The following is a 57,671-nucleotide window of genomic DNA, read 5'->3' as shown; positions in this document are numbered from 1 at the left end:
CTTATCCTGCGCTACTTGGTTTACAAGGTGCACAAGATAAAGCAGAAAACTTATTACAACAAGCACTTCAAGCTTTGAGCAGATTACCTTACAATACCCAATCTTTAGCAGATTTTGCCACTTTTATTGTGAGACGCAGCCACTAGGTGTCAAGACAAAGCAAAACCTTTAAATAAAATAATCATTACCAATAGATAAACTATGACTACAAACCTTGCAAATTACCCACTACTTTCTCAGATTGATATTCCAGCAGATCTGCGTACTATGCCGCAAGAACAACTGACACGTATTAGTAATGAATTACGTAGTTTCTTACTTAATTCTGTAAGTAAGAGTAGTGGACACTTTGCATCAGGCCTTGGGACTATTGAGCTGACTGTAGCCTTGCATTATGTCTATAACACCCCATTTGATCATTTAATTTGGGATGTCGGTCATCAAGCATATCCACATAAGATTTTAACGGGCAGACGTGATCAGTTACATACCATAAGACAAAAAGGTGGTTTACATCCTTTCCCTTGGCGTGAAGAGAGTGAGTACGATACGTTAAGTGTTGGTCATTCAAGTACTTCTATTTCTGCTGCTCTCGGATTAGCGGTAGCCGCTGAAAAAGAAGCAAAGAATCGCAAAACAGTTGCCGTAATTGGCGATGGAGCAATGACTGCAGGTATGGCTTTTGAAGCCTTAAATCATGCTGGTGATATCAAAAAAGATATGTTGATTATCTTAAATGATAATGACATGTCTATTTCAAAAAATGTTGGTGCGTTGAACAATCATCTTGCCAAATTATTATCAGGCAGTATTTTTACTGGTTTCCGTGAAAGTAGCAAAAAGCTATTAGGCAATATACCACCAATAAAAGAACTTGCTAGTCGTGCTGAAGAACACTTAAAAGGTATGGTTGTACCTAGTACTTTTTTTGAAGAATTAGGTTTTAACTATATCGGCCCTATTGATGGCCATGATGTTGAAAGTTTAGTCACCACAATTAAAAATATGCGCAGCCTGAAAGGTCCACAGTTTTTACATGTAGTGACCACCAAAGGTAAAGGCTACCAAGCGGCAGAGCAAGACCCAATCAAATATCATGCCGTGCCAAAGTTTAATCCCGAAGAAACTAATTTACCTAAGTCAAAGCCCAGCTTACCAACTTATTCAAAGATATTCGGCGATTGGTTGTGTAAAACCGCTGAAATAGATAAAAATTTAGTTGCCGTTACTCCAGCGATGGCGGAAGGCTCTGGTATGGTTGAGTTCAGTCAACGCTTCCCCGATCAATACTTCGACGTAGCAATTGCTGAGCAACACTCAGTGACTTATGCTGCAGGCCTCGCAATTGGTGGTTTAAAACCGGTAGTGGCCATTTACTCTAGTTTCTTACAACGTGGTTATGATCAATTCATTCATGATGTTGCCATACAAAACTTACCCGTAATGTTTGCCGTTGACCGTGCTGGTATAGTCGGTGCAGATGGAGCAACACACCAAGGCGTTTTTGATTTAAGCTTTTTACGTTGTATTCCTAATACCGTTATCATGGCACCGTCAAATGAGCGAGAATGCCAGCTAATGTTAAACACTGGCCACAAGTTAAATAGCCCTAGTGTCGTTCGCTACCCTCGAGGCAATGGCACTGGTGAGATCTTACCAACGGTTGATGAAACCATTGAAATAGGCAAAGGGGTAACCATCGTTGAAGCAAAAGACTTAGCAAATAACAATCCAACAAGTAAAAGCATAGCCATATTAAGCTTTGGCTCTATGCTAGGTGAAGCGAAGAAAGTGGCATCCGAGCTAAACGCTACTTTAGTGGATATGCGCTTTATTAAACCGCTAGATGAAACATTGATTGATGCTTTAAATAGCAAACATGATTGTCTGGTTACCGTTGAAGATAATGCTATTGCAGGCGGTGCAGGCTCAGGGGTGAACGAATATTTACTCGCTCAAGGTAAGCCCGTTAGTATTCTTAATATTGGTATTACTGATCAGTTTGTCAAACACGGTACTCAAGAAGAAATGCATCTTGAGTTAGGTTTAGATGCAGCAGGTATACTCACTAAAATAAAGCACTTTATTAGCTAGTTTTCTTAGCAGGCAGACAAACACTAAAAAAGGATAATTAAATCACTTAATTATCCTTTTTTATTGGATGAAGCTTAATAGAGAAATACTATACCAATCGCACTCGTTTATTGCTCACCTAGCGAGAGTTATTACCATTGCCATTAGATGCTATAAATTTTCGACATCAATCCTGTTCTGTAGATTGTGTTCAAGTGCTGCTTTTTTCTCACGTTCTTGACGCTTTTCACACGGATTATCACAGTTACATTCTTTATCAATGCCAACGCTCGCTAGACCGCCACAACTCCCCGCCAAGGTTTTATTCTGGAAAATATAACCTACAGCCATAGCTGCACCTACCACAAGGAAAAAACCAAAAGTTATCAGGAAAATCATCATAATGTTATGCTCTCAACTCACTCAACTAAAAACGAAACAATCAATGCTCAGGACAAGAGCCATTGAATATATCAATGTGATATTATTAAAGTAATGCTTACTCAGCTCTTACTTTAGGTATTGCTTGAATTTTACCGTAAAACGTTCATCAAAGCCATTTTCAGTTTTAGATATAAACAGTGCGGCCAGATTATTTTCACTCGCAAAAGCCATGCCCTTGTCCATCCCCATTACCATCAGTGTGGTTGATAAACCATCAGCGGTCATAGATGAAGGAGCAATGACAGTAACAGAGACTAATTTGTGATTTATTGGCCTGCCGGTATCAGGATCAATAATATGAGAAAAACGAGTGCCATCAACTTCAAAATAGTTTCGATAATTACCAGCAGTCGCCACAGCATTATCTTTTGGAATGATAACCTGCTGCACACTGCGTTCAGTTGTTATTGGCTTTTCAATGGCAATTGCCCATAGCTCACCTGTATGCTTAAAGCCTTTTAAGCGCATCTCTCCACCGATTTCCACAAGATAATGATTAATTCCATTGGCTTCAATTAACTCAGCTACGACATCAACGCCATAGCCTTTTGCGACAGTTGAAAGATCAACATACAAGTTAGGTAAACTTTTACTTAACTTATTTTCTTGAAGGCTTAAATGTTGCAAACCAATACGTGATCTTGCTTGCATTAATAATTCAACACTAGGCACTTTTTCAGCACGCTGTTCTGGACCAAACCCCCAAAGATTCACTAAAGGACCCACGGTGACATCAAGTTTGCCTCCACTCAACTTACCTAATCGAATTGACTCCTTCATCACTCGCGCTAAACCATCACTAACCTCAACAGCTTCTGTTGATTGGTTTTGGTTAAATAATGATAGTTCAGAGTCAGGTATATAGGTAGACATCTCTTGATTAACTTGCTCTAGCGCAGTATCAATTTGTTGCTGTAACTTAAGCTCTATTACCTGCTCTTTGGTTCCAACAACTTTAATATTATACGTAGTCCCCATAGTGCGACCTTGCAATAATATTTCTGTATTTTTAGAAGGATTACTTGGGAAACAAGCCGATATCGTTAGTACTAAACCAACTAACAACACTAATTTAAGTTTATTCATTAGGACTCCAAATTATTATTTATATCAATATATTCATCTAAGTTTAACGAGTGAAAAATATATTGATATAAATAATAAAGACGACCTAAGTCGTCTTTATTTTTATGTTCATTCGATAAATAATTGCTTAATTTTTAATACAGGATATTACCTTTAGTTCGAGAAGGCTGCGCGGAGTTGACGCTAGTCAATGAGCACAGCCGACGATGAAATCAAGGCAATAGACAAGTAAAAATAAACAATTAGCCGCCGAAGTCATCCAACATTATGTTCTCGTCTTCTACACCAAGATCTTTAAGCATACCGATAACAGCAGCATTCATCATTGGTGGACCACACATGTAGTATTCACAATCTTCTGGTGCTTCATGGTCTTTCAAATATTCTTCAAAAAGAACATTATGAATGAAACCAGTTAAGCCATCCCAGTTATCTTCAGGTTGTGGGTCAGATAAAGCGACATGCCATTGGAAGTTATCATTATCAGCCGCTAAGCCGTTATAATCATCTTCATAGAACATTTCACGCTTAGAACGTGCGCCATACCAGAAGCTCATCTTACGCTTAGAATTTAAACGCTTAAGTTGATCAAAGATATGAGAACGCATTGGCGCCATACCAGCACCACCACCAATAAATACCATTTCATCATCAGTTTCTTTAGCAAAGAATTCACCAAATGGGCCTGAAATAGTAACCTTATCACCAGCTTTTAAGCTAAAGATAAATGATGACATTTTACCAGCAGGTAAATGTAAACGACCAGGAGGCGGCGTAGCAATACGCACGTTAAGCATAATAATGCCTTCTTCTTCTGGGTAGTTCGCCATTGAGTATGCACGTAATGTATCCGTGTCTACTTTTGACTCCACATCGAAGAAACCAAAATGGTTCCAGTCACCACGATATTGCTCATCAATATCAAAATCACTGTATTTAACATGGTGTGCAGGTGCTTCAATTTGAATGTAACCACCCGCTTTGAACGGAACTGATTCACCATTTGGAATTTGCAGTTTTAGCTCTTTAATGAACGTTGCTTTGTTATCATTTGAGATAACTTCACATTCCCATTGTTGAACACCGAAGATTTCATCTTCAACTTCAATTTCCATGTCTTGCTTAACAGCAACTTGACAAGCTAAGCGACAACCCGATTTTGCTTCGCGTTTGTTAATATGACCTTGCTCAGTCGGTAAAATATCTCCACCACCTGAATGCACTTCAACACGACATTGACCACAAGTACCACCGCCACCACATGCTGAAGGAATAAAAATACCTTGATCAGCTAGTGCGCCTAATAATTTGCCACCCGCCGCAGTAGTTACTGCTTTTTCTGGATCGCCATTTATATTAATCGTTACATCACCACTTGATACCAACTTAGATTTAGCAAATAAAATTACTAATACTAAGGCAATAACTATCGCAGTAAACATCGATACGCCGAGAATAATTTCCATCGACTTTTCCTTATTTTATTTATCTAAATCGTTACAGTGAAATACCACCGAAAGACAAGAAGCCAAAGGCCATCAGTCCTGCAGTAATAAATGTAATACCTAACCCTTTCAAACCATCTGGCACATCAGAATATTTCATTTTCTCACGGATACCCGCAAGTAAAACAATCGCTAATGCCCAACCAATACCAGAGCCAATTCCGTAAACAACTGATTCACCTAATGTTAGGTTTTTCGCTACCATGAAAGACACAGCACCAAAAATTGCACAGTTAACGGTAATCAAAGGTAAAAATATACCTAAGGCTTGATATAACGCAGGAAAGTATTTATCTAGTACCATCTCAAGAATCTGAACAAGCGCAGCAATTACCCCGATAAAGGTAATAAATGACAAAAAGCTCAAATCAACAGACTGTGTTGGGTCAGTAATACCTAACACACTGTCTAAAGCACCAGGGGCTAACACTGCTTGATAGATAATTTGGTTAGCAGGAACTGCAATACCAAGTACTACAACTACTGCAACACCCAAACCAATAGCAGTATCTACTTTTTTTGATACCGCTAGGAATGTACACATACCTAAGAAGAAAGATAGTGCGATGTTTTCGATAAAAATCGTTTTAACTAATAGACTTAAATAATGTTCCATTGCGATTAGTCCTTCTCTACTTGTTCAGGCTTATACTGGCGAATTGCCCAGATGATAAAACCAATAATGAAGAATGAGCTAAATGGTAAAACTAATAAACCATTTGCTTGATACCAACCGTCATTTTGAATTAAAGGTAAGATTTCAATACCGAAAAGCGTACCAAAACCAAATAATTCACGGAAGAAAGCGACTGTCATTAAGATAAAGCCATAGCCTAAACCGTTACCAATACCATCCCAAAAACTTACACCTGGTTTTTCTTTCATAGCGAAAGCTTCAGCACGACCCATAACAATACAGTTAGTAATGATCAAGCCAACAAAAACAGAAAGCTCTTTTGATAATTGATATGAAAATGCTTTTAGCACTTGGTCAACCACAATTACTAATGAAGCAATAATCGCCATTTGCACGATAATACGCACACTAGATGGAATGTGATTACGAATAATAGAAATAAACAAGTTTGAGAAAGCTGTTACCAATACAACAGCTAACGTCATAACCAAGGCATTAGCCATGGAACTTGTTACCGCTAATGCAGAACAAATACCTAACACCTGTAAGGCAATAGGGTTGTTGTCTACAATAGGTTGAGTTAAAACTTTTTTAGCTTCAGATGACATTAGTTAACACCCCCTGCGCGATATTTAGCAATAAAAGGGGCATACCCTTCTTCGCCAAACCAAAATTGTAATGTGCGCGTAACACCGTTACTGGTTAAGGTAGCACCTGATAAAGCATCAACACCGTGAATATCATCGGCTTTAGCACCACCTTTAACTAGGTTAGCTTTCACTTTACCTGCACCGTTATAGATTTTTTTACCTGGCCATAAAGCTTTCCACTTAGGGTTCATTACTTCTGCACCTAAGCCCGGAGTTTCCTTATGATCAGAGTAAACTACACTACGTACAGTATTTAAATCGCCTTCTAAGCCAACATAACCATACATTAGATCCCATAGACCTGAACCAACGATAGGTAAAACAACAGTTTCTACTTTACCGGCATCGTTGCGAACTAAATAAACTACAGCATCTTTAGAGCGACGGTTAATACCAGCCATGTCATCTTTAGGCTTATCTGACTTAGTTACATCACGTGCATTGCGACGCTCATCAAATAATTCAGGGTTACCTTCAATAAAGTCACCTGAATCTAAATCAATCATTTTTGCTTCTACTAATTTTGCAAAAGTTGCTTTAATTGCTTTAGAGCTACCGTCAGTTTTAGATAATAAACCAGATGCTTCTAAGATTTTTGTTTGTTGATCAAGTAGCTTGTTTTCTACTTGCAATGGTTTCAATTGAATTGCTGAAACTGAAACTAAAGCTGCACAAACTAAACAGACTATAAATACAAAACCAACCGTTTTGCCGAATGTTTCTTTATTACTAGACATTACGTGCAAGCCTCCGTTTAATATTGCCTTTAACTACAAAGTAGTCAAACAATGGTGCAAACAAGTTAGCAAATAAGATAGCTAACATCATGCCTTCAGGGAATGCTGGGTTTACTACGCGAACCAATACCACCATGACGCCAACTAAAGCACCAAACCAGTATTTACCAGTATTAGTGAAAGAGGCCGAAACAGGGTCAGTTGCCATAAACATCATACCAAAGGCAAAACCACCAATAACTAGGTGCCAGTGCCAAGGCATTGCAAACATAGCATTAGTATCACTACCAATCGCGTTAAATAATAATGACGTTGCAACCATGCCACCGAACACACCTAAAACGATGCGCCATGAAGCGATTCCTTTATAAAGGATATATGCACCACCCAATAAAATTGCAAACGTAGAAACTTCACCTACTGAACCAGGAATAAAGCCCCAGAAAGCGTTCCACCAATCAGCATTCATTGAATAATCAACTAAACCTTGGCCAGCTGAGCTAAGCATAGTAGCACCAGAGAAACCATCAGCGGCAACCCAAACAGCATCGCCTGAAATTTCAGCTGGATAAGCGAAGAATAAAAACGCTCTTCCGGCTAAAGCTGGGTTTAAGAAGTTTTTACCTGTACCACCAAAAATCTCTTTGGCAACAACAATACCAAAAGTAATCCCAATGGCGACTTGCCATAATGGAATACTTGCAGGCAAAATCAATGCAAATAGAATAGAAGAAACGAAGAATCCTTCATTTACTTCATGACCACGCACGGCTGCAAATAATACTTCCCAGAAGCCACCAACAACAAAGGTAACCGCATAAATAGGTAGGAAGAACATAGCGCCGTAGAACATCATATCGAATGTGCCAGAGCTTGCCGTTAAAGAGCCACCTAACAAGGTGAATAAATCAACCTGCCAAGTTTGTGGTAAAGAATAATTAGCACCCAATGCATCTACAGCTTGGAAACCTATGTTATACATACCAAAGAACATGGCAGGGAATACCGCTAACCATACTGTGATCATGATTCGTTTTAAATCAATGCTGTCACGAACATGTGTTTTACCTTTGTTAACCATACCAGGAGTGAATAACCCCGTAGCTACAGCTTCATAAAGTGCAAACCACTTTTCATGTTTACCGCCTTTTTCAAAATGCGGTTCTATATCTTCAATAAACTTTTTCAAGCCCATGACTAACCTTCCTTCTCGATAGTAGTTAGACAATCACGAAGAATTACACCGTAATCTGTTTTGCCTGGGCAAACAAAAGTACACAGTGCTAAATCTTCTTCATCTAGCTCTAAGGCACCTAGTTGTTGCGCGCCATCGGTATCACCCGAACAAATATCGCGTAAAAACAAGGTAGGCAAAATATCTAATGGCATAACACGCTCAAAGTTACCAATTGGTACCATGGCTCGTGAACTACCGTTAGTAGTCGTTGTCATGTTAAATAATTTACTTGGGAACAAATGCGACATAAAGGCGCGTGTTACCGAGAATTTATTTGGACCTGGGTACATGTAGCCAATAAATTCTTTTTCACGACCTTCAAGAATTAAAGAGACTTGTACGTTATAACGACCTAAATAGCCATGAACTGCGCTCGCTGTTGCACCCATTAATAATGAGCCAGAAATAACGCGTAATTCACCTTCAGATGCTTCACCAGCAGTTAATTCTGCGGTACTAGCACCCACTAAAGTACGAACTAGACGTGGGTTCTTAGCTGCTGGACCAGCAAGCGAGATAATACGAGTATTATCAATTTCACCAGTAGTAAATAATTTAGCAAAAGCGATAACATCTTGATAACCAACATGCCAAACAAACTTTTCAGCATTAACAGGCTTTAAGAAGTGAATATGTGTACCCACTAAACCTGCAGGATGTTTTCCAGCAAACTCAGTTACGGTAGCATTAGTATCAACAGGAATGTTTGCCCCTGGTGCTTTACTAACAAACACTTCGCCTTCAGTTAAGCGAGATAAAATGGTTAAACCATTTTGAAACGCTTCACTTTGCTCATTGATCACTACTTCTGGATTTGCTGCCAATGGATTAGTATCCATTGCACTAACAAAAATCGCAGTAGGTTTGCTATCAATAGCTGGGACTTTGCTAAATGGGCGAGTTCTTATTGCTGTCCATAAACCTGAATCGACTAGGTTCTTAACAACGTCTTCACGTGCTAAAGAAGCAAGTTTAGTTGCTGGATAAACAGTAAACGTTTCTTGATCATAGCCATCGACACCGATAACAACTGATTGCAAAACACGTTTTTCACCGCGGTTAATTTCTTTAACAACACCGGCAGCTTGAGCTGTGAATTTAACGCCAGGATTTTTTTTATCTTCAAAAATCACTTGACCTTTTTTAACGCGATCACCCACTTTAACAAACATGGTTGGACGCATACCCACAAACTCTTCACCGAGTGTTGCAACGGTTTTGATGGACGGACCATCATGGATTACCTGCTGAGGAGCGCCTTTTACAGGAACATCTAAGCCTTTTTTTATTGTAATCATAAACACTTGCACTACTTTTGATGGGAGTATAAAAATTAGTTCATTAGTTTATCTAATGAATATCAAAGCATAAAAAGCCTAAATATCAATTAGATAAAATTTAAGTCACCAATTTCAGTGTATTTCAGTAAGGAATTAACTATAGCGTTACCACTAAAGAAAAAGACCCACTGGCTCTAAGTTAAAATTTTCTGGCGCGATATTACCACAAAACGACCTTTTTATTCTACGGACATTTTAAATTTTTCATTACTATTTACGTCAATAAATGTCTATTTTGCGCAGCTCTAGCTGATAATTTAATTTTGTAAATAAGACCTTGGTAGGACAAAAGATATAAATTGGACATCACACTTTATTTATCAAAGCGTCAGTAACTATTTTTATACCAGCGAATTCCAAGTACCTGGCGTCAAAACCATTTAATAGTCAATAGCTGCACAGAGGGCTATAAAATAAGTCAATACCAATCGACCAACTTGTAAAAAAGGTGTTATAAGTGAAAGCTCAATTCACTATAGCTTGTGCTATTTTACAATCTATGAAGTATTTCACGATATGAATTTAAGACATAAAAAAAGCAGCCGATAAATGCTGCTTTTGAATGTGTAATAATGAATGAAAATAATTACAGGTGTCTTATTTTAAGATTAATCCAATTTAGGCTTGGAAAATAGCCTCTATTGACAAATTTTGTTGGGATAAAATGTCACGTAGACGTTTTAACGCTTCGACTTGAATTTGGCGTACACGTTCACGTGTCAACCCTATTTCACGACCAACATTTTCTAACGTCGATGCTTCATAGCCAAGTAAACCAAAACGCCTTGCCAAGACTTCTCTTTGCTTAGTATTGAGCTCATTTAACCAATGAACAATATTATTACTCATATCTTCTGACTGCAAATCACTTTCAGGACCAGTACTTTTTTCATCTGCGATAACATCTAACAGAGCTTTATCTGACTCGCCTGCAAAGGGGGTATCCACAGAAGCAATACGTTCATTTAAACGCAGCATCTTATTAACATCGGCTACAGGTCTATCTAGGTGCAATGCAATATCTTCGGCGGTAGGTTCGTGATCAAGTTTTTGAATTAATTCACGCGAAGCACGTAAATAGATATTAAGCTCTTTAACAACATGTATGGGGAGTCGAATAGTACGGGTTTGATTCATTATTGCCCGTTCTATAGTTTGGCGTATCCACCAAGTGGCATAAGTTGAAAAACGGAAGCCTCGCTCAGGGTCAAATTTTTCTACAGCTCGAATTAAGCCTAAGTTTCCTTCTTCAATTAAATCGAGTAAAGGTAAACCACGATTGTTATAGCGTCTGGCTATTTTCACAACTAAACGTAAATTACTTTCAATCATACGTTTTCTAGATGGTTCGTCCCCTTTAAGGGCTAAGCGCGAAAAGTATACTTCCTCTTCAGCAGTTAATAGCGGTGAAAAACCTATTTCACTTAAATAAATCTGTGTAGCGTCTAGGTTTGACGGTGCATCTTCCTTCGATTCAATCGTTTTTTTTTCTTCTTTTAATTTGACCATGCTATTCTCCCAAATTTGCAAAGCTTAATTTTAGTTTTAAATATTCACGACAACTCCGACTTTTAGTATTTATCTTAAGGTGTATTATTTACAGTTTTTAAATTATAGTTTTATCTTTTCGGTAAATATTTTAAAGGGTTAACTGATTTTCCACGAAAGCGTATTTCAAAATGAAGCATTACTTTGTTGGCGTCTGTGTCCCCCATAGTGGCAATAACATCCCCGATATTTATTATCTGTTGCTCTTTAACGAGAATACGATCATTGTGGGCATAAGCACTTAAGTAATCTTCATTATGCTTTATAATAATAAGTTTACCGTAGCCTCTTAGAGCATTACCTGCATATACCACTTTACCTGTCGTCGACGCTTTAATTTTTGTACCACGTCGACCAGTAATATCAATGCCTTTATTACCTTGTGCACTATTTGAAAAATACTCTACAACTTTACCTTTCACTGGCCATTGCCATCGACTAATTTTCTGTGAAAACTTTTCTGATGCTAATGTGCTGTTTTGGTATGATTTTCGAGTGCTTACATTTTCACCATACGCCTGCTTTTTAGTAGATGCAAGTGTATTTTTTGTGCTATTTTTTTTGTTGGCTGTAGAGCTTTTAGTCGAATTTTTATGTGATACCTTGGTTTTACTAACCTGCGCTGTTTTTTTAACCTTGGGTTCAACTAGAAATAATTTTTGTCCCGGGTATATTCGATACGGCGAGGAGATTTTATTTAGCCGAGCAATTTTTCTAACATCTGAATTTGCCCGCCAAGCAATTGAATAAAGCGTTTCTCCTTTTTTAACAAGGTATTGAGAAGCTTTAATGCTATCCCTATTTCGCTCGCCAAGCACGCTACTACTATGGATACTCGATACTGGAGCAGGGGTGTTCCGACTACTACAAGAGAAAAGAGCAATCGCTAAACCAAGGTACAGCATTATATGTTTAGCTAGATGAAAAAAGCTCATAAGAAATCCACTACAGTATTTCTCACTGCAGATCCCAAACAACCCTTATCAATACTTATGCATATGGACCTAATATCAATTCACCTTAACGTAAAGCGAAATAGCCAACAACGAGTGCACCTACAATTCCCCAGCCCAACACATCAACCCATTGCTTTATTTTTTGCTCCATAGCACTCCCTCCCCACTTGATCAGTCCTGCCACAAGGAAAAAACGCAAACCTCTGCCTATTGCTGAAGCAATAAAAAACGGCAGGAAAGCCATATGCAAAAAGCCCGCACTCACAGTAAATAATTTATAAGGTATTGGTGAAAAACCAGCAATAAACACCACCCAAACCCCCCATTCATTAAACCAACTAATAGCTGTATCAAAACGCGCTTGATAACCGAAATTAGAAATGAGTGGCTGAATCCATGGTTCAAACATTAAATAGCCAAGCCAATAACCAACTGCTCCGCCTAGAATTGAAGCTAGGGTAGTAATTCCAGCAAAATACCATGCCTTTTGAGGCTTAGCTAATACCATAGGTGCTAGTAAAACATCTGGTGGAATAGGAAAAAAAATGGACTCTGCAAAGGTAAGAGCTGCTAAGAAGCGCGGGGCAAACTGATGCTCTGCCCAACGTAAAGTCCACTGATATAGACTAGAAAAAATTTTCACTACAATAAATCTCCGGGTACTAAAGGGACAAAACGTACAGCCTCTATTTGCTGCTCGTTGAATGCATCGCCATCACGTGTAATCAGCTTTAAAATTTGAGTTTGTTCTCCAACGGGGATAATTAAACGCCCACCTTCAGCTAACTGCTCTAATAAAGCAGGTGGCACACTTGAGGGCGCCGCAGTAACAATGATAGCGTCAAAGGGTCCTTTACTTCGCCAACCCTGCCAACCATCACCATGTTTCATTGCCACATTGTGCAAATCCATCGCGCGCAGACAACGCTTTGCTTGCCATTGTAATGCCTTGATCCTTTCAACTGAAAAAACCTTATCGGTTAGTTGAGCTAAAATAGATGTTTGATAACCTGAGCCTGTGCCTATCTCTAGTATATTTTGTGGTCGACCGTCAGCTAATAATAACTCTGACATTTTAGCTACAATATAGGGCTGTGAAATAGTTTGCCCTTGTCCAATGGGTAAGGCCGTATTGTCATAGGCTTTGTGAGCCAAAATTTCGGGCACAAAAATGTGTCTAGGTGAATGAGCAATCGCTTGTAATACAGCTGTATTGCTAATACCTTCACTTTGTAGCTTGTGCGCCAGTAACTCTCCACTGCGCTTTGATTTTCCGCCTATGCGACTAGACATCATAAGAATACATCCGATTTAATCTGATAAGTTAAGCTCAGTAAGCCAACTTTTAATATGTTCTATACTACGATGAGCAGTCATATCAACTGTAAGTGGTGTTACAGACGCATAACCATTAGCGACTGCATGGAAGTCAGTTCCTTCTCCACCATCGAGCTCTTGTCCTAACACGCCATACCAATAAATATCACGCTGCCATGGATCTTGCATTTTTTTCATACGCTCAGCTTGATGGCGATGGCCCAAACGCGTTACCTTTATTCCTTTTAACTCAGCTAATGGAATGTCTGGGACATTGATATTTAAAATTTGGTCGGAAGGTAATGGATGGGTACGAAGACGTTTTATTATCTTTGAAGTAACAATTGCAGCCGTTTGATAATATTGTTCATTTTTGCCTGCCAAAGAAACTGCAATCGCTGGCATCCCCATGTGACGGCCTTCAGTTGCTGCTGCTACAGTGCCTGAATAAAGAGTATCATCACCTAAGTTAGCGCCTTTATTAATACCAGCAACAACTAAATCACAATCAGTAAAAAGCTGACTACTACCTAAGTGAACTGAGTCAGTCGGTGTACCGTTAACCGAAATAAAACCACTATCTAAGTACTCTGCCCTTAAAGGGTTTAGTAAAGTTAAAGAGTTGCTAGCACCACTACAATTCCTATCAGGCGCTACAACGTGTACCGTAAAGTGCTTAACGAGTTCATCAAAAAGTACTTTAATACCTAATGCGTTCACGCCATCATCATTACTCAATAATATTTTCATCTTACTCGTTAAACTTTCTTCATCCATAATTTATGCTCAATCCTGCTGGCTTGTGTTCGCAGTTGTTTCTCTTTTATCAATACGGCTTGTCATATCTTGATAATTCAATAACTCACGTAATACCGTAGTGGCATAACATCCAGATGGTAAAAAGAAACTAATTTTTACTGCATTGTTATTGTCATCCGAAGAGAGTAATTCAATATCGCTACGGCTAACGGATAATCGAATACGACGTCGTTCTTGTTTTAGCCCAAAACGTGGTAACCCTTCACAAAACTCTTTATTTTTTGCGGCCACTTCTTTTTCTAAAACAAGCGGATCATTACTGGTCATTAGTTTACCAGCTCCCCACATAGGTGCGGTTATATCAACATCCTTATCCATAAAGCGTTGATTAACAGAACTATCTATTTCATCAAGGTGAAATACTGATTGTGTCCCTGCCAGCATCAACACATCCCCCACAGCAACTTTATCAAAAGATTTCTGTAGAATACGTTCATTGATCACACTGTTAAAAATATGTGAGCGGGCTGCCGATAAATAGATACCGCGCTTTTTCTTATCTTTTACTTTTTGCCCGGAAAATAAAGATAAAGCACGTTCAATATTACCACCACCAATACCAAAACGTTGCTCGCCAAAATAATTAGGAACACCTTGTTCAACAATCTTTTGCCAGCGCTCTGTAAACGCTTTGATAGCAGTCACATCACGTAAAATAAGCTCAAAGCGGTTACCGGTTAACGCACCTGTTCGCAATTTTTTATTGTGTCGCTTGTAAGAAAGGATCTCTACACCTTCAATATGCAAGTCGTCTAAATTATATTCTTGCTTACCTGGAACATGAACACCAAACCACTGCTCAGTGACCGCAAACCGATCTTTTAAACCAGCATAAGAAACGAGTTGTTCTTTTACACCAAAATACTTAGCAAGCTCTCGCGCAACAAATAGAGTATTAGCACCGGTTTTTTTAATATGAATAAATAAGTGTTCCCCTTCACCGCAGGGTGAAAAAGGTAACTCTTCAAATACTTTAAAGTCACTTATTTGGCTACGCAATAAACCATTAGATTCTGGCTTACCGTGAAAGTAGGCTTGTTCAATTAACATGTTATCAATCTTCTTTTAATTCTGCATATTTCAGCAATAATGGTAATTAAACCAGTTAAATATTTTGTACTTCTTCAATAAGAGGCAAAGGATTTTCTATTGCAACCAATAAGACAACAGCATGTACTGAAATACCTTCTTTTCGTCCGGTATAACCTAACTTTTCCGTCGTTGTGGCTTTGACATTAACTTGTCCAAGCGTTGCGTTTAAATCATCACTTAAACACGTTCGCATTGCGAGTAAATGAGGCGCCATTTTCGGCGCTTGAGCGACAATAGTAATATCGGCATTACCTAGTTGAAAGCCATTATCTGTCATTAATGAAACAACATGGCGAAGTAGGATCCGACTGGAAATATTTTCATATTTTCCGTCAGTATCAGGGAAGTGATTTCCAATATCAGCTAAACATAATGCGCCTAAGATAGCATCACAAAGTGCATGTATGGCAACATCGCCATCTGAATGCGCGATAAAACCCTGTTCAAAGGGTATTTCCACGCCCCCCAGTACTAAAGGCCCCTCGCCACCAAACTTGTGTACATCAAAACCATGACCTATACGCATCTTGTTGTCCTTTTCCTTCGTAATAGCAATTAAGTTAATTCACTTAATTAAGTGAACTTTTTCAATCAACACTCTTTATCAGTATTATTTTTTTGCTTATTTAAATAAAATTCAGCTAGTGCTAAATCATTAGGCTGCGTTATTTTTATATTTTCACTACTGGCAGAGATTAATAAGCTAGGTAATTTAGCCTGTTCAATGGCTGAAGCCTCATCGGTAATATTCACCCCATTTTCCAGTGCTTGCTCTATCGCCCTTGTTAGTTCACCTGTCTTATACATTTGTGGCGTCAGTGCATGCCATAACTGCTCTCGTTCAACGGTACTCAAGATAGTAATATTCTCATCCTTAGCATTATCTTTAGCCTGGACGCCGCGTTTCATGGTATCTCTAACAGGTGTAGCTAAAATACCGCCGTAATCGTTAGATAAGCATTCACTGATTAACTTATCGATATCTTGATGAGTAACACAAGGTCGCGCAGCATCATGTACTAATACCCAAGGATATATACTCCTGTCGACAGCTTTTAAACCATTGAGTACTGAATCAACACGTTCAGTGCCGCCCGTGACACGAATGATGTCTTTATGATGTGCTAAGGAAGACTCAGCAAAATACTGATCATTAGCTCCTATAGCAACAATGACCTGGCTAATTAAAGGATGACTTAATAATCTCATCACGGTATGTGATAAAATCGTTTCATTATTAATACAAAGATATTGTTTCGGACAATTTGCCTGCATGCGTTTCCCCACGCCTGCAGCAGGTACAATAGCAATGAACTTTAGCGCTGACACCATTAAGAAACTACCTTGCTCTTCATCTAATTATTTACGTTACGGGTACTGTTTTCTTTTGGGATAAGTCGAAAGAATGTTTCACCCTCTTTGATCATACCTAACTCATTTCGGGCACGTTCTTCAATTGCCTCAAGCCCTAGTTTTAAATCATCAGTATCAGCAAAAAGTAACTTATTACGTTGTTGTAATTTCTCATTAGCACTTTGTTGGTGAATAACACTTTCTTTTAGAACAAGGTAATCAGGCACACTATTTTTACCAAACCAAAGTCGGTATTGGAGTAATACTAATAATATCAGCAATATTGCTGTAAATACGCGCATGACAACCTAAATAAAGTGTATAGAAAAATACGAGATTATTACCGTTATTATACCTATCTATAGGCAGAGTTAAATAGCTAACGGTTTTTTGAAGTTTTTCCAATTAATTGAGCAAGATAGTAACAATTCTCTCAATGTTGGTATTATAGGAAGTTGTTTATTATTACCCTGCCAGCAATGCCCTGTACAAGCTGAAGTCATTATTTTTTTATTGGGTTTTAGCAGTCGCTTATTCGCCCCTTGCTGTTGATTGACTAATTCATCTACAGCCAGCGAAAACCAACCGCTAACATTTGTTCGTATTCTCTGTTTATCCAAGTCGATACGATCAATGCAATCAATAATGATATGATCCGTTAGCAACACAGGTACGACTAGTCCAACATAAATATCTTTTTGCGAGTACCAAGAAATGGTATTCGCACATTCTTGCTCAGTTTCTTGCCCTGATGAAGGCATTCGTTTGCTTTGTTTAGCTGACCAACTGGCATTTTGGGTATCTAACATCAAGGGCGAATGCCCTTGCCCGATGACTTTTACCATAGCATGGGCTGTGCGAGTGATATAATAAGACAAACTTTCTAAGCGTGCTTGTATAGATTGCACATTTGCGAAATCACCTTTGGCAAGAAGAGCAATTTCACGCTGATAAAGGGCATTGCAAAGCTCTGCAAAGTCTCCCGTCTCAGTGTGTAGTTGCCAAAGGTTAGATTGCGACATACTTCCTACTTTACATAATGGCTACTTTAGACATATTCCAACAACAAACAACATGCTGAATATCCGGCACCAAAAGAACATAATACACTCTTATCGCCAGTTGCTAGATCCTGTTTATTTTTGTGCAGTGCGATAATACAGCCTGCTGAACTGGTATTAGCGTATTCATCTAAAATAATAGGGGCTTCAGCGCTACTGGGCTCTCTGCCAAGTACTTTTTTACCAATGAAATTATTCATATTGATATTGGCTTGATGCAAATATAATCGCTTAATGTCAGCGGCACCTAAATCCATTTTATCCATTTCACTGGTAATTAAATTAGACACCATAGGTAATACTTCTTTAAATACTTTTCGCCCTTGCTGAATAAAGTATTTATCATCTTGCTCTGAATTTTCTGGGCTACATTTATTCATATAACCAATATTACTGCGAATATTATTAGAGAAACTCGTCATCGGTTTTTCGCTGATAATTCTAAACACGTGCTCCGCATTTGCAGTACTTTCATCTTCAATGATCGATGCTGTCGCTACATCACCAAAGATAAAATGACTATCTCTATCTCGGTAATTAATTTGTGGTGATAAGATTTCAGGATTTATAACCAGCACTGTTTTTGCCGTGCCGCTGCGGATAGCATTTGCCGCGTTGATAATGCCAAATGTAGCAGCCGAGCATGCCACCAACATATCAAAGCCCCAACCGCCACAACCAAGTGCATTTTGTATTTCGATCGCCATGGCGGGGTATGAACGCTGAGTATAAGCACAAGCGACAATAATCAGATCAATATCATCTGCCGTTTTATTGGCAGCTAACATCGCTTCCTTAGCAGCTGCTACGCCTATTTCCGCCTGCATAGAGAGTTGGCCATTTTCTCGTTCGATATAACGTGGCGACATAATATCGACATTTAAAATACTTTCTTTCTCCATGACGTAGCGACTTTTTATACCTGATGCTTTTTCTATAAAACTGCTGTCTGAAGGAGATAACGCGTCTATTTCACCATCTTCAATCTCTTGACTATGAGCAAGATTAAATTTCTCTACGTATTGGTTAAAACAGTGTACTAATTCATCATTTGTGATGCTCTGACTTGGCGTAAACAACCCAGTTCCACTAATCACTACAGCCATAATAGGTCTCTTAAAATAAGGGGGAAATATCATTGTACTTATGTGACAATGACGTACTTAAGACAAGTATACTGGTATGACCATACAATTACCACAAACTCGAATAATGCCGTAAAGCTATCAAAACCTTACTTTACTTGCCTAAATATAATACTAATACTACACCACAACACTATCGTTTCAATTTTTATTTCACAGTATGACTGACAACTTTATGCGTGATCCAATTGAAGATGCTCATTTTAAGATAAAATGCTAACGTTCTGTATTCCAACTAAAGAAATAAGCCCCTAAGACCAGAAAGATACTACTCATCAACAGTAATATATTAACATGAAAACTAATATCACTCAGAGTAGCTCCTTCGGTAATCACAGCTCTAGCGCCAGACACTAAATGAGTTAACGGCATAAAGTCTGCTAAGACTTTTAATGCATCAGGCGCACCTTCTAGACTAAACCACACGCCTGAAAGCATCATCATAGGCCAAGAGGTTACATTCAATAAGCCGCCAATAAGCTCTTCACTTTTACTACGGCTTGCCACGAGCAGCCCTAGGCTAATTAAACAAAAAGCGCCTAATGCACCAATGATGAATAAGTCGAAATAACTTCCCAACATGAAAAAATCGAAAAAGACATTACAGCCACTATATACGACCGTTGACATAAACATAACAATGAACAGTCGTGATAATAATTGAGCAGAAACAAATTCAAATGCAGACAAAGGTGTTGCTTTTAAGCGCTTTAATACTGAATTTTTACGATAACGAACGATGACATAACCTACACCAAATAAGCAACTGAACATCATGTTCATACCCAATATTCCAGGTAGTACCCAATCAACATACCGAATATTCTTTCCACTACTCTGTAAACGAATAAACTCAAGTTGCTGACCAAGAAATATTTTTTCAGCTAAATAACTTTTGGACGACTCTTCATTAACCCAATAACGTTTAGTATTAAAATCAACCAACAGGTCAAGGCTATGGCGACTAAGCTTTGCTTTCGCTAAAGCAAGATCGTTATAGATAATGAAATCAATAAAACGTAACTGTGTCAGTGCTTTTTCTGCTTTACTCTCATTTATTTGTTGAGTGTTTTCTTGCTCTACAAGTAAGCCTATCTTATAAGCAGGGCGACCATCACCTGAAAAAATAAAAGAGAAGCCTACCAACAAAAGAATTGGAAATATTAGATTCCAACCGAGTGAAGACCTATCACGAAAAAATTCAATATTCCGTGCTTTAAAAACAGCAAAAAAGCGTTTGAAATTCATATGATTTCCTAAAATATAAGAGCCAGACTTCGTTATGCTTGCAACGAATGACCTGTAAGTTTCAAAAACAAGTCATCAAGGTTTGCTGACTTAACATGCAAGCTATCAAGGGAAATATTATTATTCATCAATAAAGATAATGTTTGTTCAACATTTTTACTCGTGATTTCAATCCGATCAGCTAATTTATTCCAACCATGTTCAATGACCAGCTCATTGGAGACTTGTGACTGAGGCAAGTAGATAAAAACATCTTCAAAATGTTTAGCTAATAATTCATGTGGAGTCCCAGCTTCAATTATTCGCCCTAAATCCATGATGACAATATCATCACAAAGTTGCTCTGCTTCATCCATATAGTGCGTTGTCAAAACAACGGTTTTATTTTGTGCTTTAATATTTTTAATCAATTGCCAAAAATTACGACGGGCGTGAGGATCGAGGCCTGTTGTAGGCTCATCAAGAAAAATAATTTGAGGATCATTTATCAGCGCTAAAGCGAGCAATAATCGTTGTCTTTGACCTCCAGACAATAAACGATTATCGCGATCTAAAAAATCACTTAAATCACACAGTTCGATTAATTGCGCTTGCGGCAATGTGTTTTGATAAAAAGAAGCAAATAAGTTTAGGGTTTCTTTGACGGTTAGAAAGTCCTGTAGGGCAGTATGTTGAAATTGAATACCTATTTGCTGAGATATTTGACTATCAACACGCTGACCTTGATAAAGAACATGCCCAGAAGAAGCACTGATAATACCTTCCATAATTTCAATTGTTGTTGTTTTTCCTGCGCCATTAGGCCCAAGTAAACCAAAACAATGTCCTTGTTGAACGTCAAAACTCACATTATCAACTGCACAGACATCTTTATAATGCTTACAAAGTGACTGTACGCTTACTGCTGCATGCATATTTTAAATTCCTATGTCTCAATATCTAATCATAGTGTACTGGTTAATCACTAGAAGTAATACAAAATAACAATTGCCGTATATTACTTTACCAGAAGCAACAAATGATAATAATTATCATTTGCAATACCAGTATTGTTTGTTTATGCTGAGTAAAACGAGGAGAGAAAAGATGCCGACTATTACCACGAACGATACTGACAAAGTACAAGTTGAGATTTCTAGCAACTTACTTTCTCATTTACTTAATTCAGGTTTATTACATTGCGGTGATTGCAAATGTTTAAATGCCAATGCAAAAACAATTATTTGGCATAATTTACTTGCAAGCAGTACAAGCTGCGATACTCATGATGGAGAAGAAATATTATGTGCTTAATCATGTCAAATGAATTTACGTATATGGAAAGCTGGCTAGCTATGTTGCTCACCACCTATAATAACAACCCGAGTACAGGCTTAGCTAAAACAATTAACTTTTACCTAAATAAGATACTGCATCATGATGACATTAGTTTTTGTGGCGAAAAGCAATGTGAATACCTCGCTATGAAACGATTTTGGCAATGGCATGCTAGACATAATGAAGCCGGTTAACCGTGTAAAGACATTATGTTAACTAAAGCGCTTTAGTCTACTTATTCATAGCCAAGTGTAGTAAGCCTAGAGTAAACATAGTCTTTTATATGCTTATTCAACATTTTTTTCCCTGTTAAACCAAATTGCTGACAAACAGAGTCACTATCTTGTTTTTGTATTAGTCTGGCAATGAGTACTAAAGAGTGCTGCAAGAGCTCTGTTGAGTGGTACTTAGCCTCGCTCAACAGTTCATGTTTAAGCCATAAATATAAACTATAACTGCAGCTGCTATATAAACGTTCACCACGCGAAAAGGCCCAAACATTAGCAATATCTTGGGCCGACAATGCTTTTAAGTCTTCTTTAGTATTTTGTCTCAACAGCAATAAAACAAGCTCTGTAGATAACGTTTTATATTCTTCCAAAAGTAAATAATCAAAACTCTGATAAAAATTACTATGCAAATGTTGTTGTGCTTCTTTACTTTTTTCACTAAGCGCTTTAATTAATAATGCAGAATGTTCTCCGCTCGCTTTATCCTTAGTGAAACCTATTCTTGCAGGAGAAAACCCCGCATTTAACCAAAAAGAAAGTAGTTCAGGGTTAACCCCAAAGCTAGAACCAATAAAATCGACACCTTGTTTCACTGCTAATAATTCAATGTGACGAATAAATTTAGAGCCAAGACCCTGCTGTTGAATTTGTGGGTGTACTGCAATGCGCATAATCCGTAAACATACAAAATCAAAGGCTTTTTCAAAACCACAGTGACTGAATAATGATTGCGGCAAAAAGTGATTGCGTAAACGTTGCTCAGAATTTTTTACGGCACGAACATCATCAATAGTAACGCCATGCCCTTTCCCTTCATGCATTAATAACGCAACAGCAAGTATATCGGCATTTTTATTTTGTGAGGAAAAAAGACAAGTGACTTGCACTTGAGGGTTATCCAACAGTAACTGTAAATCACTGGGCTTAGTTTGGTAATGTGCTGTCACCAGTACAGCAAAAACTTGTTTTAGCAAAACGTCATCTGCAACTAACTCTTTAGCTGGGATAACTTTAAACACCACTTCATCAAGTGCCTTTATATTATCTACTTTATGAGGAGAGCTGACTTTACTATTGAATAATGGCTGCGGAACAATTGTTGTTTTTAAATCAGGCAACTCTGCATTTAATAAACAAGCATCAAAAACCAATTGCTCAAGCGGATCATTTTCTCGCCAGCGAATCGGTTGGTTTAGATGCAAACTCACCCACTGCGGGCATAATCTATCCAGTGTTTTTTGGAACTTTAAAGTAAAGCCTCGCCCTGCCCCTTCATAGCCATGCACTGTGCTAGAAAAAACCATACGGTGGTAACTGTTAAGCAGCTGCTCAAGCAAGTAAACGGAAATTGCCGCAGCTTCATCAACTAAAAGGAGGTTAACCTTTATCCGCTCTCTAATTAATTGGTCAACAGCAATAAACGTTAACCTAGCTTTTCCATAAGTAATCTTATTACCCTGCAGCTCAATAGCGCCTAGGCTTTTCGTTAATTGTCGATAAAAAACGGACAAAGCCTGAGTATCAGGTGCCGTAATAATAATACTAAACTCGTTATGTTCATGTGCTTTCAGTAACTGTGCACAAGCAATAGCCAATGCTGATGATTTACCTCTACCACGATCAGCGGTTAATACTAACGGCCTTTTTCTATGGCCAGTTACCACTTTTTTAATAGCTTTGACAGCAGTGTGCTGCTCTGCCGTGATGCAATCAAATGAATAAAGCTGCTTGTTGTCTTGTTTCCCTTGCTTACTTATATTGCCAAGGTTTACTGGTAGTTCAACCTTTGCTTGAGAAATAACAGTATGCTCAGGCATTACTTCAATTAAAGAATAAAAGCGCCTTAAGAAAAGACTGCATTCGCGCTTTAACTTAATTTCAGGTGCAATTAGAAAAAAGATACCACCGGCCTTTAAAGTCCCCGATAACGCAGCAAAAGCATCGATGGTAAATTGACTATCAGCAAAAATGATCATATCACTTTCACTACCCAATTTATCGCGATAACGTTTGTTCTGCACATTGGCAGGAAAAACGCCACTATCACCATAAATGAGACAATGACCACTATCTGTTGCATGGTTAGAATTGGCCCTTAAAGCCGAAGAGAAAATATCAAGCGACTCAATTAAAGAGAGTGCCCAAGAATCACTTCCTGATAGTACAATAAGCCGCCTTTCACTCAATAAATAGGCATTTTTTGTATATTTATCAAACCAAGAGGTAAAAAGTTGAGCTGACATAGCTTTTTAAAAACTCCAAAAATAAATTGTAACGGGTAATAAAATTAAGTTTATCAAGCATATTTAAGCAAAGAAAATTTAATTTAATCTAGCTTTTTCACGTAATTAAATCCTATACTGCATAAAACCACAAATGAACTATGGTTATCTTGTATAACTTGATCTACATCAATAAAATAAATTAGCAAATTATTAAACTGAGCCGTAAATCTAGCTTAATTTAATCATAAACTTTCGAGAGCATTATGAATCAAGCAACATCTCCTGAACAACAAAAAAAACATGAGCGTAATACCTTCATATTTCTAGCTGTATTCCTAGCTCCCATCTTATCGGTAATCATTGTTGCCGGCTTTGGTTTTGCCGTATGGTTCAGTCAACTAGCATTCTTAGGACCACCAGGATCTTAAGCACTTGTTTACCAAGAAAACCAATAATGTGGAAAAGCTAGCAGACCCATCTAGGCGTCGATTATTTCGCGGCCGTGTAAAAACACAACAGGTTATGCGATTACCTTGGGTAATTAATGAAGCGGTTTTTACTTCTGGCTGTACTCAATGCCAAGACTGTATACGGAGCTGTGAAAGCAACATTATTGTTAAAGATGAAGATGGCTTTCCTAAAGTCGACTTTAACCAAGGTGAATGTACTTTTTGCAACAAGTGCATTGAAGTATGTGAGCAGCCATTATTTTCAGGGTTCTTTCCAAAAGACATCACTGAAGGCTCTACTGAAGATAATGCTAAGAAAGCTTGGCCCGTCACCTTGGAAATTAACGATAAATGTTTAGCCAAAAATAATATTTACTGTCAAAGCTGTCGTGATGAATGTGAAACGAGTGTCATTAAATTTAATTACCTCAACTCAAGTATTCCACAACCCAGTATTAGCGAAGTAGATTGTAGCCAGTGCGGTGCTTGTATAAGCGTTTGCCCACAAAACGCAATAGCATTTAACTTTGATCAAACAACGGTTTGAAAAATAAATCAAGAAATATATGACACAAAATAACCATAGATCATCTGAATACCACGTAGCTAGTCTCGTTGCCTCGCCAATATTGGCACAACTGGATGAAGTGAAAGCGGTTATTACTGCTGTTGAAGGTGCCGAAATTCACGCAGTCAGCGATGAAGGGAAAATAGTTTTCACTGTTGAAGGTACTGGATTTAAAGATCTTGACAAGAAAATAGATATTATAAGAGTCCATAAAGGCATACTTAATTTATCACCAGTTTATCATCAGGTTCTAGATGAAGAGCAAGAAAAAAAACTTGCAGAAAGTGATAAAGCTGATGAGGTTAGCCACCAAGTAAAATAACACAAGAAAAATAGCTCTAGAAAAAGTATATAAAATATAACCATTTATTTAAAATCGAATCAAAATTATCAAAAGGAAGGTGACATTATGACAATTAATCGCCGAGAGTTTATAAAAGCAAATGCCGTTGCTGCTGCTGCTGCTGTTGCCGGAGTATCTGTTCCAGCAGTAGCTTCAAATTTAATTACCAGTTCTGATATTACTAAACTTAAGTGGGACAAAGCTGCTTGTCGTTTTTGTGGTACTGGTTGTAGTGTTAACGTAGGTGTAATGGATGGAAAAGTTGTTGCAACCCACGGTGATATTAAATCACCAGTAAACAAAGGCCTGAGCTGTGTTAAAGGTTACTTTCTTTCAAAAATAATGTACGGCAAAGACAGACTTACCACCCCTTTATTACGTATGACCAATGGTAAATACGATAAAGAAGGTGAATTCACGCCAATTTCTTGGGATCAAGCTTTTAATGTCATGGCTGAAAAAGCTAATGATGCATTGAAAAAAGATGGTCCAGAAGCGCTAGGTATGTTCGGTTCAGGTCAATGGACAGTGCAAGAAGGTTACGCGGCTTCAAAATTGATGAAAGCCGGTTTCCGTACAAACAATATCGATCCTAATGCTCGTCATTGTATGGCATCTGCTGTTGGTGGTTTTATGCGAACCTTCGGTATCGATGAGCCTATGGGTTGTTACGATGATTTAGAAGCTGCTGATGCCTTTGTATTATGGGGCTCAAACATGGCTGAAATGCATCCAATTCTTTGGACGCGTTTAACTGACCGTCGTTTAAGTGCACCACACGTAAAAGTTGCGGTATTATCTACGTTTGAGCACAGAAGTTTCGATTTAGCCGATAATGGTATGATCTTCACGCCACAAACAGATTTAGCAATTTTGAACTACATTGCTAATTACATCATTCAAACTGATCGTGTGAATAAAGATTTTGTTAACAAACATACTAACTTTAGAATCGGTCAAACGGATATTGGTTACGGTCTTCGTCCTGAGCATCCGCTAGAGCAAAAAGCTAAAAACAACGATAAAACTGCTGGTAGTTCTAAGCCGATTGATTTTAATGAATACGCAAAGTTTGTTAGTACTTATACAGCAGAATACGTATCAAAACTTTCTGGCGTTCCAGAGCATAAATTAGAAGCACTTGCTGAAATGTATGCGGATCCAAAAGTAAAAGTAACCTCTTTCTGGACTATGGGCTTTAACCAACATACTCGTGGTGTTTGGGCAAACAACTTAGTTTATAATATTCATTTATTAACCGGTAAAATCTCTACTCCTGGTAACAGCCCGTTCTCATTAACTGGTCAACCTTCGGCGTGTGGAACGGCTCGTGAAGTAGGTACTTTCTCACACCGTTTACCTGCAGACATGGTTGTAAAAAACCCTAAGCATCGCGCTATTGCTGAAAAAATCTGGGACTTACCTGAAGGCACTATTCCACCGAAGCCTGGTTACCATGCTGTTTTACAAAACCGCATGCTTAAAGACGGTAAGTTAAACTTCTATTGGGTGCAGTGTAATAACAACATGCAAGCTGCTGCCAACATTAACGAAGAGGCTTTCCCAGGTTATCGTAATCCAAAAAACTTTATCGTAGTATCAGATCCATACCCAACAGTTACCGCACAAGCTGCTGATTTAATTTTACCAACAGCAATGTGGGTAGAAAAAGAAGGTGTATACGGTAATGCTGAACGTCGTACACAGTCTTGGTATCAAATGGTTAAAGCTCCTGAAGGCGCTAAATCAGATATGTGGCAATTAGTTGAATTTTCTAAGCGCTTTAAAGTAGAAGATGTTTGGCCTGAAGAGCTTATCGCTAAAAAGCCAGATGTACGTGGTAAAACATTATTTGATGTACTTTATAAAGACTCTTCTGTTGGTAAATTCCCATTATCGGAAATTCCTGAAGATCGCTTAAATGATGAATCACGTGATTTTGGTTTCTATATTCAAAAAGGTTTATTTGAAGAATATGCATCATTTGGCCGTGGTCATGCACATGATTTAGCTCCTTATGACAGATATCATCAAGAGCGTGGATTACGCTGGCCTGTCGTTGATGGTAAAGAAACCAAATGGCGCTTTAAGGAAGGTTCAGATCCCTATGCTAAGCCAGGCAGTGGTTGGGACTTTTATGGTAAAAAAGATGGTCGCGCAATTATCTTTGCTTTACCTTATGAGCCTGCAGCAGAGTCTCCGGATGATGAATACGACTTATGGTTATCAACTGGTCGTGTATTAGAACATTGGCATTCAGGCTCTATGACACAGCGTGTACCTGAGTTATACAAAGCAATGCCTGATGCACTTGTTTACATGCACCCTGATGACGCTAAGAAACGTAATATGCGTCGTGGCGATTTAGTTAAACTTATTTCTCGTCGTGGTGAAGTACAAACCCGTGTAGAGACAAGAGGGCGTAATAAGCCACCAATCGGTTTAGTTTATATGCCTTGGTTTGATGCAAGTCGTTTAGTTAACAAAGTCACTTTAGATGCCACAGATCCATTATCGAAAGAAACGGATTACAAAAAATGTGCTATCAAAATTGTTAAAGTTTAGGAGTCTACAATGAAAAAATTAAACCTAGCAGTAATTGCCAGTTTATTGGTAGTAGCTGTATCGCCAATTATGTACTCTCTAAACGCCAATGCAGCAGATAAAGAGACAATTAACTCTGTAGCTACCCTTAGGGATGCAACCCCTATCGATGTGCAAAAAGAACCCAATGCTATACCTAAGGTAGTTAACAAAGATATTAAGCAAGGTCGAAACTACCCTATGCAGCCACCTGTTATACCTCACACTACGCGTAGCTATGAGGTAAATAAAAATAACAACAAATGTATGTCTTGCCATTCTCGTCATCGTACAGAAAAAACACAAGCACCTATGGTTAGTGTGACACACTACATGAACCGTGATGGCAACTTCTTAGCTGAAGTGTCACCTCGTCGTTATTTTTGTAACCAATGTCATGTGACTCAGCTTGATGCTAAACCTTTAGTGGAAAATACTTTCACTGATATGCACAGCTTGATGAAAGAAAAATCAAAAGCTAATAAGCACTAGGAGTTAGTATGAAAAATTTGCTTAAAATTGGTTGGCAAACTGTTAGAAAGCCAAGTGGTTACTACAGCCTTGGTGCATTAGTTATCGGTGGCTTTATTGCCGGTATTATTTTCTGGGGTGGTTTCAACACTGCACTTGAAGTAACTAATACCGAAGCGTTTTGTATTTCATGTCATGAAATGGAAGATAATGTCTACGAAGAGATGAAAACAACCATTCACTTTTCGAACCGCTCTGGTGTACGTGCAACATGCCCTGATTGTCATGTTCCACATGCCTGGACTGATAAAATAGCACGTAAAATGCAGGCTTCAAAAGAAGTTTGGGGCATGCTTTTTGGTACTATCGACACGCGTGAGAAGTTCTTAGCTCATCGCAGAGGTTTAGCGGAAAACGAATGGCGTAGACTTAAAGCTAATGACTCATTAGAGTGTCGTAACTGTCATAACTTTGATTACATGGATTTTACTGAGCAAAGTGAGCGTGCTTCTTATCAGCATTCAACAGCACTTGCTGATGGTGAAAAAACCTGTATCGATTGTCATAAAGGCATCGCACATCAACTGCCTAATATGAAGGGTGTTGAAGGCTGGTAATTTTCGTCAAAACACGACAACAGTCACGTTAACTAAAACCAGTGCTTGTCACTGGTTTTTTATTGCCTGCGATTAGGTATTCACTCTCTAAATGCACTTTAAAAAACACCTACTAGCACTAATAATTTATATTTTCTTACACATATTTTAGCCAGCAATAAAGGGCTAACAAACGATTTGTATAAGCTTTATACCAACTTAGATTAAAAAAAACTAGTCAGTAATTATTTGCCATATTTTTGAATTTTTTTTTAAAAGAGGCATTGAAAATAGCGATTATCTTACCTATGTTAAACAATATACTTGGAATATTTTAATAATTAGTAATAAAGGTCGAGCCAATGGTAAATGATATTGACGATAACTTTCCCGACGAAACAAATGAAAACAGTTCAGATGAAGGTACTGACAACAATAGCCTAAAGGGTACTTCTTTAGCTGAAAAACAAGCTCAAGAACAAGCCCAAAAAAACCTGTTAGCGCGTAAGCGCATTGATGAATTGAGAGAGAAAAAACGCCTTAAAGACTTATTAGATGATAGTGAGGATTGGTAGGCTATAACAAATTATAATTCATCTTGGTATTACCTTGATATAACTTTGCAATAACGTCATTTAAGCATAGAATAACTGCATATTTTTATTTCTGTTAACTTTGAATATTATGACGTTATTTGAAAAACTGCGTTGCCTATTTACCTTTGGTCAAGGCGTCGCATTACCTCTCCCAGAACTCTCTTCTAACTCAACACCCGATCAATTATTTGAACAATGGTTCGCTGATGCAAATAAATCAGGGATATTATTGCCTGAAGCAATGTCTGTAAGTAGTTGTAATAATGACGGACAGCCTAGCTCTCGCATGGTGCTTCTCAAAGACTATGACGAAAAAGGCTTTGTATTCTTTACCAATTACGCAAGCCGTAAGAGCCATGAACTTACTGAAAACAACAAAGTAGCCTTATTATTTCACTGGAATGTTTTACAACGGCAAATACGCATTGAAGGTACTGTTGAAAAAGTATCGATACAAGAGTCTGCCGATTATTTTCATAGTCGAGACAGAGGTAGTCAAGTTGGTGCTTGGGCATCAAAACAAAGTCAAAAACTTAAGTACAACGATGAACTCAAAGATCGCATGAGTCATTATCAAGATAAGTTTTCAGAAGGAGAAGTACCTCACCCAGAGTTTTGGGGAGGATGGCGTGTAAAACCTCATGCTATTGAGTTTTGGCAAGGCCGAGCTAATCGTTTACACGATCGCCTATGTTTCGAAAAAGAAGGTGAAAGTTGGCTTAACCACAAATTAAACCCTTAGCTATAAGTGGAAATTTTTGCTCTATAAGAATTCTCAGCAATTACTGTACTTTAATTGCTGAGACCGCAAATGACAATTTACGCTTTGGGTGAAGGGATGACTTTAGGTTTTTGACAATTAGGTCTATTACCCGCTTTATAAAAGGCCATTGAACTCGGTAAGTGCTCCGTTAGCTGTTCAATGCGTGTCTTATTTGATGGATGAGTCGACATAAATTCTGCGGGAGCATCTTGACTCAACTTCGCCATATTTTGCCATAGCTTGATACTCGCACTCGGTTCAAAACCAGAACGTGCCATCAGATCTTGACCAACAATATCAGCCTCACTTTCATGCGCGCGACTATATGGCATAATAACGCCATATTGTAGCCCTAAGCCCAATCCAGCCATCCATAACCCTTTATTTTCAACATCTGCCAGACCAATAGCAGCAGTTGCCGCAACCATGCCCATATTCTGTAGTTTATTGGCTGATAAACGTTCATTTGAGTGATGTTCAATAACATGGCCTACCTCATGACCAATAATTGCCCCTAACTGGTCTTGATTTTCGGTAACATTAAGAATACCTGTATAAACGCCAATTTTGCCACTTGGCAAAGCAAAAGCATTCACTTGAGCAGAGTCAAAGACGACAACTTCCCAGTCACCTTTATGAACAGACTTAGCTACATTTTTTGTGATAGCTTGTGCAACGCACTGGACAAAGTCATTGGTCGCTTTATCTGTACTTATTGGCGTTTTCTTTTTCATATCTTCAAATGAAGCAGCACCCATTTTGTCCAATTCGGCATCTGAAAATAACATCACTTGTTTTCGACCAGTACTAGAGCTGCTACAAGCACTAAGCACTATTAGCGCGCTAAGCATAATGAGAAGTAGTTTCATGGCTATCTTATATAATCCTTAAATAATAATTAACGGTATTTTATGACGATGACTATCAATATACTAGTCAGTAATTTCCTTAGTTTTATATAAAGCGTTAAGACACAATGAAATAGGCATAAAAAAGCCGAGCTGAGCTCGGCTTTATAACAGTACACTTTGTTAGCTAAACGCTAACCGCCCACTAAGGCCAGTAAAATACCTGCGGCTACGGCAGAGCCAAGTACACCTGCAACGTTAGGACCCATAGCATGCATTAATAAGAAGTTATGTGGGTTTGCTTGCAAACCAACCTTATTAGCAACACGTGCAGCCATAGGTACGGCAGATACCCCTGCAGCACCAATTAATGGGTTAATAGGCTCTTTAGAGAACTTATTCATTGTCTTGGCCATAAGCACTCCAGATGCAGTACCTATTGAGAACGCCACAGCACCTAATGCTAGAATACCTAAAGTTTCAACATTTAAGAAAGCCTCTGCACTTAGCTTTGAACCAACACCCAGACCTAAAAAGATAGTGGTAATGTTAATTAACTCATTCTGCGCAGTAGAGCTTAAACGGTCAACAACGCCAGACTCTCGCATTAAATTACCTAAACAAAACATACCTACTAACGGAGTTGCCGAAGGTAAAAAGAAAATTGTCATGGCAAGTACACCAACCGGGAAAATAATTTTCTCGATTTTAGTAACCGGTCGCAACTGCTTCATCTCAATTTTACGTTCTTCGTCAGTGGTAAATGCTTTCATAATTGGCGGTTGAATAATCGGTACTAATGCCATGTATGAATACGCTGCAACAGCTATCGCACCAAGTAATTCAGGTGCTAACTTTGAAGCGAGGAAAATAGCCGTTGGACCATCGGCACCACCAATAATGGCGATGGCAGATGCATCTTTCAGGGTAAATTCTATGCCAGGAACATAATTTAAAGCGATGGCGCCAAATAAAGTAGCAAATATTCCAAACTGAGCCGCAGCACCTAAAAGTAGTGTTTTAGGGTTAGCAATAAGGGCACCAAAATCTGTCATAGCACCAACGCCCATGAAGATGATGAGCGGGAAAATACCCGTATCAACACCTGCATAATAGATATAATGCAATAACCCACCAGCTTCTGAAAAGCCAGCAACAGGGATGTTAGTTAAAATAGCGCCAAAACCCATAGGTAATAATAACAAGGGTTCAAAATTTCGAGCAATGGCAAGATAAAGCAAACCACAACCAACTAACATCATCACAACCTGACCTAGCTCAAAGTTTGCTAGGCCTGTTGATAACCATAAAGTATTTAAAGAATCCATGTCGGCCTCTAAGAGAAACTAAGTAAGGCATCACCAACGGCAACTGAATCGCCCTCTCTGGTGAACAAAGATACTATTTCGCCAGTCGAAACTGCACGGATTTCTGTTTCCATTTTCATCGCTTCCATGATGATAACGACATCGCCAGCTTCTACGTGGTCACCTTCATTAACTAAAACTTTGAAGATATTACCTGCTAATGGAGCATTTAATGTCTCTTCAGCGGTAATAGAGGCAGATTGTTTCAAACCATCATCACCCGCTGGACGCGTTACAGATTCAATAGAACCGCCAGCTGCAACAACAACATCATATACCTTACCATCAACACTTACAGCATAACTCTCAGGAGAAGATACAGGATTTGACGGTGCGCTACTTTGTGGCTTTTCACTTACTTTAGTTGGAATTGGCTCAAACGCAGCCGGATTATTGCGATTTTCTAAAAACTTCAAACCTATTTGAGGAAATAAGGCATAAGTTAATACATCATCAATCGTGTCATCAGCTAAGTTAATATTCTTTTCTGCAGCTAACGCTTGTAACTCAGCTGAAAGCTTATCTACTTCTGGATCAAGTAAATCAGCAGGACGACAAGTAATCACTTCTTTACCATCTAACACACGTGCTTGAAGTTCCGCATCAACAGGCGCTGCAGTCGCACCATATTCACCTTTCAAGACACCCGAAGTTTCTTTGGTAATAGACTTATAACGCTCACCAGTTAATACGTTAAGTACGGCCTGTGTACCAACAATTTGTGATGTTGGCGTAACTAATGGGATATAACCTAAATCTTTACGAACTTTAGGTATTTCAGTTAATACTTCATCAAACTTGTCAGCAGCACCCTGTTCTTTTAACTGATTTTCCATATTTGTTAACATGCCACCAGGAACTTGTGCCGTTAATATACGTGCATCAATGCCTTTTAAGCTGCCTTCAAATGCAGAATACTTTTCTCTAACTTCACGGAAATAAGCCGCGACTTCAGCCATTTTTTCTACATTAAGGCCAGAATCACGTGAGCTACCTTCAACAATAGCAGCAATTGTTTCTGTTGGTGAATGACCGTACGTCATACTCATAGAAGAAATAGAGGTATCGATAACATCAACATCACTATCTATAGCTTTCATTTGAGTAGCAACACTTAACCCTGTAGTCGCATGACAATGTAACGCGATAGGTAGAGATACTGTTTCTTTAAGTTGGCTAATTAACTCTGCTGCATCGTAAGGTTTCAATAAACCAGACATATCTTTAATACACAGTGAATGAGCCCCCATATCTTCAAGTTGCTTAGCCATAGTTAACCAACCGTCCAATGTGTGGACAGGGCTTTCAGTGTAACTTAATGTTCCTTGGGCATGCGCACCAACTTTAACCGCAGCTTTAATAGAAGTTTGTAGGTTTCTTACATCATTCATTGCATCGAAAATTCTAAACACATCAATACCATTGATGTGAGCACGTTCAACAAACTTTTCTACCACATCATCGGCATAATGACGATAGCCTAGTATATTTTGACCACGGAACAACATTTGTTGCTTAGTCTTAGGCATCGCTTTTTTAAGTGCACGGATTCTTTCCCAAGGATCTTCACCTAAGTAACGAATACACGAATCAAACGTTGCACCACCCCAAGACTCAATTGACCAATAACCTACTTCATCTAGCGTTGCTGCAATAGGCAACATATCTTCTAATCTAAGCCTAGTGGCTAGAATTGATTGGTGTCCATCTCTTAAGACAACTTCGGTGATACCTAATGGCTTACTCATGTTAATGCCCTTTTATCTAATTTTTAAAATATAATGGTGAAGAAGAGTTTCAATATTGACCAAGCTTACTTGTCGTGGCCATGTTGAGTACGATAGCGTTTGACTGCCCCACTTATTGCGGCAACAACTGCTGGCGAAATATCACCATTAGCTGTGCTTTTACTCTTACTTTTTTTATTAGGTCGAGAACTCGGTACTGCAATAGCATCGGGAAACTTGACCGCTAGCTTTGCCAATACAGTATTAATAAAAACGATTAATACCCCTAGAAATGCAAACACAAATACCATTCCCGTTAACATGAGTGTTCCAGCTTCTATAAACTGCTGCTGCATATTGTCCATTTTTTACTCTCGCTCAAAAATCTTACAATTAGAATAATCACTCCAATACCTACATTGCAAACAATATTATCGTGTTTCATAAAAATAATTTACCGTCAACCCCAAAAACGATGAATATTCATCATCAGAGCAGAAATATACATGCAATTTTGCATACTTTAAATATTGTATACATTATCAAAACCATGAATATAGGCTATCAGAATTAGATAAAGGCTAATTTTATACAATATACCGCAAATACTACTGCATTCATTATCATTGAATATACATCCAATTTTTTGAATAGCCCCCAGCCTTTTTTAAATGAACTAATAGTATATAGTTCATTTTACCAATTAGATAAACTATGCCAGTGATAAACTGGGGTAGGCTGAATTGAAGGGCATCAAAAATAAAGATAGCGACTTCCGCCTTGTTATTTATCACCTGAATACTAACCATATTAACAAAGCTTTAGTAAACGGCACATAATCTCATTGAGTGCTTGATATGATAATAACTAAGGCGAAAAGCGCGTACATAGTTGATAGCGGCATTTAAGAGTCATATAGAGCACTGTTCCTACTCATTTGATATGCATTGCAATTCAATGGGTCAAGTTCTCTCTTAATGACAGCAATTACATTTAGATTATCGACACTGATAATAAATAAGATAGTTCTAAGTTAGAGATAATATTCACATCACTAAATAATCAATTATTCATTTCATTCAAATAACTATAAGGTAACCTCTATCAAAAAGATTACCTCAGAAACAACTAAACAATCAATGAGGCTAGCACTTGAGGAACCAATAAGCACAATAGGAATAAGTGTCCCCTTCCACTGTATAATAAAGGCTATCCAGCCGAGTTATGCATTACTTGATGAGGGTTAAATTTCACCTATTATCATAAAAACCCATTAGTTCAGACAGGTTGCTGCTATCTAAAAACTGCAATGGTTTAGTTCGGGCAGAATAAACCTAGCAAGCGCTATTTTTGTATAACTACTGACATAGAAAGTTGGTGGGTGCGACAGGAGTCGAACTTGCGACCGAAAGGAAACTCAGTTGTCGCCAGCTCTATATTTAATTAAGGCCATCGAGCAGAATACAAATAAATCATAACTTTCTTTTCAGCCTCAACAACAACGGCTCTAATTTCTGATTATTGCTTTCTGATAAAGGAAGTGGAAGCTATATTTCAGGCATAAAAAAACCTAGCAAAAGCTAGGTTTTTTACATCTACTTACGTAGAAAAGTGGTGGGCGCGGCAGGAGTCGAACCTGCGACCGCCTGGTTCGTAGCCAGGTACTCTATCCAGCTGAGCTACGCGCCCACAATATGAAATTTATTTACCCAGCCTTTACACAAGCTGCTTTATGCTAACACTTTACCAATATAGCAAAATTATTAGAATATTCTAACATAAAAAAACCTAGCAAAAGCTAGGTCATTTTATATCTACTTACAGTAGAAAAGTGGTGGGCGCGGCAGGAGTCGAACCTGCGACCGCCTGGTTCGTAGCCAGGTACTCTATCCAGCTGAGCTACGCGCCCACATTATGAAATTTATTTATACAACCTTAACATTAGTTGTTCTTCATTATTTTATCACTTGAAGAAAGTGGTGGGCGCGGCAGGAGTCGAACCTGCGACCGCCTGGTTCGTAGCCAGGTACTCTATCCAGCTGAGCTACGCGCCCTCATGAACTATTTTTTATATCTTAGTCTAAAGATAAGAACTTTCGTTCTACACAACCATTACTCTTCGTAAGAAGAAAAATGGCGGAGAGGGAGGGATTCGAACCCTCGATCCGGCTACAAACCAGATACTCCCTTAGCAGGGGAGCGCCTTCGGCCACTCGGCCACCTCTCCAATGGGTGCGAATAATAAGGGATTCTAAAAATAAGTCAAACAATTTTTGGTATTTATTTAGTATAAATTTCTGTTTGCCGACAATTCAGGCAATTATGCCATTTTTTAATCATCAACAGAGTGCAGTGCATAAAAAAACACCGCCTTAGCGGTGTTTTTTATAGTCATATAAAACTATATATATGACAGTAGTTATCAGATACTCTAAAAATTAATTAAATAATTAGACTTTATTACCTGAAGTTTCATTATCGCCTTTTTCGGCTTGGATACGCATGTAAATTTCTTCACGATGTACCGAGATTTCTTTTGGTGCATTAACACCTATTCTTACCTGATTTCCTTTAACGCCCAAAACAGTCACGGTGACTTCGTCACCAATCATTAATGTTTCACCTACGCGCCTTGTTAATATAAGCATACTTTCTTCCTTATCCTTTAAAGTGAGATCACTAAATAAATATATATAAGCTAGTAATATATTAAAATTAGTTACTTTTTTTAATCCATTCACTATAACTAATAGTCAATTTTTTATAAAAAGTCATTATCCACTAAAAACACCATATCCCATGGTAGTTTTCTGTGGAACTTCAAGTATGAGTAATAATAAATATTATTGCTCATACAAACGGTCGTATTTTAGCAACATTTCCTTATCATTGAATAGCTTTATAGCTTACTTTTCCAACCAAAGCTGTGTTCATTTGTAACCTTTTCTGTGTTTTATTTAGAAACTAGCAACATAACAGCAATTATTTATTTATTTTAGAAGCTTTTCAGTGCACCAATAATACAAAAGGAAGCATAATGCTTCCTTTTTAACTTCTTCCAATCAGTATAAGTTTATACTTAATTTTACAAAAACTTACTAACTCAATTTGTCAGTTAACCATACTGAGACACTGTCAAGGGCTGAAGTTATGTTTTCAGGTTGACTACCACCTGCTTGTGCCATATCAGGGCGGCCACCACCTTTACCACCGACTTGTTGAGCAACCATATTAACTAAATCACCCGCTTTAACACGACCGACTAAGTCTTTGGTAACACCAGCAATTAAGCCAACTTTAGGACCATTAGCAGTTGCCAACATAATGACACCCGATTGCATTTTGTTTTTAAGCTCATCAACCATACCGCGTAATGCTTTACTTTCTACACCACCTAAATCAGCAATAAGCACCTTAACACCATTAATCTCAATAGCATTATTTACCAGATCTGAGCCAGCTTGCGCAGCAAGTTCCTGCTTAAGTTGTCCAACCTCTTTTTCAAGCTGCTTAGAACGGCTTATCAGTAGCTCTACTTTACTGCTTGCATTCGCTACATCACTTTTAACTAATGTGGCAATATCAGTTAACGACGCAGTTTGTTGATTTATAAAATCAAGTGCGCCTGTACCCGTGACCGCTTCAATACGACGAACACCTGCAGCAATACCCGACTCAGAAACAATTTTTAATAAACCGATATCACCGGTTCTATCAACATGTACTCCGCCACAAAGTTCTAATGAAAAATCACCGAGCGTAACAACACGAACTTCATCATCATACTTCTCACCAAAGAGCGCCATTGCGCCTTTGGCTTTTGCTTCTTCAATATACATTGATTCAGTCTGTCTTAAGTGGTTACGACGAATTTCATTATTTACCATTTGCTCAACCGCATGTAACTCTTGAGCGGATACACCTTCAAAATGAGAAAAATCAAAACGAAGTTTTTCACTATCACACAATGAGCCTTTTTGGGTTACATGCTTTCCTAGAATTTTGCGCAATGCTTCATGTAATAAATGTGTTGCAGTATGGTTTTTAACAATTGCCGCTCTGCGCTCAACATTAATCTCGGCTTTTACACGTCGATTTAAACCAACATCTGTACGCGCTATGCCTTGATGGGCAAATGCATTCCCTAGTTTGATCGTATCTGAAACTTCAAATACTCCACCATCAAGGTGTAATAAACCACTATCACCTACTTGACCACCAGATTCAGCGTAAAATGGTGTGTGATCTAATATCACAATGCCTTGCTCACCTGAGCTTAATTGGCTTACAGCTTCATGATCTTGGTTGTTAAATAACTCAACGACAGTCGCTGAATATGCGTCATTTTCATAACCTTTAAACACTGTGTTATGATCAGATTTAAGCTGTTGATTATAATCAGTACCGAATTGGCTCGCTTGTTGTGCACGTTCGCGCTGTTGACCCATAGCTACATCAAAGCCATTATGATCAATCTTTAATTGACGCTCACGAGCAATATCTGCGGTTAAATCAGCTGGGAAACCATAAGTATCATATAGCTTAAAGACATCATCGCCTTTGATGGTATCGCCCGTTAAGTTACTTAGAATATCTTCAAGTAAAATCATGCCGCGATCTAGTGTGCGACCAAATTGTTCTTCTTCGATACGCAACAGCTTTTCAATAATAGCTTGCTGTTGCATTAACTCAGGATACGCTTCACCCATTTGCTCAATTAATGAAGCAACAAGTTTATGGAAAAAATGTCCTGTAGCTTCTAATTTATGGCCATGGCGGATAGCACGACGAATAATACGACGAAGCACATATCCACGACCTTCATTTGACGGTACAACACCATCAACAATTAAAAAACTACACGAACGGATATGATCACTAATAACACGTAGTGATTTATGTTCAAGATCATTGCAATGAAGTAATGCAGCAGTATCTTTAATCAATGCTTGGAAAATATCTATTTCATAGTTGCTGTGTACATTCTGCATAATCGCTGAAATACGCTCTAACCCCATGCCTGTATCGATGGACGGGTTGGGTAACGGCTCCATAGTACCGTCATTTTGACGATTATATTGCATGAATACTATGTTCCAGATTTCGATAAAACGATCGCCGTCTTCATCAGGTGATCCTGGAGGTCCACCAAACACATCTTCGCCGTGATCATAAAATATTTCTGAACATGGTCCACATGGGCCAGTGTCACCCATAGACCAGAAGTTATCTTTAGCGCCTATACGTATAACACGTTCTGCCGGTACACCAACTTTTTCAATCCATATTTTTTCCGCTTCATCATCTTCATCAAAAACGGTGATGGTAAGTTTTTCTTTGGGTATTTGTAATATCTGCGTTAGGAAATCCCAGGCAAAGAAAATGGCTTCTTCTTTAAAATAATCACCAAAGCTGAAGTTACCCATCATTTCGAAAAAAGTATGATGACGTGCCGTGTAGCCGACATTTTCTAGATCATTATGCTTGCCACCTGCTCTTACACAACGTTGTGCGGAGGTTGCTCGGGTATAACTACGTGTCTCAGCACCTAAAAAAACATCTTTAAAAGGTACCATGCCCGCATTGGTAAACAATAATGTTGCATCATTTCCAGGAACGAGTGAGCTACTTTTAACTATTTGGTGTTGTTTGGTGGCAAAAAAATCTAAAAATGCCTGACGGACTTCGGCGGTGCTTCTAATCATGGGATACTCAACAAATCAATTTAGGTCTATGTTAATTCGGGTCTATTTTCATTTTATTTTATTCTAATATGGCAGAGATTTCATCACTGGAATCTCCACGATATAATAAAAAAAGAATCTTTTTGGCATGTTCTCTTTGTGCTGTTTTTATATCAAGCTTACATTCTGACTTTTTCTTAACAGAGTGCTTGCTACCAAAACGCTTATTATACGCAAGCTGAGCTTGAAGATACCAATCTATTTCACAACTTTCGCGCAATTATTGGATAATTGTTGTTCAGATAGCTTTTTGTTCTAGCAAATAATGCCAGTAGCACTAACTTATTGACCACATAATAAGAATTAGTAGGCTTCAACAGAGATACACGATAAACGATCATTACGTAGGCAATCTTTTTCTGCTGTATTTTAACTTCTGTTTAAATATCTTTAGCGGAAAGATTACGTAAAAAAGCAGTGACCATGATCGAGTACCAAATACTAGCTTCGTTCCAATTAAATAACGGCATTCGGTATTATCGGACTTATTACCTTTAGTTTCCCCCCTCGTCAACTTTAAAGTGCAAGTGACAACTGCTGGCTCTCATCTGAGTCATCAGCGAAACCAAGAGTTAAGCCAACAAGCCGTATATTGCGTTTATTTGACCTGCTGTAGGCTTTTGACAATAAACTGACAAAAAGAGCTCGTTGACATTCATTACTCTGTGTTTCTACCGTTGTTTGATTGAAATCGGTGAACTTAAGTTTAACCCCTTGTCTGATGATTTCTCTGTTACTGTGAGGCGCAAGTCTAGTAAGTAGTTTTTGATACAAAGAATCAATCACAAGCTTGCATTCATCTTGGCTAGATATATCGCGTGATAATGTAGTTTCAATTGCTAGCGACTTTCGTTTTCGACTGACTTCTAACTCTCTATTATCGACACCATGCGACTTTAAATACAAACTATTTGCAAACTTACCGACAATATTTTGTAGTGCTCTAATATTACTTTCACGGACATCTGCACAGGTTGTGTAACCATGTCTTTTTAATTTTTCAAATGTTTTTGGGCCAATACCAGGTATTTTCTTTAGTGAGAGTTTTTCGACAAAGTGAGCTACTTGATCAGGAGTAATAACGCATTGACCATTAGGTTTATTTTCATCGCTGGCAATTTTTGCTAAAAACTTATTTGGTGCAATTCCAGCCGACGCAGTTAAGTTTAATTCATTAAAAATATCAGCACGTATCTGCTGAGCAATTAGGGTTGCACTACCCTGACACATTGTCGCTTCAGTCACATCTAGGTAAGCTTCATCTAAAGATAAAGGCTCGATAAGCTCAGTATAACGAAGAAATATTTCTCTAATACGTATCGAGGTTTCTTTATATACGTCCATTCGACCATGAACAATTTTAAGGTGTGGGCAAAGTTGTTTTGCTTTAATAGCTGACATTGCTGAACGAACACCAAACTGTCGGGCTTGATAATTACTGGTACATAAAACAGAACGAGGGCCATCCCCACCTACAGCCAAGGGGATATTTTGGTATTCAGGAAAGTCTCGCATTTCAATGGCTGCATAAAAGCAGTCCATATCAATATGAATTATTTTTTTCTGATTACTCATTTGCCCGCCCAAAACACTGTATATTAAAACAGTATACTATTTTTGCCTGGCTTAGCAAATGAGTTTAAATAATTGACAGCTTTCTACACTTATTCCTAGTTTTTTAGCCTTTATTAAACCAGTAGTGAGTTTTAGCACGCAATTAATTAATAATATGTGGAGGCTTATTTTAGAACTGGCGACCCCAAAGTTGGCGCTAACACGTCAAACAATGCATCTATATGATCATCACGATCATTCAACGCTGCAATATAATGATAACTTTCACCACCTGCCTCTAAAAACACTTCACTATTTTCATGAATTAACTCTTCAAGGGTTTCTAAGCAATCAGCACTAAAAGCAGGGCTCATTATCGCAACATGCTTTATACCTTGCTTCGGCAGGTTTTCTAGGGTTTCATCTGTATAGGGGGTAAGCCACTCAGCTTTACCAAAGCGTGATTGAAAAGTCATGATAATTTCATCATCAATAAAACCTAAATTATTTTCAAGTAAGACTCTTTTTAGTAATAGCGTCGTTTCCTGACAGAAATCATAATACGGATCCCCCCACTTGCGAAACTGCTCAGGCATGCCGTGGTATGACAAGACTAAGCGCTCAGGTTTACCATGGCTTGACACATGCTCTTTAACTGTTTCAGCTAACGCTTGAATATAGAATGGATTATTATGATAAGTATTCAAAAAATGGATAGACGGTATATAACGCCACTTTTGTAACTCTTTACTAACGGCATCAAAGGTTGAAGCTGTTGTTGGCCCGGCGTATTGAGGGTAAAGAGGCAATACAACAAGTTTATCAACACCTTGTTGTTGAAACTTTTGTAAAACACTGGCTATTGATGGATTTCCATAACGCATGGCAAAGTCAACAATAACATTATCACCGTAATGGGATTTAATTTTAGCTGCCATTTTTACTTTTTGTGCAGTCGTAATAGTGATTAAGGGTGCACCATCATCTTGCCAAATCGTTTGATATAATTTGGCCGATTTTGCCGGCCTAATACGTAAAATTATGCCGTGTAAAATTATAAGCCACACTAGTCGCGGAATTTCTACCACACGAGGATCAGATAAAAATTCTCGTAAATAACGACGTACTGCCCCCGTCGTGGGCTCATCCGGTGAGCCTAAATTAGTTAACAATACCGCTGTTGTTGAGCTTTTCTTTCCTTCAACTGAATTACCACTATTTTGTTTACGTCCACTAAAGCGAGATTTCATGTGACTTTTTCTTCTTTTTTAAGTTATAGCGTAAAAGTCGATTTGTTACTCAACTAGATTATTTACCACTAATTCAAGTATTTCACTGCGATTTACATCAATACCAAGCGCTTCTGCTTTATAGTCACCTGATTTAATACCAACGCCACCTTGCTTTGAAACAATGGCATATATATGCACTTTCTCTACGCTACTTAAATTATTCTCGCTGGTCATCGCTTGGCTATTATTCAGCACTACTACGGTAGGTAAATCGCTCGCTTTCATTTTAACAGCTGCTAGCGGCATACGCTGACCATTAGTAGGCACGGCATAAATAAATACCACACGATCTTCACCTTGTGCCATTTGCTTTGCAACTTCAGCTGACAAGCTGACATTCACTTTTAATTGTGGTCCCGAACCTGACTCGACTTGTGGCATTTGTTTCGGGGTTTCTACTGTTATGCCAAGTCTATTTTTAGCTTCAGCGACCGCTTCTTTTAGCGCAGTAATATTGACGCCTTGATTATTTGCATCGATAACACGCTGCCAGTGAGTGATAGCCTTTTGATAGTTTTCACCAATAAAACTGTGCATACCTAGTAAGATATTGGTTGAAGGATCATTGATATCTAGAGCTAAAGCTTTATCAATATATTCTTGTACCTGAACACTAATCTGTTGATCATTTTTGTAATAAAGCGCTTGTGCAATTGCCCCTAAAATATCGGCGTGCTCCCCTTCAATTTTGATCACTCGTTTAAATGCAATAACCGCTTCATCAAAACCACCAACGGCTACATAGGTTTGTCCCAAGTTATACCAAGCCTCACTATCGTCAGGGTTAGAATCAATATGTTGTTGTAGTTTTTCAATATGTGCCATCGCCTCAATTTCACGCTGTCTAAGCATTTCTTCTTGCGATTTTATTTCTTGTTGACCATGGCCTGTAGGTAGTTGAGTAATGATCTTATAGCTGCCCTGTTTGTTATAAAGCGCAACTGAGAAAATGATAATAAAGACACTCAAACCTAGCGGCCAAAAAGGTGAATAAGTTTTACTTACCTTAGTGATAGCTTTTTCTTCTGTTGAGTTACTTTCAATATCTTGCAATAGAGTCTTATCAAGTTCAGCTAAGAGATATTGATAGTTTTCTTCATCAATCCCCCCTTCGCCGTAATCTTTTTCAATCTCTTTTTTGTGCTCATGATATAAGCGGATATTGGTTTCATCACGCAAACTGCTATCTACACGAACATCTTGTGTCTTCTGTTTAAAGAAAGGACGCCATACAATCAATAATAATAAAATTAAAAATATAAGGCCTATTACTAAAAATTCCATAATGCTATCTACTACTTCTTTTAATTTATCGCGTGCTAATATCAATCAGAGTTATTAATTACTTAGTAAGTATTATTCCGATTGCTATACCTATTTATCGTTTGTTAAGTTTTTAAGCTTCTCTTGCTGTTCTGATGATAGAGACAAGTTTTTTTTGTCGACAGGTTTTCTGCGAACAATCACAATGACTATTATAATCCCTAACAAAATCAACACTGCTGGACCAAACCATAAAACGTAAGTCAATTCAGAAACTCTTGGGCGATATAAAACAAATTCACCATAACGATCTACCATGAAATCAACAATTTCACTGTCCGCTTTACCTTGTTGCAATAACTCATAAAGCTCTCTGCGTAAATCGGCTGCAATAGGTGAATTTGAATCCGCTAAATTTTGGTTTTGACATTTAGGACATCGTAACTCTTTACTTAGTGCTTGAAAGCGAATTTTTGTCACTTCATCATCAAATTCATAAGTATCTACAGGACTTGCAGCAACGATATTCGCACTCAAGGAAAATATCAAAGTAGCTATAAATAGACTGAGTAAACGCATGTTATTTCCCCTGCTTTTTTTCTTCAACTAGCTGAGCAATTAATGGCTCAAATTCACGACGCCAAACGCGTGTATCGATTGCACCAGCAAAACGTTTACGGATAATACCATGATGGTCAATGACAAACGTTTCTGGAGCGCCATAAACCCCAAGATCTAAGCCTAAAGTGCCTTCTTCATCAAAAATAGAAAACACATAAGGATCTTCATAATTTTGCAACCATTGCATTGCACCATCACGATTATCTTTGTAATTCAAACCATATAACTTAACTTGCGGGTCTTTGGCAATATCAACTAAATAAGGATGCTCATATTTACACGTTGGACACCAAGTAGCCCATACATTAATCAGAACAATATCACCAAGGAGATCTGCCTGAGTGACCATTTTTTCACTATTATTAAGTGATTGCAGTGAAAAGGCTGGCATAGTCTTACCAACAAGTGCCGACGGCATGTCTTGTGGATTAAGTGATAAACCACGATATAACACGACACCTAATGCAATGACTAATACCAAGGGTAAAAAACGAATTAGCTTACCCATAATTATGTCTCCGATACTTTTGCTGTATTTGTTGGCGTAGCAGCCACGACACTTGTCAGTGAATCAGCAATGACAGGCGAGCTAGCAACGACTGATTTTCTACGGCGATAACGCTTATCAAGCATTGACATAATACCACCTACACTCATGAAAATTGCCCCTAACCATATCCAACGAACAAATGGTTTGTAATGTACTCGAATAGCCCATGCTCCTTCTGGTAATGGGTCACCTAAAGCAACATATACGTCGCGGAACAAACCAGGATCAATTCCTGCTTCAGTCATGCCCATGGTTTGTACACGATAAGAGCGTCGTTCTGGCTTGAGTAAGCTAACAAACTCACTTTCGTTAGGACCCGTAACCTTATAAATATTTAATTGGCCTTGCTCTGCACTATAATTTGGTCCTTCAACATGCTTAATGCCCTTAAACTCTATTTCGTAACCTGAAATAATTACTTTTTCATTTAATTCCATTTTGACATTAGTTTCGCTTTCATACATTGAAACGATTGTTACACCAACAATCGTGATAGCAATACCCGCGTGGGCTGTTGCCATACCTAAATGACTTGTCGTTAATTTTCCGGCTAGTTGATATTGGTTTACAACTTCTTTGACAACCACTAAGAAAACCCAAGTTGCTAATGCTATTCCCATGGCAACTAAGGCATTAAACTCTCCACCGTAGATCACTGGAAATAATAAACCAAAAGCAATACTAAAAACTGAAGGGCTTAATAATCGCTTACGTAATTCGCCTTGTTTCGCCTTTTTCCAACGGATTAAAGGCCCTATTCCCATAATGATAAATAAAATACTCATGATAGGAACAAAGACAGCATTAAAGTACGGCGGACCAACTGAGATTTTTCCGTAACCTAAAGCATCAACTAATAATGGATATAATGTACCTAACAGTACGGTAACTGCTGCAACAACCAAAATAACGTTACACAAAAGTAGCGCCGTTTCACGTGAATAAAAGGCAAAGCGTGAAAAACTCGCTACTGTGCTTGCTCTAAAAGCGTATAGCGTTAAAGAGCCACCTATCGCAATAGCAAGGATCATAAGTATAAAGATACCGCGAGAAGGATCTGCAGCAAATGAATGCACCGAAGTAATCACCCCTGAACGTACTAGAAATGTACCTAATAAGCTCAAACCAAAAGCAAATATTGCCAGTAAAATTGTCCAGTTTCTAAAAGTGCCACGCTTTTCAGTCACAGCTAAAGAATGTATTAGTGCTGTACCAACAAGCCAAGGCATAAAGGATGCATTTTCCACAGGATCCCAGAACCACCAGCCGCCCCAACCAAGTTCATAGTATGCCCACCAGCTGCCTAATGCGATACCCATAGTTAAGAACATCCATGCGCCTACCGTCCAAGGACGAGACCAACGGGCCCAGGCAGCATCCATTTTTCCAGCCATCAAAGCGGCCACAGCAAAAGCAAAAGCAACAGCGAAACCAACATAACCCAAATATAACAATGGCGGATGAATGATTAAACCAACATCTTGTAGCAATGGATTCAAATCACGTCCTTCCATTGGCACATTCGGCCACAAGCGATCAAATGGATTAGAAGTTAGCAAAGTAAAAGCAATAAATCCGATAGCAATCATGCCCATGACGGCTAACACACGAGAGACAAACTCTTCATCAATATCTTTAGAATAACGCGCAACAGCAGCTGTCCAAGCAGTTAATGAAAATACCCACAATAATAATGAGCCTTCATGTCCCCCCCAAACAGCACTAATTTTAAAATAATAGGGTAAATGAGTATTAGAATGACTAGCGATATACTTAATGGAAAAATCGTCTACGACAAAACTGTAAGCAAGAATAACAATGCTGATACCAGTGAAAAAGAACATACCGTAAGTCAGTGGTCTAGCATAAGTCATGAGTTTCTTTAAAGAACTCTGCTCAGGGCTATGAACACCTATTAATGGGATTATCGCTAAGCAAATAGCAAATGCTAAAGCAATTATAAGGGCTAAGTGACCAAGTTCAGGTATAAGCTCAGGCATTTGTGTTGCTACCATATCGGGTATCATTGGGTTCTCCGCTTTACTTCAAAAAACTATTAACCATGAGTAATTAGTAAACAATACTAATTAGGCTAAAAATTATCGCGTCATACTAACATTTTATAGATTCAAATATTAATGTAAATTAACGACTCAAGTTGTTTCATAATGTTACAAGTTTCTTGGGCTATGTTAATGTCGGCTATGGTATTATATCACCCAAAGTGATTATACGATCCATATCAAGAATTACTCGACAAACATACGCTAGAATTCAGTCTCCTAGCTTGATGTAATAGACTTTAACAAAACGTTGAAAAAGAATAGTGAATACATTGTCCAAAAAAAACGCAACCCCTTTGATCAGTGCTAAAAAACTGACATGCATCCGAGAAGAACGCTTGTTATTTGATGAATTATCACTTCAAATCAATCCCGGTGATATTGTGCAAGTTGAAGGTCCTAATGGCTCAGGGAAAACCAGTCTATTACGTATTTTATCAGGTCTTTCTCAACCCTACGATGGAAAAATATTCTATAAAGAACAGCTAATTAGTCGTTGTCGAGAAGAATTCCATCAAAATTTACTTTACTTCGGGCATTTATCTGGCGTAAAAGGTGAGATGACCGCTGAAGAAAACCTTGATTTTAACTTGGCACTACATGGTTACAATACTGAAGATTCTTTAGCGAATTTAGCCAAAGTCAACCTTTCTGGCTTTGAAGATAGTCTGGCATCACATTTAAGTGCTGGCCAGCATAGACGTATTGCCTTAGCACGCTTATACCAGAGCACGGTGCCTATTTGGATATTAGATGAGCCCTTTACCGCTATTGATAAGCAAGGTGTGGCGAGCTTAGAACAGCTATTTACCCTTCATGCTCAGCGTGGTGGTTGTGTTATTTTAACGACTCACCAAGATTTAATTAGCATTAAACCTGAACAAATCAAAAAAATCACTTTAGATTACAGCTATGATAGTGCTCTTGATTAATATGCATTTATATAAGAGCGTTAGAGACAGAATCCTATGACCTTAAAAGCCCAGTCAACTCATGAGACTGAAAATATCGTAGGCAAAATCGATAAGATATTGATCGATGAAGCGCTAATAGAGAGTACTGCTAATGATAGTAGCCCTCTAATTAGCAGTGCACAGCCATTACAGCCGCTTTCTTATCGTCATGCCTTTATGTTGGTATTAAAACGTGATCTCACTATAGCTATGCGCCATAAAGATGACATGATTAATCCATTATTATTTTTTGTTATTGTGGTAACGCTTTTTCCTTTAGGTATTGGCCCCGAAGCTCAAACGTTAAGCCGTATTGCTCCGGGAATTATTTGGGTAGCAGCATTATTGGCCACTCTTTTATCATTGGACCGATTATTTAAATCCGATCACCATGATGGTTCACTTGAACAAATGCTACTAAGCCCACACCCCATTTTTATTTTGGTCTTAGCTAAAATATTTGCTCATTGGTTAATTACCGGCTTACCGCTGATTTTAATCGCACCACTGTTGGCAGTGCTACTGCATTTGGACGAAAACAGTTACACCGCATTATTACTGACTTTATTACTGGGTACACCGGTACTTAGCCTACTAGGTGCAGTTGGCGTTGCACTTACCGTGGGGATTAAAAAAGGTGGTGTATTGTTGAGCTTACTTGTTTTACCTCTTTACATTCCTGTTCTAATTTTTGCCACCAGCGCGATAGATACTGCCGCGCTTGGCTTACCTTACAGCGGTCAACTTGCTATAATCGCCGCATTATTTTTTGGATCTTTAACGCTCGCCCCCTTTGCTGTTGGGGCCGCCCTAAAAGTGAGTACCAACTGATGTGGAAATGGTTACACCCTTATGCAAACCCTGAAGTGTCTTATCACTTTACGAATAAGTTATTACCTTGGTTAAGTGTCTTATCGGCAATCTTTCTTAGCATTGGCTTAGTATGGGCATTATTGTTTGCTCCGGCTGATTATCAGCAAGGACACAGCTTTCGTATTTTCTATATCCATGTACCAGCAGCGTCTTTATCAATGGGCATTTATTTTGCCATGGCAGTAGCTGCGTTTAGCAGCTTAGTATGGCAATTAAAACTAGCTGACGCCTCTGCAGCAGCCATGGCACCCGTTGGCGCAAGTTTTACTGCAATTGCACTTATTACCGGTGCTGCTTGGGGTAAACCCATGTGGGGAACTTGGTGGATTTGGGATGCCCGATTGACCTCAGAGCTTATTTTATTGTTTTTATATTTAGGTGTCATTGCTTTACACAACGCTTTTGAAGATAAAAACTTAGCAGGTAAAGCTGCCGGAATTTTAACACTTGTCGGTGTGATCAATATTCCAATTATTAAGTACTCTGTTGACTGGTGGAATACTCTTCATCAAGGGTCTACGGTAAGTAAATTAGGTAAACCATCTATGTCACTTGATATGTTATGGCCTTTCATCTTTTGCTTTATAGGCTTTTCCTTATTAGTTGGCGTGATTATTTGTCTACGTTTTCGTAATGAAATTCTAGCACGTAATAGTATTCGTCCTTGGGTACGTGAACTAGTGAAAAATAACTCAAGTCAATAATTACGGTAACAATACAAAATTAGCAAGGTAGTTGGAGAGCACTCAATGCAATTTAATAGTTTTAGCGAATTCATCAATATGGGCGGGTATGGCTTTTATGTCTGGCTTTCTTTTGGCGCCGCCGCTTTGATACTTGCATGTCTCTTGATCAGCTCTAAAGCAGGTCATCAGAAAATAATCACACAAATAGCTAAGCGTAAGCAGCGTGAAGATAAACTTCGCCAAGCCAAAGCGCTTCGCAAGCAACAAAATAAAGCATTAAACGAGGTAACTGAATAATGAATCCACGCCGTAAAAAACGTCTTGCTATTGTTGGCTCTATCCTTATAGGTATAGGTATAGTTTCAGGTCTTGTTTTATATGCCTTAAGTCAAAATATTGATTTATTTTTTACTCCATCTGAAATCACGCAAGGGAAAAAAGATACGGGATTAAAACCAAGCGTTGGCCAGCGTATTCGTATCGGTGGTTTAGTAGTACCCGGCTCTGTCAAACGTGATCCAAACAACCTTAAGGTTTCATTTAAACTTAGTGACATGGCGATGCCTATTGTTTTCAATGATAGCGACCCGATGATAACCGTTTATTACGAAGGCATCTTGCCTGATCTTTTTCGTGAAGGACAAGGCATTGTTGCTAATGGTACGTTGGCAGAACATCCACCAACGGGCTTAAGTATTGAAGCCAGTGAAGTACTTGCTAAGCATGATGAAAACTATATGCCAGCAGAATTAGCCGAGGCTGCAGGACAAAAACACGATAAAGCTACTTACAGTGATAAACAGTTACAAAGCAAAGATAATTAACATAAATAGCAAGCCCATTAAGTTATTCTCCACTCATTGAGAATGAAAGGCTTAAAGGCATGGCATTGATTGAAGAGAGTGATTATTTATCAATATAGACACAAAAAAGGTGACACCATGTCACCTTTTTATTTATGCTGAAGACCTGCAATAACTATTAATGCCAGTACTCGTTCACAAGTTTATCACCTACACTATTGATAACATCTATTTCACCGTCACAAACTGCCACTATGGTTTTACCACGCTTAAAGTTCTGTGGAATAATCATATCTCCATAGGCATTCAAGCTAAAACACTGCGTTTTGCGATACATAGATAAATCTTTATCACAACAATAGATGACCGTTACTTTCCTTTTAGCTTCACACATAATTAAATCCTTTTTAATATATTGTTTATCACTCTGCTTAAGTTGATTACTCCCCTCAATTCCATTTAATTAAAAGAGGTCAGACCTTAATCAGTAAAGTTATACTAATATGGTTAAACCAGTAGGTCAAGACTGTAGCACTTGAGTGAAATATGTTTTAAACATCAATTATTCAAGTATTCCGGCGCTATTCAATTAAAATAAACCATTGAATTCATGACATAAAAAAACCTCAATTAGATTTTTTAAAATAGATCTGTCTTGAGGTTTTCTTAATTGTGCTTAAATAACCGCTTAATTTAACTTATTTCCATGACTTCATTTTGCAGCCTTTTACAGCGTAGAATAAAATGAAGGCATAACATGGCAACATAACAATATAGCCACCTTGAAGGTCTATGGCCTGCCCGCTTGTACCACTAGCAATACTCCAAAATAATGGGCCAAAAGCACCACCAGAAATCCCCATCACCAACAGAGCAGAGCCTACACTGGTTAATTTCCCCATACCTGAGAGCGCTAATGGAAAAACTGCTGGCCAAACAATAGCGTTAGCAAGCCCTAAAAAAGCTATCAAAATTAATGTATCTGGTAATGGCGCATCACCTAGAATAAATGACAATGAGTTAGCGATCGCAAATGAAGTATTATCTCCAAAGACAACACCAAGCGTAAGTGTCAAACCTAAAACAGCTGAAACCATCAAGGCTGTTTGTTGTGAGATGAAACGAGGAATAAGTAAGATACCTAATATATAGCCTAACACCATACAGCCCATAGTATAAGAGGTCATAACACTATAGTTTTCAACGCCTAATGCAAGCGCAAAAGCGCCAATGGTATCTCCAGCAATAACTTCTACCGCAACATATAAAAATAATGCTACAACACCCAATGCCAAGTTTGGATGAGCAAGCGCTTCTTTCAGGTGCCCTCTGTTTCCGCCCTCTTCAGCTTCACTAGCAAGTTCTGGTAAAGGAGATTTTTTCACTGCAAAACCTAAAATACCAATAAACAAAGCCATACCTAAATAAGGTAAAATTAACTTATCAGCCATTGCATCAATTTGAACTTGGCTTAACTCAGTACCTACCGTGTCACTAAAGCCGCTTAGAATTAATGCGGTAAAAACGATAGGAGCGACAACACCCGCGCCTTTATTCAAGATGCCCATGATAGAAATACGTGCCGCGGCAGATTCTTCAGGGCCAATGCGTACTACATAGGGATTGACAGCTGTTTGAAGTAAGGTTTGTCCTGTACCCATAACCAACTGAGCTAATAAAAATAAAGGAAATATTTGTGTTTTAGCTGCCGGTATAAAAAGTAAACCAGCAAGCATCATTGTCCCCATACCTAACGCCATGCCATTTTTATAACCCACTTTTCGAATGATTGCCGCAGAAGGTAAAGCGGTAAAAGTAACCGCAATGTAAAAAGAAAATAATATTAGCGATGCCTGAAATGGAGTTAATTGTAAAATTTGCTGCAAGTAAGGCATTAAGGAGCCATTTAACCAGGTAGCAAAACCTAGGATAAAAAACAACCCGGCAACGATCACCATGGGCACAGCATTACTCTGCTTTTTCTCTTGTGTTAAAGACATTTCCATAATTTCCTCGTTAACTTGCGTAATTATTATTGCTTAAATCGTTTTGTAGTTTCTGCTCTTCATGGTGCAGGTTTAATAGAAAAAGTAAGTTACTTGTAAACTAAACTCTTTCACCTGAAATCCAGGTTTCTTTTACAGATAAATCATCATTCAATACCAGCATATCCGCTTGTTTTCCTAGGGTAAGTTCACCACGTATTACCGTTTGGTTTTGGTATAAATATTGTGCAGGATATAAACTGGCCATGCGAATAGATTCACTTAACTCAATCCCTAACCTTTGATGGGTATTTTTCACCGCACTTGCCATATCTAATGAAGAGCCAGCTAGTTCACCGGTCGTAGACGTAAGCTTACCGTTATCGACATACACGGTACGATCGTATAAAGCGAATTGGGTTTGATCAGTACCAACTGGCGGCATTGCATCTGTGACTAAAAACACTTTACCTTGCGGCTTAGCTTGAATAGCTAATCTACAACTGGCGTCATCAACATGAAAACCATCAACAATCAAACCACAGCTAGTATGGTTATTTAAAAGCGCCGCGCCAACAACGCCCGGCTCGCGCCCTTGTAATGGTGACATAGCATTAAATAAATGCGTAAAACCACTCGCGCCTGCATTAATAGCTTGTTGAGTCGTTTTATAATCGGCATTGGTGTGGCCTAGGCAAACTTTAATATCTAACTCAACCATACGACTAATGTCTTCGGTACTGACAGTTTCAGGTGCAAGGGTAACAATAATTTGCCCAATATCTTGGCGAGATAGAATTTTCCATTCAGCATCAGAAATCGGTCGAATATAGTTGGCACAATGAGTACCTTTTTTTTCAACAGATAAATGTGGCCCTTCAAAATGAATACCGACAATACCGGGAACAGCTTCATTTATCGCTTGAGCAATGGCGTCTGCAGCTTGCTGCATTACTTCAACTTTATCGGTAATTAAAGTTGGCATCATGGCTGTGGTACCAAACTTTGCATGAGCAGACATGATTTTTTTTAGATTATCAACCGAGGGGGAATCATTAAATAATGCGCCACCTCCACCATTTACTTGCAAATCAATATAACCAGGAACAACTAAACCGGTAACGCTAATATCACTATTACTAATATCTTGATCTATATCTATAATTTGACCATCGACTATGGTTAATACTTGATCATCGAAAAAAGTATACCCATCAAAAAGTCGTTTAGCATAAAAGCGTTTTTGTGTCATGAAATGTCCTAGGTTATCAAGTTCGATTAGTGGTGATATTATAGCAAGTGGCACATTTTGTTAATGCATCTGATTTGTAAAATCATTACTCTACTTGCTGTTTAGCCTGCTGCTGTCTAGCGAAAATTACCGAACCTACTTCAGGTGCATTTAATGGTGTTGATAACAAATCATTAATGTCATCAGCCAGCCAAAATTTGAGTCTTGGCGTTAGTCCACCCAGCATAGACATGCGCGGTGGCTTTTGTACTAACAATGTTCGGGCAATATTATTAATATACTCCGCCCCTTCTGTAACAATAGCTAGCGCCACTTTATCGCCAGCCTCTGCCGCATCAAATACTAAGTTAGCTTGCTGTGCATAGAAAGTTGCTTTTTGGCTAGCGACCGCTTCAACCAAATCAGTATCATCTTTACAATTAAGTTTATTCAACAGCACTGCTGACATCGACGTAGGCTGAACTAAGCCATCAAGTGATAATAAAACCTGTTTAACCCCTTGCAAGCCAAACCAAGCGCCACTACCTTTATCACCATGAGGAAAACCATGAGCGCCAACAATCGTGTGTTGCTCATCCACACAAGTAAAACCGCATGATCCCGTTCCACTGATAATTACAGCACCGTCTTTACCATCATGAGCGCCAAGACAGGCAATTAATAAATCAGTTGCTAGATGCATCTGTTTAAAAGGGTGTTGCCACGAAACCATCTGATCAAACAACACCGGAATATTAACCCCAGCTAAGCCAACGCCAGCCACTAGTTCGTTTAATTCAATGTTGTCTAGACCAGCATCTTCAAGTGCTGATTTTGCCGACTCTGTTATTGAATTAGTCGCCTGCTCAAAACCATGTAATGGATTGCCAGGACCTGAAATGCCCGTACCAAGTATTTCATTATCTTTATTCATAATAATGGCTTTACATTTACTACCACCACCATCAATACCTAAAAATAATTTATTGCTTTTGTCACTACTTGTCAGCATACCGGCCCCATATTAACTGCTCGAACTTTTAGTTTTTTTCATCTTAGCTAGAAATGACAGCGTTGTCATTTGTTTTTTTAAATAAAGTTACAACTTTTTTAAAAAATGTTACCTGATGTAAATTAACTCGCTGATAAAATTGGATATATCAGCGAGCTAATTTTAGCATTACTCCTTTACTCGGGTAATACGGCTTGTTCTCGAACCATTAGTGCTACGACTTCTAAGACTTACTTCACCTGAAACAGCAATAGGCGTTTGATAAGTAAGCCATTCTCCACCTTTGATTTGATATTCAATTGTCAGCCCAGGAAAGGCAATATTGGCGTATAACTTACCCATTTGAATCACCGCACCTACGGTCGGTAAACGATAATCTATTTGTGCAAGCTCAAGTTTAGCAAACTCTTTTTGCCCTAACGTATTGGCAAATAAAGCCCATTGGCTATCTCGCATGGTCCTTAATTCAGTAGTAAAAATATTACTTTGTTGAGAATATTTTGCTCCTTGATAATTATAAGGTACTGCCCAATCTGCAAGATGCCAAGCGCGTTCTGCAAGGGCTAATAAACGCGGAAAAACTTTATGTTCAACCATGTCATCCGTACGTACATTTTCACTCCACAACTGTCCCTGAATCCCTAAAAACTTTTTCCCTGGTGCAAGGCCTGATTTCGTATCATCGGCAACATAAGCGTTGTCTTCTCTGTCTAACCAAAACTCTGCATGAATGGGTAAATTTTCAGGCATAAATTGAAATACTTTCTCAGTATTAGTATGGCGTGAGGCCCAATAGTAGCCATGTTCTTTTGGGTCAGCTTCGTGGGGGAAATCAAAGTATAAAACGTCGGGGCTAGAAATGACGACTTGCCAATCTCTGTTTGCTAATCGGTGTACTTTCTCATGCCCTGCCCAAGCTAAGGTATCCCAAGCATTAGCTTGAACAATAGCCGGCATATTATCAACTCGAGTATGTTCCATGCCATCACTCCATCCGGCGGTTTCAATCTCAAGTTCAGAGAGTATTCCAGCTACGCGTTCGATGAAATAAGCTCCTAGTTCACTCATCTTTGTCACGCCCTGGTCATTTTTTGCAACAAATGCTTTACAGGCGGGCGATTCTAACCAAGCTCCAGCTGTTTCATCGGCACCTATATGATAACGCGTCAGGGGTTGGCCAGCATCTGCATGAATTTTTTTCACCTGACTCATCACTTCGATAACAAAATCATAAGATGAATCTAAGCAGGCATTTATGGTGTTATCGCTATAAAATTGTACCGAGGAATATTGCGTATTATCTTCAAAATCTTCGAGTAAAAATTGTTTAGCTTTTGCTTCATCTTCCAATGCCATGTATTTTTTATAGCGGGCCGTCATCGCTTTAATCGATGCCCGAGAGTGACCAGGCATATCAAGTGAAGGGATCACTTGAATATGACGAGCGGTTGCCGCTTGCAAGATTTCATGATACTCACTAACACTGTAATAACCACTGACCGATGAATCTTCATCAACACCTGCGCCTAACTGAGAAATCAAGCAGTTCTCTTCAGTCACATCAAAGCAACGCTTAGCACCAATATCTATTAATTCAGGCAAACTTGGGATTTCTAGACGCCAGCCTTCATCATCACCAAGGTGTAAATGCAGTTTATTTAACTTATATGCTGCCATTTGATCAAGCAGCTTTAGAATAAATTCTTTCGAATGGAAGTTTCGAGCAACATCGACTAACATGCCACGAAAAGCAAAATGTGGTTCGTCATCAACTTCAATCAACGGGATGCGCGATTCATCAACAGTCACCAAACTTGCTAGCGATTGCAGGCCATTGAACACACCATTACCATCAACACCGACGATAGTAATTTCTTTCTCGGTTACCGCTAAATGATAGCTGCCGATAACCTTGTCCTTATTACGTACAATACTTAAATGAAGCGGTAAGCCGACCGTACTTTGCTTAACGCCTAAATGATCTAGACGCGAAATAGCGGCATCGACATCACTATGCTTTACATTACCTAAAGAGATAGCGATGCCGTTACTTATGTCGACAAAACCATCATTGATATCAAGGGTAACCGATTTAGGCGTTGGAATAATGGCTTGAATAGCCGCCAACTTATCTTCGACAAGCACAGAGTTACGTTGATATAGTTTTTCACTCGTTAACCACTGGGTCTTGTCTGAAGCTGTGCGCTTAAATTGCGTTTTTTCATCGGTAAACGGTTCAACATAGGGTAGTATTTCCAGACCAGTGTCTTTATCGATGTAGGGCACTGTACTTTCAATTACACGCGCATCTAAAGTCGGCGCACTAACAATATAGTTTGGTAAAGCATCAGTCTCACTCAGTGACCAAAACATAGCACGGAATGTTAGCTTTTTTGTTTCTCCTGCAGAAAAGCCAGAATAGTTGTCTTGTAAACTTATAACATGTAAGTCACCGTTTAAGTGTTTTACGGTAAAATCGTCACTTTCAAAGGACTGAATAGGCGAAATTTGACTAAAATGAATGGTCCAATCTTTTGCGGCAATTGTTTTTTTCGCAGTGAAACTTAACTCCACTTCAAAGCAGGCACCATCAGCTATTTTACTGTCGCATTTATCTGTTGGTATATTGGTAACGACACGATAATTTACATCCAAATTCTGAGCTATCTTGTCGATGTCACGCTGAGTAACTGAATAGATTGCCTGTAAG

56 protein-coding genes and 4 tRNA genes (2 of these 60 only partly in view) are annotated in these 57,671 nt (G+C 38.5%); 17 read left to right on the top strand and 43 right to left on the bottom strand.

Annotated elements, in window-relative coordinates; all coding sequences use genetic code 11:
• Positions 1-146, top strand: the final stretch of a protein-coding gene (gene ispA, locus ND2E_RS02245) for a (2E,6E)-farnesyl diphosphate synthase (RefSeq protein WP_033095594.1). It extends 757 nt beyond the left edge of the window; the window shows 146 of its 903 coding nt (coding positions 758-903); its start codon lies beyond the left edge, outside the window; the stop codon is at positions 144-146.
• A gap of 55 nt (positions 147-201) precedes the next feature.
• Positions 202-2,094 (top strand): 1-deoxy-D-xylulose-5-phosphate synthase, encoded by a 1,893-nt coding sequence (gene dxs, locus ND2E_RS02250; protein WP_033095593.1) that lies wholly within the window; start codon positions 202-204, stop codon positions 2,092-2,094.
• 150 nt (positions 2,095-2,244) lie between these two features.
• On the opposite strand, the gene nqrM is transcribed toward dxs, so the two are convergent.
• The 21 genes from nqrM to ND2E_RS02355 form a co-directional block, all read right to left on the bottom strand.
• A complete protein-coding gene (gene nqrM / locus ND2E_RS02255) occupies positions 2,245-2,475 on the bottom strand; it encodes a (Na+)-NQR maturation NqrM (RefSeq protein WP_033095592.1) in 231 nt (76 codons plus the stop codon).
• A gap of 108 nt (positions 2,476-2,583) precedes the next feature.
• Positions 2,584-3,603, bottom strand: coding sequence for an FAD:protein FMN transferase (locus ND2E_RS02260; protein ID WP_052056963.1), 1,020 nt, complete (start codon positions 3,601-3,603; stop codon positions 2,584-2,586).
• Positions 3,604-3,845: 242 nt separating this feature from the next.
• On the bottom strand, positions 3,846-5,069 hold the full coding sequence (gene nqrF / locus ND2E_RS02265; protein ID WP_033095591.1) for an NADH:ubiquinone reductase (Na(+)-transporting) subunit F: 1,224 nt from the start codon (positions 5,067-5,069) through the stop codon (positions 3,846-3,848).
• Between the two features lie 31 nt (positions 5,070-5,100).
• Positions 5,101-5,724: an NADH:ubiquinone reductase (Na(+)-transporting) subunit E gene (nqrE, locus tag ND2E_RS02270; protein ID WP_033095590.1), complete on the bottom strand. Its 624-nt coding sequence runs from the start codon at positions 5,722-5,724 to the stop codon at positions 5,101-5,103.
• Positions 5,725-5,729: 5 nt separating this feature from the next.
• Positions 5,730-6,353, bottom strand: a complete 624-nt coding sequence (locus ND2E_RS02275; protein WP_033095589.1) for an NADH:ubiquinone reductase (Na(+)-transporting) subunit D — start codon at positions 6,351-6,353, stop codon at positions 5,730-5,732.
• Positions 6,353-7,132, bottom strand: a complete 780-nt coding sequence (locus ND2E_RS02280; RefSeq protein WP_033095588.1) for a Na(+)-translocating NADH-quinone reductase subunit C — start codon at positions 7,130-7,132, stop codon at positions 6,353-6,355. The genes ND2E_RS02275 and ND2E_RS02280 overlap by 1 nt, the downstream gene beginning before the upstream one ends.
• A complete protein-coding gene (locus ND2E_RS02285; RefSeq protein ID WP_033095587.1) occupies positions 7,125-8,327 on the bottom strand; it encodes an NADH:ubiquinone reductase (Na(+)-transporting) subunit B in 1,203 nt (400 codons plus the stop codon). The genes ND2E_RS02280 and ND2E_RS02285 overlap by 8 nt, the downstream gene beginning before the upstream one ends.
• 2 nt (positions 8,328-8,329) lie before the next feature.
• Positions 8,330-9,667, bottom strand: a complete 1,338-nt coding sequence (locus ND2E_RS02290; protein WP_033095586.1) for a Na(+)-translocating NADH-quinone reductase subunit A — start codon at positions 9,665-9,667, stop codon at positions 8,330-8,332.
• A 660-nt stretch (positions 9,668-10,327) separates the two neighbouring features.
• On the bottom strand, positions 10,328-11,218 hold the full coding sequence (gene rpoS, locus ND2E_RS02295; protein WP_033095585.1) for an RNA polymerase sigma factor RpoS: 891 nt from the start codon (positions 11,216-11,218) through the stop codon (positions 10,328-10,330).
• Between the two features lie 110 nt (positions 11,219-11,328).
• Positions 11,329-12,192, bottom strand: coding sequence for a peptidoglycan DD-metalloendopeptidase family protein (locus ND2E_RS02300; protein WP_033095584.1), 864 nt, complete (start codon positions 12,190-12,192; stop codon positions 11,329-11,331).
• Between the two features lie 85 nt (positions 12,193-12,277).
• Entirely contained in the window at positions 12,278-12,856 is a 579-nt protein-coding gene (locus tag ND2E_RS02305) for a YqaA family protein (protein ID WP_033095583.1), read from the bottom strand.
• Positions 12,856-13,506: a protein-L-isoaspartate(D-aspartate) O-methyltransferase gene (locus ND2E_RS02310; RefSeq protein WP_033095788.1), complete on the bottom strand. Its 651-nt coding sequence runs from the start codon at positions 13,504-13,506 to the stop codon at positions 12,856-12,858. Before ND2E_RS02310 ends, ND2E_RS02305 begins: the two co-directional genes overlap by 1 nt.
• Before the next feature lie 18 nt (positions 13,507-13,524).
• The gene (surE, locus tag ND2E_RS02315; protein ID WP_033095787.1) at positions 13,525-14,280 is read right to left on the bottom strand and encodes a 5'/3'-nucleotidase SurE; all 756 of its coding nucleotides are present in this window, start codon (positions 14,278-14,280) and stop codon (positions 13,525-13,527) included.
• A 36-nt stretch (positions 14,281-14,316) separates the two neighbouring features.
• On the bottom strand, positions 14,317-15,399 hold the full coding sequence (gene truD, locus ND2E_RS02320) for a tRNA pseudouridine(13) synthase TruD (protein WP_033095582.1): 1,083 nt from the start codon (positions 15,397-15,399) through the stop codon (positions 14,317-14,319).
• A 55-nt stretch (positions 15,400-15,454) separates the two neighbouring features.
• A complete protein-coding gene (ispF, locus tag ND2E_RS02325; protein WP_033095581.1) occupies positions 15,455-15,967 on the bottom strand; it encodes a 2-C-methyl-D-erythritol 2,4-cyclodiphosphate synthase in 513 nt (170 codons plus the stop codon).
• 65 nt (positions 15,968-16,032) lie between these two features.
• A complete protein-coding gene (gene ispD / locus ND2E_RS02330) occupies positions 16,033-16,773 on the bottom strand; it encodes a 2-C-methyl-D-erythritol 4-phosphate cytidylyltransferase (protein ID WP_033095580.1) in 741 nt (246 codons plus the stop codon).
• Positions 16,774-16,796: 23 nt separating this feature from the next.
• Positions 16,797-17,096, bottom strand: a complete 300-nt coding sequence (ftsB, locus tag ND2E_RS02335; protein WP_033095579.1) for a cell division protein FtsB — start codon at positions 17,094-17,096, stop codon at positions 16,797-16,799.
• A gap of 69 nt (positions 17,097-17,165) precedes the next feature.
• Positions 17,166-17,816 carry a hypothetical protein gene (locus ND2E_RS02340; RefSeq protein ID WP_033095578.1) on the bottom strand — a complete coding sequence of 217 codons (651 nt, stop codon included), beginning with the start codon at positions 17,814-17,816 and terminating at the stop codon, positions 17,166-17,168.
• A gap of 26 nt (positions 17,817-17,842) precedes the next feature.
• Entirely contained in the window at positions 17,843-18,961 is a 1,119-nt protein-coding gene (locus tag ND2E_RS02345; protein ID WP_033095577.1) for a beta-ketoacyl-ACP synthase III, read from the bottom strand.
• 255 nt (positions 18,962-19,216) lie between these two features.
• The gene (locus ND2E_RS02350) at positions 19,217-20,248 is read right to left on the bottom strand and encodes an ABC transporter permease (RefSeq protein WP_033095576.1); all 1,032 of its coding nucleotides are present in this window, start codon (positions 20,246-20,248) and stop codon (positions 19,217-19,219) included.
• 32 nt (positions 20,249-20,280) lie between these two features.
• On the bottom strand, positions 20,281-21,162 hold the full coding sequence (locus ND2E_RS02355; RefSeq protein WP_033095575.1) for an ABC transporter ATP-binding protein: 882 nt from the start codon (positions 21,160-21,162) through the stop codon (positions 20,281-20,283).
• Positions 21,163-21,334: 172 nt separating this feature from the next.
• On the opposite strand from ND2E_RS02355, the gene ND2E_RS02360 reads away from it, so the two are divergent.
• The gene (locus tag ND2E_RS02360) at positions 21,335-21,541 is read left to right on the top strand and encodes a hypothetical protein (RefSeq protein ID WP_033095574.1); all 207 of its coding nucleotides are present in this window, start codon (positions 21,335-21,337) and stop codon (positions 21,539-21,541) included.
• 2 nt (positions 21,542-21,543) lie between these two features.
• Positions 21,544-21,759, top strand: coding sequence for a hypothetical protein (locus ND2E_RS02365; RefSeq protein WP_150113804.1), 216 nt, complete (start codon positions 21,544-21,546; stop codon positions 21,757-21,759).
• Between the two features lie 41 nt (positions 21,760-21,800).
• Here ND2E_RS02365 and ND2E_RS02370 read toward each other — a convergent pair whose 3' ends face one another.
• Positions 21,801-24,038: a tRNA(Met) cytidine acetyltransferase TmcA gene (locus ND2E_RS02370; RefSeq protein ID WP_033095572.1), complete on the bottom strand. Its 2,238-nt coding sequence runs from the start codon at positions 24,036-24,038 to the stop codon at positions 21,801-21,803.
• A gap of 245 nt (positions 24,039-24,283) precedes the next feature.
• Here ND2E_RS02370 and napE point away from each other — a divergent pair, with 245 nt between their 5' ends.
• From napE to pdxH, 8 genes are all read left to right on the top strand, one after another.
• Complete coding sequence (gene napE, locus ND2E_RS02375; RefSeq protein WP_033095571.1) at positions 24,284-24,448, top strand: periplasmic nitrate reductase, NapE protein; 165 nt, start codon at positions 24,284-24,286, stop codon at positions 24,446-24,448.
• A 4-nt stretch (positions 24,449-24,452) separates the two neighbouring features.
• Complete coding sequence (locus ND2E_RS02380; protein ID WP_223303701.1) at positions 24,453-25,016, top strand: ferredoxin-type protein NapF; 564 nt, start codon at positions 24,453-24,455, stop codon at positions 25,014-25,016.
• Between the two features lie 19 nt (positions 25,017-25,035).
• Positions 25,036-25,359 (top strand): chaperone NapD, encoded by a 324-nt coding sequence (locus ND2E_RS02385; protein WP_033095570.1) that lies wholly within the window; start codon positions 25,036-25,038, stop codon positions 25,357-25,359.
• 87 nt (positions 25,360-25,446) lie between these two features.
• Positions 25,447-27,945, top strand: a complete 2,499-nt coding sequence (gene napA, locus ND2E_RS02390; RefSeq protein WP_033095569.1) for a nitrate reductase catalytic subunit NapA — start codon at positions 25,447-25,449, stop codon at positions 27,943-27,945.
• A 9-nt stretch (positions 27,946-27,954) separates the two neighbouring features.
• Positions 27,955-28,455, top strand: a complete 501-nt coding sequence (locus tag ND2E_RS02395; RefSeq protein ID WP_033095568.1) for a nitrate reductase cytochrome c-type subunit — start codon at positions 27,955-27,957, stop codon at positions 28,453-28,455.
• An 8-nt stretch (positions 28,456-28,463) separates the two neighbouring features.
• A complete protein-coding gene (locus tag ND2E_RS02400) occupies positions 28,464-29,051 on the top strand; it encodes a cytochrome c3 family protein (RefSeq protein WP_033095567.1) in 588 nt (195 codons plus the stop codon).
• A gap of 341 nt (positions 29,052-29,392) precedes the next feature.
• A complete protein-coding gene (locus ND2E_RS02405; protein ID WP_033095566.1) occupies positions 29,393-29,605 on the top strand; it encodes a PA3496 family putative envelope integrity protein in 213 nt (70 codons plus the stop codon).
• Positions 29,606-29,714: 109 nt separating this feature from the next.
• Complete coding sequence (gene pdxH / locus ND2E_RS02410) at positions 29,715-30,368, top strand: pyridoxamine 5'-phosphate oxidase (protein ID WP_033095565.1); 654 nt, start codon at positions 29,715-29,717, stop codon at positions 30,366-30,368.
• A 77-nt stretch (positions 30,369-30,445) separates the two neighbouring features.
• Here pdxH and ND2E_RS02415 read toward each other — a convergent pair whose 3' ends face one another.
• The 16 genes from ND2E_RS02415 to ND2E_RS02485 form a co-directional block, all read right to left on the bottom strand.
• Complete coding sequence (locus ND2E_RS02415) at positions 30,446-31,258, bottom strand: M48 family metallopeptidase (protein WP_033095564.1); 813 nt, start codon at positions 31,256-31,258, stop codon at positions 30,446-30,448.
• Between the two features lie 173 nt (positions 31,259-31,431).
• Positions 31,432-32,565, bottom strand: coding sequence for a sodium ion-translocating decarboxylase subunit beta (locus ND2E_RS02420; RefSeq protein WP_033095563.1), 1,134 nt, complete (start codon positions 32,563-32,565; stop codon positions 31,432-31,434).
• Positions 32,566-32,573: 8 nt separating this feature from the next.
• Positions 32,574-34,352 (bottom strand): sodium-extruding oxaloacetate decarboxylase subunit alpha, encoded by a 1,779-nt coding sequence (oadA, locus tag ND2E_RS02425; protein WP_033095562.1) that lies wholly within the window; start codon positions 34,350-34,352, stop codon positions 32,574-32,576.
• A 65-nt stretch (positions 34,353-34,417) separates the two neighbouring features.
• On the bottom strand, positions 34,418-34,696 hold the full coding sequence (locus ND2E_RS02430) for an OadG family protein (protein ID WP_033095561.1): 279 nt from the start codon (positions 34,694-34,696) through the stop codon (positions 34,418-34,420).
• Positions 34,697-35,943: 1,247 nt separating this feature from the next.
• A tRNA-Arg gene (locus ND2E_RS02435) sits at positions 35,944-36,020 on the bottom strand.
• 143 nt (positions 36,021-36,163) lie between these two features.
• Positions 36,164-36,240 (bottom strand) — tRNA-Arg (locus ND2E_RS02440).
• A gap of 68 nt (positions 36,241-36,308) precedes the next feature.
• A tRNA-Arg gene (locus tag ND2E_RS02445) sits at positions 36,309-36,385 on the bottom strand.
• 80 nt (positions 36,386-36,465) lie between these two features.
• A tRNA-Ser gene (locus tag ND2E_RS02450) sits at positions 36,466-36,558 on the bottom strand.
• Between the two features lie 223 nt (positions 36,559-36,781).
• A complete protein-coding gene (csrA, locus tag ND2E_RS0122030) occupies positions 36,782-36,979 on the bottom strand; it encodes a carbon storage regulator CsrA (protein ID WP_033095559.1) in 198 nt (65 codons plus the stop codon).
• Between the two features lie 450 nt (positions 36,980-37,429).
• Positions 37,430-40,036, bottom strand: coding sequence for an alanine--tRNA ligase (gene alaS, locus ND2E_RS02455; protein ID WP_033095558.1), 2,607 nt, complete (start codon positions 40,034-40,036; stop codon positions 37,430-37,432).
• A 555-nt stretch (positions 40,037-40,591) separates the two neighbouring features.
• Positions 40,592-41,650: a DNA polymerase IV gene (dinB, locus tag ND2E_RS02460; RefSeq protein WP_033095556.1), complete on the bottom strand. Its 1,059-nt coding sequence runs from the start codon at positions 41,648-41,650 to the stop codon at positions 40,592-40,594.
• Positions 41,651-41,814: 164 nt separating this feature from the next.
• A complete protein-coding gene (gene hemH / locus ND2E_RS02465; RefSeq protein WP_033095555.1) occupies positions 41,815-42,879 on the bottom strand; it encodes a ferrochelatase in 1,065 nt (354 codons plus the stop codon).
• 45 nt (positions 42,880-42,924) lie between these two features.
• A complete protein-coding gene (gene ccmI, locus ND2E_RS02470) occupies positions 42,925-44,205 on the bottom strand; it encodes a c-type cytochrome biogenesis protein CcmI (protein WP_033095785.1) in 1,281 nt (426 codons plus the stop codon).
• Between the two features lie 90 nt (positions 44,206-44,295).
• The gene (locus ND2E_RS02475; RefSeq protein ID WP_052056960.1) at positions 44,296-44,763 is read right to left on the bottom strand and encodes a cytochrome c-type biogenesis protein; all 468 of its coding nucleotides are present in this window, start codon (positions 44,761-44,763) and stop codon (positions 44,296-44,298) included.
• Between the two features lies 1 nt (position 44,764).
• On the bottom strand, positions 44,765-45,313 hold the full coding sequence (locus ND2E_RS02480; RefSeq protein WP_033095554.1) for a DsbE family thiol:disulfide interchange protein: 549 nt from the start codon (positions 45,311-45,313) through the stop codon (positions 44,765-44,767).
• Between the two features lie 2 nt (positions 45,314-45,315).
• Complete coding sequence (locus tag ND2E_RS02485; RefSeq protein WP_033095783.1) at positions 45,316-47,355, bottom strand: heme lyase CcmF/NrfE family subunit; 2,040 nt, start codon at positions 47,353-47,355, stop codon at positions 45,316-45,318.
• A 335-nt stretch (positions 47,356-47,690) separates the two neighbouring features.
• Between ND2E_RS02485 and ccmA the strand changes: the two genes are divergently transcribed.
• The 5 genes from ccmA to ccmE all read left to right on the top strand — a co-directional run bounded on the left by ccmA (position 47,691) and on the right by ccmE (position 50,754).
• Positions 47,691-48,350, top strand: a complete 660-nt coding sequence (gene ccmA, locus ND2E_RS02490) for a cytochrome c biogenesis heme-transporting ATPase CcmA (RefSeq protein WP_033095553.1) — start codon at positions 47,691-47,693, stop codon at positions 48,348-48,350.
• Positions 48,351-48,548: 198 nt separating this feature from the next.
• Positions 48,549-49,202, top strand: coding sequence for a heme exporter protein CcmB (ccmB, locus tag ND2E_RS0122020; protein ID WP_033095782.1), 654 nt, complete (start codon positions 48,549-48,551; stop codon positions 49,200-49,202).
• Positions 49,202-49,948, top strand: coding sequence for a heme ABC transporter permease (locus tag ND2E_RS02495; protein ID WP_033095552.1), 747 nt, complete (start codon positions 49,202-49,204; stop codon positions 49,946-49,948). The genes ccmB and ND2E_RS02495 overlap by 1 nt, the downstream gene beginning before the upstream one ends.
• Positions 49,949-49,993: 45 nt before the next feature.
• On the top strand, positions 49,994-50,227 hold the full coding sequence (gene ccmD, locus ND2E_RS02500; RefSeq protein ID WP_033095551.1) for a heme exporter protein CcmD: 234 nt from the start codon (positions 49,994-49,996) through the stop codon (positions 50,225-50,227).
• Positions 50,227-50,754, top strand: a complete 528-nt coding sequence (gene ccmE / locus ND2E_RS02505; RefSeq protein WP_033095550.1) for a cytochrome c maturation protein CcmE — start codon at positions 50,227-50,229, stop codon at positions 50,752-50,754. The genes ccmD and ccmE overlap by 1 nt, the downstream gene beginning before the upstream one ends.
• Before the next feature lie 157 nt (positions 50,755-50,911).
• Here the strand turns inward: ccmE and ND2E_RS02510 are convergent, their stop codons facing one another.
• The 5 genes from ND2E_RS02510 to ND2E_RS02530 all read right to left on the bottom strand — a co-directional run.
• Positions 50,912-51,127 carry a TIGR02922 family protein gene (locus ND2E_RS02510; RefSeq protein ID WP_033095549.1) on the bottom strand — a complete coding sequence of 72 codons (216 nt, stop codon included), beginning with the start codon at positions 51,125-51,127 and terminating at the stop codon, positions 50,912-50,914.
• A 304-nt stretch (positions 51,128-51,431) separates the two neighbouring features.
• Positions 51,432-52,739, bottom strand: a complete 1,308-nt coding sequence (gene nagP / locus ND2E_RS02515; RefSeq protein WP_395858450.1) for an N-acetylglucosamine MFS transporter NagP — start codon at positions 52,737-52,739, stop codon at positions 51,432-51,434.
• A gap of 100 nt (positions 52,740-52,839) precedes the next feature.
• On the bottom strand, positions 52,840-53,970 hold the full coding sequence (gene nagA / locus ND2E_RS02520) for an N-acetylglucosamine-6-phosphate deacetylase (protein ID WP_033095548.1): 1,131 nt from the start codon (positions 53,968-53,970) through the stop codon (positions 52,840-52,842).
• Positions 53,971-54,055: 85 nt separating this feature from the next.
• Positions 54,056-54,961 carry an N-acetylglucosamine kinase gene (nagK, locus tag ND2E_RS02525; RefSeq protein ID WP_033095547.1) on the bottom strand — a complete coding sequence of 302 codons (906 nt, stop codon included), beginning with the start codon at positions 54,959-54,961 and terminating at the stop codon, positions 54,056-54,058.
• Between the two features lie 168 nt (positions 54,962-55,129).
• Positions 55,130-57,671 carry the 3' portion of a family 20 glycosylhydrolase gene (locus ND2E_RS02530; RefSeq protein ID WP_033095780.1) on the bottom strand. It continues 101 nt past the right edge of the window, so only the last 2,542 of its 2,643 coding nucleotides appear in the window; its start codon lies beyond the right edge, outside the window — the gene reads right to left on this strand; it ends in the stop codon at positions 55,130-55,132.

The sequence above is a fragment of the Colwellia psychrerythraea genome, from assembly GCF_000764225.1.
In the GTDB taxonomy this organism is placed as follows: Bacteria; Pseudomonadota; Gammaproteobacteria; order Enterobacterales; family Alteromonadaceae; genus Colwellia; species Colwellia psychrerythraea_D.
This window is presented reverse-complemented; position numbering and strand designations above follow the sequence as displayed.

Coding starts and splice junctions, on each gene's coding strand:
- nagK (WP_033095547.1), bottom strand. CDS start 54,961: ATGCTGACAAGTAGTGACAAAAGCAATAAATTATTTTTAGGTATTGAT.
- nqrE (WP_033095590.1), bottom strand. CDS start 5,724: ATGGAACATTATTTAAGTCTATTAGTTAAAACGATTTTTATCGAAAAC.
- ND2E_RS02290 (WP_033095586.1), bottom strand. CDS start 9,667: ATGATTACAATAAAAAAAGGCTTAGATGTTCCTGTAAAAGGCGCTCCT.
- ccmD (WP_033095551.1), top strand. CDS start 49,994: ATGCAATTTAATAGTTTTAGCGAATTCATCAATATGGGCGGGTATGGC.
- ND2E_RS02370 (WP_033095572.1), bottom strand. CDS start 24,038: ATGTCAGCTCAACTTTTTACCTCTTGGTTTGATAAATATACAAAAAAT.
- nqrF (WP_033095591.1), bottom strand. CDS start 5,069: ATGGAAATTATTCTCGGCGTATCGATGTTTACTGCGATAGTTATTGCC.
- ND2E_RS02405 (WP_033095566.1), top strand. CDS start 29,393: ATGGTAAATGATATTGACGATAACTTTCCCGACGAAACAAATGAAAAC.
- ND2E_RS02365 (WP_150113804.1), top strand. CDS start 21,544: ATGTCAAATGAATTTACGTATATGGAAAGCTGGCTAGCTATGTTGCTC.
- hemH (WP_033095555.1), bottom strand. CDS start 42,879: ATGAAATCTCGCTTTAGTGGACGTAAACAAAATAGTGGTAATTCAGTT.
- napA (WP_033095569.1), top strand. CDS start 25,447: ATGACAATTAATCGCCGAGAGTTTATAAAAGCAAATGCCGTTGCTGCT.
- ND2E_RS02420 (WP_033095563.1), bottom strand. CDS start 32,565: ATGGATTCTTTAAATACTTTATGGTTATCAACAGGCCTAGCAAACTTT.
- ND2E_RS02360 (WP_033095574.1), top strand. CDS start 21,335: ATGCCGACTATTACCACGAACGATACTGACAAAGTACAAGTTGAGATT.
- ND2E_RS02275 (WP_033095589.1), bottom strand. CDS start 6,353: ATGTCATCTGAAGCTAAAAAAGTTTTAACTCAACCTATTGTAGACAAC.
- nagP (WP_395858450.1), bottom strand. CDS start 52,739: ATGGAAATGTCTTTAACACAAGAGAAAAAGCAGAGTAATGCTGTGCCC.
- pdxH (WP_033095565.1), top strand. CDS start 29,715: ATGACGTTATTTGAAAAACTGCGTTGCCTATTTACCTTTGGTCAAGGC.
- ND2E_RS02480 (WP_033095554.1), bottom strand. CDS start 45,313: ATGGGTAAGCTAATTCGTTTTTTACCCTTGGTATTAGTCATTGCATTA.
- ND2E_RS02260 (WP_052056963.1), bottom strand. CDS start 3,603: ATGAATAAACTTAAATTAGTGTTGTTAGTTGGTTTAGTACTAACGATA.
- ND2E_RS02485 (WP_033095783.1), bottom strand. CDS start 47,355: ATGCCTGAGCTTATACCTGAACTTGGTCACTTAGCCCTTATAATTGCT.
- oadA (WP_033095562.1), bottom strand. CDS start 34,352: ATGAGTAAGCCATTAGGTATCACCGAAGTTGTCTTAAGAGATGGACAC.
- ND2E_RS02340 (WP_033095578.1), bottom strand. CDS start 17,816: ATGTCGCAATCTAACCTTTGGCAACTACACACTGAGACGGGAGACTTT.
- truD (WP_033095582.1), bottom strand. CDS start 15,399: ATGTTAATTGAACAAGCCTACTTTCACGGTAAGCCAGAATCTAATGGT.
- nagA (WP_033095548.1), bottom strand. CDS start 53,970: ATGACACAAAAACGCTTTTATGCTAAACGACTTTTTGATGGGTATACT.
- rpoS (WP_033095585.1), bottom strand. CDS start 11,218: ATGGTCAAATTAAAAGAAGAAAAAAAAACGATTGAATCGAAGGAAGAT.
- ND2E_RS02475 (WP_052056960.1), bottom strand. CDS start 44,763: ATGCGTTTACTCAGTCTATTTATAGCTACTTTGATATTTTCCTTGAGT.
- nqrM (WP_033095592.1), bottom strand. CDS start 2,475: ATGATGATTTTCCTGATAACTTTTGGTTTTTTCCTTGTGGTAGGTGCA.
- ND2E_RS02430 (WP_033095561.1), bottom strand. CDS start 34,696: ATGGACAATATGCAGCAGCAGTTTATAGAAGCTGGAACACTCATGTTA.
- ND2E_RS02300 (WP_033095584.1), bottom strand. CDS start 12,192: ATGAGCTTTTTTCATCTAGCTAAACATATAATGCTGTACCTTGGTTTA.
- ND2E_RS02280 (WP_033095588.1), bottom strand. CDS start 7,132: ATGTCTAGTAATAAAGAAACATTCGGCAAAACGGTTGGTTTTGTATTT.
- napE (WP_033095571.1), top strand. CDS start 24,284: ATGAATCAAGCAACATCTCCTGAACAACAAAAAAAACATGAGCGTAAT.
- ND2E_RS02385 (WP_033095570.1), top strand. CDS start 25,036: ATGACACAAAATAACCATAGATCATCTGAATACCACGTAGCTAGTCTC.
- ispD (WP_033095580.1), bottom strand. CDS start 16,773: ATGGTGTCAGCGCTAAAGTTCATTGCTATTGTACCTGCTGCAGGCGTG.
- surE (WP_033095787.1), bottom strand. CDS start 14,280: ATGAAAATATTATTGAGTAATGATGATGGCGTGAACGCATTAGGTATT.
- ND2E_RS02350 (WP_033095576.1), bottom strand. CDS start 20,248: ATGAATTTCAAACGCTTTTTTGCTGTTTTTAAAGCACGGAATATTGAA.
- csrA (WP_033095559.1), bottom strand. CDS start 36,979: ATGCTTATATTAACAAGGCGCGTAGGTGAAACATTAATGATTGGTGAC.
- ND2E_RS02415 (WP_033095564.1), bottom strand. CDS start 31,258: ATGAAACTACTTCTCATTATGCTTAGCGCGCTAATAGTGCTTAGTGCT.
- ND2E_RS02395 (WP_033095568.1), top strand. CDS start 27,955: ATGAAAAAATTAAACCTAGCAGTAATTGCCAGTTTATTGGTAGTAGCT.
- ccmE (WP_033095550.1), top strand. CDS start 50,227: ATGAATCCACGCCGTAAAAAACGTCTTGCTATTGTTGGCTCTATCCTT.
- ND2E_RS02400 (WP_033095567.1), top strand. CDS start 28,464: ATGAAAAATTTGCTTAAAATTGGTTGGCAAACTGTTAGAAAGCCAAGT.
- ccmI (WP_033095785.1), bottom strand. CDS start 44,205: ATGGAATTTTTAGTAATAGGCCTTATATTTTTAATTTTATTATTATTG.
- ND2E_RS02310 (WP_033095788.1), bottom strand. CDS start 13,506: ATGTCTAGTCGCATAGGCGGAAAATCAAAGCGCAGTGGAGAGTTACTG.
- alaS (WP_033095558.1), bottom strand. CDS start 40,036: ATGATTAGAAGCACCGCCGAAGTCCGTCAGGCATTTTTAGATTTTTTT.
- ND2E_RS02510 (WP_033095549.1), bottom strand. CDS start 51,127: ATGTGTGAAGCTAAAAGGAAAGTAACGGTCATCTATTGTTGTGATAAA.
- ND2E_RS02495 (WP_033095552.1), top strand. CDS start 49,202: ATGTGGAAATGGTTACACCCTTATGCAAACCCTGAAGTGTCTTATCAC.
- ftsB (WP_033095579.1), bottom strand. CDS start 17,096: ATGCGCGTATTTACAGCAATATTGCTGATATTATTAGTATTACTCCAA.
- ND2E_RS02345 (WP_033095577.1), bottom strand. CDS start 18,961: ATGGCTGTAGTGATTAGTGGAACTGGGTTGTTTACGCCAAGTCAGAGC.
- ccmB (WP_033095782.1), top strand. CDS start 48,549: ATGTTGGTATTAAAACGTGATCTCACTATAGCTATGCGCCATAAAGAT.
- dxs (WP_033095593.1), top strand. CDS start 202: ATGACTACAAACCTTGCAAATTACCCACTACTTTCTCAGATTGATATT.
- ND2E_RS02285 (WP_033095587.1), bottom strand. CDS start 8,327: ATGGGCTTGAAAAAGTTTATTGAAGATATAGAACCGCATTTTGAAAAA.
- ND2E_RS02355 (WP_033095575.1), bottom strand. CDS start 21,162: ATGCATGCAGCAGTAAGCGTACAGTCACTTTGTAAGCATTATAAAGAT.
- ispF (WP_033095581.1), bottom strand. CDS start 15,967: ATGCGTATAGGTCATGGTTTTGATGTACACAAGTTTGGTGGCGAGGGG.
- dinB (WP_033095556.1), bottom strand. CDS start 41,650: ATGAGTAATCAGAAAAAAATAATTCATATTGATATGGACTGCTTTTAT.